This window comes from Nonomuraea sp. NPDC049714, from assembly GCF_044465295.1.
In the GTDB taxonomy this organism is placed as follows: domain Bacteria; phylum Actinomycetota; class Actinomycetes; order Streptosporangiales; family Streptosporangiaceae; genus Nonomuraea.
Map to the genome: position 1 here is coordinate 277,752 of NZ_JBITLM010000012.1, position 49,166 is coordinate 326,917.

The following is a 49,166-nucleotide window of genomic DNA, read 5'->3' on the forward strand; positions in this document are numbered from 1 at the left end:
GAGCCGGCGTCCTGGTGCTGGCCCTCGCCGGCGAACGCGACGCTCAGCGTCTCGCCCTTGGCGTGCTCGCCCATCAGGTAGACGGCCGGGTACTTCATCGTGACCTTGGAGCCGATGTTGCCGTCGATCCACTCCATGGTCGCGCCCTCGTAGGCGACGGCGCGCTTGGTGACCAGGTTGTAGACGTTGTTGGACCAGTTCTGGATGGTCGTGTAACGGCAGCGGGCGTTCTTCTTCACGACGATCTCGACGACCGCGGAGTGCAGCGAGTCGGAGGAGTAGATCGGCGCGGTACAGCCCTCGACGTAGTGGACGTAGCTGTTCTCGTCCACGATGATCAGGGTCCGCTCGAACTGGCCCATGTTCTCGGTGTTGATCCGGAAGTACGCCTGCAGCGGGATCTCGACCTCGACGTTCGGCGGCACGTAGATGAACGAGCCACCGGACCACACCGAGGTGTTGAGCGCGGCGAACTTGTTGTCGCCCACCGGGATGATGGTGCCGAAGTACTCCTTGAAGAGCTCCTCGTGCTCCTTCAGGCCCGTGTCGGTGTCGACGAAGATGACGCCCTTCTCCTCGAGGTCCTCACGGATCTTGTGATAGACGACCTCGGATTCGTACTGGGCGGCGACGCCGGCGACGAGGCGCTGCTTCTCCGCCTCGGGGATGCCGAGCTTGTCGTAGGTGTTCTTGATGTCGGCGGGCAGCTCTTCCCAGGAAGCGGCCTGCTTCTCGGTCGAGCGCACGAAGTACTTGATGTTGTCGAAGTCGATGGTCGTGAGGTCGGAGCCCCAGGTCGGCAGCGGCTTCTTGTGGAACAGGCGGAGGCCCTTCAGGCGAAGGTCGAGCATCCACTCCGGCTCGTTCTTCAGCGCGGAGATGTTGCGGACGACCTCCTCGGACAGGCCGCGCTTGGCCGTCGCTCCGGCGACATCCGAGTCGGACCAGCCGAACTTGTAATTCCCGAGGCCTTCAAGCTCCGGGCGGTCGGTGACAGTCACCTTCCGGTCTCCTTGCTCTTGTCTCTATGTGCGGTATCGCCCAGCGATTGCGGGCTCACGTGCGTGGTGCAGACCCCGTCGCCGTGCGCGATGGTGGCCAGGCGCTGCACCGGTGTGCCGAGCAGTTGCGCGAACGCCTCCGTCTCGGCCTCACACAGCTGCGGGAACTCCGCCGCCACGTGGGCCACCGGGCAGTGGTGCTGACAGAGTTGGTCGCCACCCGACTTGGCCTTGCTGGCCGAGGCGGCGTAGCCCTCCGCCGACAGCGCCTGCGCCAGCACCTGCACACGCTGGTCGGCCGGCACTGTCCGCATGACCGGCTCCAGCCGCGTCAGCAGGCCGGACACCTGCGAGCGGGCGAAGTCGGTCACTGCTCGCTCGCCCATGCGCTCGGCCAGGAAGCGCAACGCGCTCCCGGCGAGGTCGTCATAGGCGTGCTCGAAAGCACTGCGCCCCGCGTCGGTGATGGCGAACAACTTGGCCGGTCGCCCTCGCCCGCGCTCACCGCGCGGACGCACCGTACGAGGTTCTATCATTCCGTCCGTGAGCAGCGCGTCGAGGTGCCGGCGGACGGCGGCGGGCGTGAGCCCGAGCCGCTCGCCCAGCGCCACGGCGGCGATGGGCCCGTGCTCCAGGATGAGCCGGGCGACGCGCGCACGGGTGCTGCGCTCGCTGCCTGGCTCGATGGTCGGCACGGGCTTCATCGGTCGCTCACCACTCCTGGTTCCGTATCGCGGGGAGCTTGCCTGTCGGCGTCACCCGTTCGACTCAGCGGATCGGGTTCGCTTCCTGTTTTGACAACATCAGTGTGCCGTAATTCCTTCCCCGTTCTCAAACGGATCCGGTCACCGGCTTAATGCAATTTCTCACGCAGGGTAGCCTTACCTAACTTTTCCTCCGCCGTCCCAGCACCATGAAACTCAGGATCGAGCAGGCGATGAGGACGAGCATGAAGGCGGCCATCGGCAGCGCCGAGTCCGACCCCACGACGCCGACCAGCGGGGCCGCGCCGGCGCCCAGCGCGAACTGCATCACGCCGAGCAGCGCCGAGGCCGAGCCGGCGATCTGCGGGGGCTGCTCCGCCAGGGACAGCGCCCCGGTGCCCGGCAGGACCAGGCCCTGGCCGCACATGATGACGAACAGCCCCGCGATGATCGCGGGCAGCCCGAGCCCCGTCGCGGCGCCGGCCACCATCAACCCGCCACCGGCCAGCGAGACGAACAACCCGATGACGACCAGCCTGACCGGCGGGACCCGGCCCGACAGCCGGCCGCCGACCTGGGCCATCACGGTCAGGCCGAGGGCGTTGATTCCGAAGATGAGCGAGAACTGCTGAGGCGTGGCCTCGTACACCTCCTGCAGCACGAACGGCGAGCCGGAGATGTAGGCGAACATCGCGGCGAAGGACAACCCGGCGGTGACCGCGTACCCCATGAAGGAGCGGTCGCGCAGCAGGTGCCAGAACGTGCGCAGGGTCTGCCCGAGCCCGCCGCCCGCCCGCTCGCTCGCGGGCAGCGTCTCGCGGACGCCGAAGAGCACGGCCAGCAGCAGGACCAGGCCCATCAGGCTGAGGGCGACGAACACGCCGCGCCAGGAGGTGAACGCCAGCAGCTGGGCCCCGGCGATCGGGGCCAGGATCGGCGCCAGACCGCTGACCAGCATGAGAGTGGCGAAGATACGGGCGATGGCGGCGCCGTCGTACAGGTCGCGGACCACGGCGCGGACGATGACCAGCGCCGCGCCGCCCAGCACGCCCTGCAGCAGGCGCAGCACGATGAGCACGGACACCGAGGGCGCGAACGCGCACAGCAGCGAGGAGACGGTGAAGCCCGCCACGCCCACGATGAGCGGCATCCTCCTGCCGCGCACGTCGCTCACCGGCCCGGCGACCACCTGGCCGACGGAGACGCCGATGAGACAGGCGGTGAGGGTGAGCTGGACCTGGGCGGGTCCGCTGAGCATCTCGCCGCTGATGGCGGGCAGCGCGGGCAGGTACATGTCGATGGACAGCGGCCCGATCGCCGACAGCGCTCCTAAGATGAGGAGCAGAAGACCTCGGCGGTCCTCCTTGACGACCGGTTGCGTGGCTTGTGCCACGGACATGCGGTACCCCTCTCCCTCATAGGCGTGTGTGACCCATGAGGGCCGAGGGAACAAACCAGCATTCAGTGCACCAAATTCCCACTTAGACCGCCAAATCCTACTTACCGGGATATTTCCTTCCGCGCTGACCTGCGGCCCGGACCGGCGCGGCCTGTCCCTAGACTCGTGGCCATGGAATCCCCAGCCGTCGAGCCGGCGGTCGAGCCAGCGGTTGAGCCAGCCGTTGAGATCGTCGAGCTGGTCAAGCGCTACGGCAGCGCCACCGCGATCGACGGCCTCACCCTGCGCGCCGGACGAGGCGCGGTCACGGCCGTCCTCGGCCCCAACGGCGCGGGCAAGACGTCCACGGTGGAGATCTGCGAGGGGTTCCGCAGGGCCGACGCCGGCACCGTGCGGGTGCTGGGGCTGCCCCCTGACGCCCCCGCGCTGCGTCCCCGGGTGGGCGTCATGCTGCAGTCCGGCGGCGTGCCGCCCGCGATGCGCTGCGGCGAGTGGCTGCGCCTCGTCGCCCGCTTCTACGCCCACCCGCTGGACGCGGACACGCTGCTGACGCGGCTCGGGCTCGCCGATCACGTACGCACTCCGTACCGCAGGTTGTCGGGCGGCCAGCAGCAGCGCCTCTCGCTGGCCGCGGCCGTGGTCGGCAGGCCTGAGCTGGTCTTTCTCGACGAGCCGACGGCGGGCCTGGACCCGCAGGCCAGGCACGCCTGCTGGGAGCTCGTCGGCGAGCTGAGGAGCGCCGGCGTCTCGGTGGTGCTGACCACCCACCACATGGACGAGGCCGAGCGGCTGGCCGACCAGGTGGTGATCATCGATCGCGGCCGGGTGGTCGCCGAGGGCAGCCCCGCCTCGCTGACCGGGGCCGAGCGGCAGCTCCGCTTCCGCGCCCGGCCGGGGCTGGCGCTGGAGGAGCTGCTCAACGCGCTGCCCGCCGGGAGCGCGGCCAAGGAGTCACCCGCCGGCCACTACATCATCGAGGGCCAGGTGGGGCCCGAGTTGCTGGCCACCGCGACGGCGTGGTGCGCGGCCGAGGGCGTCATGGCCGACGACCTGAGCATCGAGCGCCGCACACTCGAAGACGTGTTCCTGGAGCTGACGGGCAGGGAGCTGCGATGACCTCCGCGCTGGACTTCACCCCCGCCCCGGGCGCGGCGCCGCTGTCCCGGATGGTGCTGGCGCAGACGGGCGCCGAGGTCCGGGCCATGATGCGCAACGGCGAGCAGCTGCTGCTCACGCTGATCATCCCGGTGCTGTTGCTGGTCGGCTTCTCGGTGGCGCCGCTGATCGACGTCGGCGGCGGCAGCCGGGTCGGCTTCCTGACCCCCGGCGTGCTGGCGCTGGCCGTCATGTCGACCGCCTTCACCGGGCAGGCCATCGCGACGGGCTTCGAGCGGCGTTACGGCGTGCTCAAGCGGCTCGGCGCGACCCCGCTGTCCAGGGCCGGGCTGATGCTGGCCAAGACCCTCGCCGTCATCGCGGTGGAGGCCGTCCAGGTGGCGGTGCTCCTCCTGGTGGCGCTGGCGCTCGGCTGGCGGCCGCAGGGCTCGGCGGCGGCCGCGGTGCTGCTCATCCTGCTCGGCACGGCGGCGTTCAGCGGGCTGGGCCTGCTCATGGCCGGGCTGCTGCGGGCCGAGGCGACGCTGGCCGCCGCCAACCTCGTCTATCTGTTGCTGCTGGCGGCCGGCGGGGTGGTCTTCCCGCTGTCGAAGTTCCCGGACTCGGTGCGGCCGGTCCTGGAGCTGCTGCCCATCTCGGCGCTGACCGGAGGCCTGCGCGCGGTGCTCACCGGCGGCGCGGCGCTGCCGCTGAGCGCGGTGGCGGTACTGGCCGTGTGGGCGGTGGCGTCACTGGGGCTGGCCGCTCGCACCTTCCGCTGGGAGTGAACCTTTCGCTGGGAGTAAGCCGTAGCGGCGCCTGCTGAGCGCCGCCACCACGGTCAGCGGGACGGCGACCGCCGCCGCCAGTCCGAACAGCAGCGGGTACGACCCGTCCTCGGCCAGCGGCCCGGCCGCCCACGACGAGGCGGCGCCGCCCACGAAGAGCGAGGCGGCGAAGAAGGCCACCGTCGTCCCCCGGGCCTGCGGGACGACCGAGGTGGCCCAGGTCTGCAGCGAGGAGTGCATGAACGACCAGCCGCCGCCGAGCACCAGCGCGCTGACCGTCACCGTGGCCACGCTCACCTGGGCGGCGACGATGGCGTAGCCGGCGCACATCTGCGCGCCGCCGGCGGTGATCAGCAGCCAGACCGGCCAGCCCCGCGACAGCCGCATGACCAGCCGGGAGAACAGCCACACGCCGATCCCGTAGGTGGCGGTGCCGAGGCCCGCCACAGCGGTGGAGATCCCCTGGTGCTGCAGCGCGGTCGCCAGGAACGCCATCGTGCCGAGCAGCACGGCCCCCTCGACGAAGGCCAGCGCGAACACCAGCAGCGCCCACGGCCTGCGCAGCACCGTGCCGACGTGCCTGCCGAGGCCGCCGATCCGGGCGCGCGGCGGCTCCGGCACGCCGCGCAGCGCCAGGGCGCACACCAGCGCGCAGAGGGCGGGCACGGTGAAGACCACCCGCCAGCCCGTCAGGTCGCCGAGCAGGCCGCCGATCCCGGTGGCCGTGGCGGTGGCCAGCGCCATCACGCCCATCAGGTCGGACAGGGCGCGCTGGCGGACCGCGACCGCGACCGTGTCGCCGACGTAGGTGAGCGAGGTGGGGATCACCGCCCCGAAGCAGGCGCCGGCCACGATCCTGGCCACGACCAGCGTGCCGAGCTCCGGCATCAGGGCCGAGGCCAGACCGGTCAGCGCCGCGCCCACCAGGGCCGTCCGCATCACCCGCAGCCGTCCGAACCGGTCCGACAGCACGCCCCACAGGGGCTGCGACAGGCCGTAGGCGAGGAAGTAGCCGCTCGCCACGGCGACCGCGGTGGCGAGCGAGACGTTCAGGTCCACCGCGATGAGCACCAGCATGGGCGTCACGGCGAAGCGGTCGAAGCTGCTGACGAAACAGGCCGAGGAGAGCGCGATGGGTGGCTTGGCGAGGGTGACCGGCGAGGCGGAGGGGGTCATGGGTCCTATGCCAGATGTGTCGGGTGATCCGCTCATTATCACCATCCCTCCCTGCGGGAATGTCGGAGGGGGTCGGTACGCTCACCTGGCGAACCTGTTCAAAGGAGACCTCGTGACCGCCTTCGCCCTCGACGACCCGCTGGAGCGCGGACCCGGCCTGCCCCGGCCCGGCCACCTGCTGCGCACGGCCGCCGACTCCATCCCGCCGTCCGGGCTGGTGCTGCTGGCGATCGTCTCGGTGCAGCTGGGCGCGGGCTTCGCGAAGGAGCTGTTCGCGGCGCTGCCGCCGAGCGCGGTGGTGTTCCTGCGCATCGTCATGGGCGCGGTCATCATGGGGGCGGTGGCCAGGCCCAGGCTGCGCGGCCTGTCGCGGCGAGACTGGGCGGTCGGGCTCGGCTTCGGCGTGACGCTCGCGCTGATGAACCTGACCTTCTACGAGGCGCTGGCGCGGCTGCCGCTGGGCATCGCGGTGGCCATCGAGTTCCTGGGCCCGCTCGGCGTGGCCGTGGCGGCCTCACGGCGCAGGCTGGACCTGCTGTGGGTGGGGCTGGCCGGCGCAGGCGTGCTGCTGCTCGCGCCGTGGGGGGACTCCCAGACGGTCAGCTGGATCGGCATCGGCTTCGCGATGGTGGCCGGAGCCTGCTGGGCGGCCTACATCCTGCTCTCGGCGGCGGCCGGCGGCCGTTTCCCCGGCACCACCGGGCTGTCGTTCGCGATGATCGTGTCGGCCGTGGTGATCGCGCCCGTGGGCGTCACCACCGGCGGCGCCGACCTGCTGCAGCCGGAGCTGCTGCTGATCGGCCTGGGCGTGGGGCTGCTGTCCTCGGTGATCCCCTACTCCCTGGAGCTGCAGGCGCTGCGCCGGATGCCCAAGCACGTGTTCGGCATCCTGATGAGCGTGGAGCCCGCGGTGGCCGCGCTGATCGGCGTGCTGGTGCTGAGCGAGATGCTGCACGCGCAGCAGTGGGCGGCCATCATCTGCATCGTGGCCGCCAGCCTCGGCTCCACCCGGATGCGCGGGAGCCAGAAGTAGGGGGTGGCTAGGAGTCGCTCGCCCAGATGCCCCGGACATGCTCGATGTGCCCGCCCATGATGAGCCCGGCCGCGCCTTCGTCGCCGCCCTTGAGCGCGTCGAGCAGCGCCAGGTGCTCCCTGGCCGAGTCGGCCAGCATGCCGCGCTGTGACAGCTGCGACAGGCCGTAGAGCCGGGCCCTGGTGCGCAGGTCCCTGACGACCTCCACCAGGTGGGCGTTGCCCGACAGACTGAGCAGCTCCAGGTGGAAGCGCAGGTCGGCGGCTACGTAGGCGAGCAGGTCACCGGCCTCGGCGGCGGCGACGATCTCCTCGGCGACGGGCCTGAGCCGCTCGAAGTCGGCCGCGCGGCCGGCGTCGGCGAGACGGGCCACGGTGGGCACCTCGATGAGCCTGCGGATCTCGGTGAGCTCGTCCAGGTCGCGGTCGGACAACTCGGTCACCCGGAAGCCCTTGTTCCGCACGGCCTCGACCAGGCCCTCCTTGGCCAGGTCGAGCATGGCCTCGCGCACCGGCGTGGCCGAGACGCCGAACTGCGCGGCCAGCACGGGCGCCGAATACACCACTCCCGAGCGCATCTCCCCGGTGATCAGCGCGGCCCTGAGCGCGTGCGCGACCTGTTCGCGCAGACTCTGCCGCTCCCCCACCATCGGCAGGTCGAGCCGGTATTCGGCAGCCATCCACCCATCCCTTCCCTATGTCGTCCGTGACCACGCTTCGTACGCGGCGGCCGCGACCACCAGGTCCTCCCACGCCATGCCGGTCCCCTTGAACACCCGCGGACCGTCGCCGACCGTCACCCGGCCCGCGACGAGATCCGCGAGGTTTCCGGCGAGATGGTGAGTGGTGATCGTACCGTGACGGATCGGCTGGATCACGTCCCCCGCCTCGGCCAGGGCCGCCGCCCGGGCCTCGACGACCAGGGTGGCGCGGGCCACGAGGCCGCCGTCGAGCTCCCTCGCCTCGGGTTCGTGCGAGCCGACCGCGACGACGGTGACGCCGTCACGGACCAGCTCACCGGGGAACAACGGCTGCCTGGCGGTGGTGCAGCAGGCGATGAGATCGGCCGCGGCCACCGCCTCGGCGACCTCCTGCCCCTGCTCGCCGTACAGGGCCCTGGTTCGCAGTCCCGGCGTGCGGCAGCGGGCGGCGAGTGCCTCGGCGCGGGCTCGGTCGCGCCCGACGATCGTGACGCCGGTCAGCGGCCGGACCTCGCGGAGGGCGAGGACGTGCCCCCACGCCTGCGGGCCTGACCCGAACACCACCAGCTCGCGGGCGTCCGGCCCAGCCAGGTGGCGGACGGCGAGGGCGGAGACGGCGGGGGTGCGCAGGGACGTCAGCGCGATGCCGTCCATGACGGCGAGCGGGGTGAGGGTGTCGCCGTCGAGCAGCAGGTAGGTGCCCTGGATGCGGGGCAGCCCGCGTCCGGGGTTGGCGGGCGCGACGGTGGCCGCCTTCACCCCGGCGTAGCGTCCGGCCGCGGCGGGCATGAGCAGGAGCTGCCCCGCCGGCAGCTCGACCACCGGCCGCTGCGGCGTCCGCTCGGGATCGAGCCCGGCCTTCAGCGCGTCCTCCAGGATCCGTACGGCGTCCGCCACGGGCACGAGCCGGGCGACGGTGGCGGCGTCGAGGTAGGGCAGCCCGGTCATCGCAGGGTGAACCCGGTGCGGATCGGGTCGTCCGGATCGAGCTCGAAGGCGTGCCTGCCGGTGCGGTAGGCCATGCCCTCGATCTCCGGCACGACCCCGCCCGCGACGACACCCGTGACGCGGGCGCGGAACTCCGTGCCGACGATGCTCTCGTGCACCAGCGTGCCGCGCAGTCCCTCGTCGTGCAGCAGGGCGAGCCTGGCGGCGGTGCCGGAGCCGCACGGCGAGCGGTCCACCTCGCCGTCGGCGAACACCGTGACGTTGCGCTGGCGGGCGTGGCCGGGGCCGCCGTCGAGCTCGTCGTAGAAGATGACGCCGTAGACGCCGGACAGCCGGTCGTCCGTGGGGTGCCGGGAGGCGGGATGGCCGGCCAGGGCGGCCTTGATCCGGCGGCCGTGGGCGATGAGCTCGCCCAGCCGCGCCGGCTCGACCGCCAGGCCGAGCGCCTTGGCGGGCACGCAGGCGTAGATGGCTCCGCCGTAGGCGACGTCGACCGTCACCCCGGCCGCCGGGACGTCGCGCGCGATGACGTACGAGGGGACGTTGACGAAGGTCACGGCCGTGACGCGGCCGCCCTCGCTGCGCACGCGGGCGGTGACGCGGCCGGACGGCACGTCCACGACCACGTCGGTCTCCCCGTCGGGATCGGCCTTGACCAGCCCCTCCCGGACGGCGTGCACGCCGAGCGCGATCGTGCCGTGGCCGCAGGCGGTGGAGTAGCCGTCCTTGTGCCAGAACAGCACGCCGAGGTGGGCGCCGGGGTCGTCCGGCGGGACGAGGAAGCAGCCGTACATGTCGGCGTGGCCGCGCGGCTCGTGGCACAGCAGCCGCCGCACGTGTTCGGCGCCGTCCGTCCGCGCGGCGTTGACGCGGCGGTCGAGCACGGTGGCACCGGGGATCTCGGGGACGCCGCCGGTCACGATCCTGAACGGCTCGCCGGCGGTGTGGTAGTCGACGGTGGTGACGGTCACAGCTCGAACCCTTCGGGGAACGGGTCGCGGGGGTCCAGGAAGTACTGGGCGGTGCCGGTGACCCAGGCGCGGCCGGTGATCGAGGGCACCACCGCCCGCCTGTCCCCCACGGCCGTCTCCTCCAGGAGCCTGCCGACGAAGCGGGTGCCGATGAAGGACTCGTTGACGAAGTCACGGCCCAGCGGCAGCTCGCCCCTGGCGTGCAGCTGCGCCATCCGGGCGCTGGTGCCGGTGCCGCACGGCGAGCGGTCGAACCAGCCCGGGTGGATGGCCATCGCGTGCCGCGAGTGGTGGGCGTCGGAGCCGGGGGCGGCGAAGTAGACATGGTGACAGCCGTGGATGCGGTCGTCCTCCGGGTGCACCGGCTCGTCGGCGGCGTTGATCGCCCGCATGGTGGCCAGGCCCGCGGCGAGGATCTCGTTCTTGGCCTTGCGGTCGAACGGCAGCCCGTAGGCGTCCAGGTCGACGATGGCGTAGAAGTTGCCGCCGTAGGCCAGGTCGTAGCCGATCTCCCCGTAGCCCGGCACGGTGACGCGGGCGTCCAGCCGGTCGGCGTAGGAGGGCACGTTGCGCAGCGTCACCGACGTGGCCATGCCGTCCTGTACGGCCACGTCCACGACCACCAGCCCGGCCGGCACCTCCAGCCGCACGGTGGTGACCGGCTCGACCACCTCCACCATGCCCGTCTCCACCAGCACGGTGGCCACGCCGATGGTGCCGTGGCCGCACATCGGCAACAGGCCCGACACCTCGATGAACAGCACCCCCCAGTCGGCGTCCGGCCTGGTGGGCGGCTGGAGGATGGCGCCGCTCATGGCGGCGTGGCCGCGCGGCTCGTACATCAGCAGCCTGCGGATGTGGTCCAGGTGGTCGCGGAAGTGCACGCGGCGCTCGGCCATGCTCGCCCCGGGGATCACGCCCACGCCGCCGGTGATGACGCGCGTGGGCATGCCCTCGGTGTGCGAGTCGACGGCGTGGAAGACGCGCTTGGTCCTCATCGCAGCCCTTCCGCGAGCGCCTTCTCCGTGGCGGACCTGACCACCGCCGCCTGCTCGTCCGTCAGCGGCTGCCGCGGCTGCCTGCACGGCCCGCCGTGGCGGCCGGCCAGGTCCATGGACAGCTTGATGGCCTGGACGAACTCCGTCTTGGAGTCCCAGCGCAGCAGCGGATGCAGCGCCCGGTACAGGGGCAGCGCGGTGTCGAGGTCCCCGGCGAGCGCCGCCCGATAGAGGGCGACGCTCGCGACGGGCAGCGCGTTCGGGTATCCCGCGACCCAGCCCACCGCCCCGGCCAGCGCCAGCTCCAGCAGCACGTCGTCGGAGCCGATCAGCAGGTCGAGGTCCGGGGCCAGCTCGGCGAGCTCGTAGGCGCGGCGGGGATCGCCGGTGAACTCCTTGACCGCCACGATCAGGCCCTCCTCGTGCAGCCTGGCCAGCAGGGCCGGGACGAGGTCCACCTTGGTGTCGTACGGGTTGTTGTAGGCGACCACCGGGACGCCCGCCTCGGCCACCTCGCGGTAGTGGCCGAACACCGCGCGCTCGTCGGCCCGGAAGGTGTTCGGCGGCAGCAGCAGCACCGAGCCGCAGCCCGCCTCGGCCGCCTGCTCGGCCCAGCGCCGCGACTCGGCCGCGCCGTAGGCTCCCGCGCCCGCCATCACCCGGTCCCCGCCCACCGCCTCGACGGCGGTCCGGATCACCCGGGCCCGCTCGTCGGCGGTGAGCGTCTGGTACTCGCCCAGCGAGCCGTTGGGCACCACGCCGTCACACCCGTTGTCCACCAGCCAGCGGCAGTGGTCGGCGTAACCGTCGTAGTCCACCGTCAGATCGTCGCGCAGGGGCAGCGCGGTGGCGACCATGACTCCGTGCCAGGGCTTGCTGCGATCGGTCATGCCGAGTCCTCCATCGTGTCTGATTCCATTCGAGCACCGTCCTCGTCGAGCGCGGCGAGGGCGGCCAAGGAGATGGGCTGGGCCACGGGCCTTCTGGGCGGCGCCGGCGGCTCGCCCGCCAGGCAGGCGACGGCGTAACCGCAGACGCGGCCCTGACACCAGCCCATGCCGGCCCTGGCCAGCAGCTTGATCGAGCGGGCATCGGTGGCGCCGAGCTCCTGCGCCTCCCGTACGCGAGCCAGCGGCACCTCCTCACACCTGCACACCAGCGTGTCGTCACGCAGCCAGCCCTGCCAACCGGCCCTGACCGGATAGGCCTCCAGCAGCGCCACGGCGAAGCCCCGCGACCGCCGTCTCCGCCTGAGCAGCCCGCCGAGGGCCGCTCCACCCGGCCCGGAAGCCCCGGCGGGGCCCGGCGCGGGGCCGCCGACGCCAGAAGGGGCGTCGGCGGCGATGGCGAGGCCGGCGATGCGGCCTTCGATCTCTGCCAGGTGCCGGCCGCCCACGCCGGTGGGCTCACCCGCCGCCCAGACGCCCCGGACGCTGGTGCGCTGGCCGTGGTCCACCGCCAGGATCGGGCTGCCGTCGGCGTCGTGGCGGGTGTCGCAGCCGAGCTGGACGCCGAGCTCGATCTGCGGGATGAACCCGTAGCCGGTGGCCAGGGTGTCGCAGGCAACCCGGCGGGTGCCGAGCACGCGCCAGTCCCGGTCGAGGCGGGCCACGGTGACGGCCTCCAGCTCGTGCTCGCCGTGCGCGGCGATCACCGCCCGTCTCGTCCGGTACGGCACTCGGTGCCTGGCCAGGCCGAGCCCGTAACCGGCCGCCTCACCCACCTTGGCCAGCGCTTGCAGAGAACGCCTGGCCAGCCCCAGACCTCCGCCCGCCTCGTAGACGCCCGTCACCCGCGCCCCGGCGTCGGCCAGGCCCACGGCGACGGGCAGCAGGAAGGGCCCGGTCCCGGCGACGACGACCCGCCGACCGGCTATGACGCCGTGCTCCTTGAGCAGCGCCTGCGCGCCGCCTGCGGTGAGCACGCCGGGCAGGTCCCAGCCGGGGAAGGGCAGCGGCCGGTCATGCGCGCCGGTGGCGATCAGCAACCGGTGACACCTGAGGGACACCGGACGCTCCCGTCCGGCGTCGTCCCGCGTCACACAGTGGACGGTGAACCGACCGTCCGCTCGCCTGGTCACGCTCCACACCTGATGCTCGTTCAGCACGTCGGCCCGCCCCTCCAGAGCGCGAACCTGCCGCAGGAAACGGCCGAAACCCTGGGTGGAGGAGTGCGGCGGCGCGGCGCGATGGCGGAAATACTGGCCGCCGAGCCGCATCCCGGAGTCGACCAACGCGACCCGCAGCCCACGAAGAGCCGCCGTCAAGGCCCCCGCCACCCCCGCGGGCCCACCACCGACCACCACCAGGTCCCAGGCCTCGCTCCACCCTGGGGTCAGGAGGTCACCGGTCACGGACGGAGGCCGGGTGGGGGTCATGTCGTCACCTCGTCCCCTGGGCGGGCCGCCAGGAGGCAGGCGCGTTCGGGGGGCCGGCCGTTCACCGTGATGAGGCAGTCGAAGCAGACGCCGATGCCGCAGAACAGCCCGCGCGGGCGACCGCCGAACCGGGTCGTGCGCCAGGAGCGGCGGCCCGCCGCGTGCAGGGCGGCGCCGATCGTCTGGCCGGGGGTCACGGGGACCGGGCGGCCGTCGATCGTGATCTCGAAGGGTTCGGTCAACGGGACTCCTCGGCCTGGAAGCGGTCGGGGCGGAACGGGTGCGGGTCCAGGTCCGGCCGGTGGCCCTGGAGGAGCTGGGCGAGCAGGTGGCCGGTGGCGGGCGCCAGGCCGATGCCCGCGCCTTCGTGCCCGCACGCGTGGTAGAGGCCGGGCGCGCGGGGGTCGGGGCCGATCACCGGCAGGTGGTCGGGGCAGTACGGGCGGAACCCGCAGTAGGACCTGATGACGCGTACGTCGCGCAGGGCCGGGAACAGTGCCACGGCCTGCGCCGCCAGCCGGGCGAGCACCGGCGGCGAGGTGGTGCGGTCGAAGCCGACGCGTTCGCGGCTGGCGCCGATCAGCACGGTGCCCGCCGGGGTGCCCTCGATCACCGCCGAGGTCTCCAGGTCGGCCGAGTCGCTGGCGACGTTGGTGACGTAGGCGGCGGTGTAGACCTTGTGCCGGATCAGCGGCTCGCCGAGCGGTTCGGTGACCAGGATGAAGCCGCGCCTGGGCTGGACGGGCAGGTCCACCCCGGCGAGCGCGGCGATCCGCCCGCCCCAGGTGCCGGCGGCGTTGACGACCGCGCCGCCGTGGAGGTCGCCGTGGTCGGTGCGGACGCCGACGACACGCTCGCCGGAGCGGACGAAGCCGGTGACGGTGACACCGAGACGCAGGTGAAGCGCGCCCCCTTCCCGGACTCTGTGCTTTCCGGCGCCGTTCTGGAGGAGACGGGCGGCGGCCAGCATGGGCTGTACCTGGGCGTCCTGGGGGTAGAGGACGCCGCCGGCCAGGTCGTCGGCCAGGTGCGGCTCCAGGTCGCGCAGGGCGTGCGCGGGCACGGTCTCGTGCTGGACGTCCTGCTCGGCGGCCAGCTCGGTGAGCCGCCGCCGGACATGGTCCGTCTCGGCGACGACGAGCCCGCCCTTGGCCTCGAACTCGAAGCCGCCGACCGACCGGTCGAGCTCGCGCCACAGCCGGTTGGACAGCAGGGCCAGGTCGAGCTCGGGGCCCGGTTCCTTGTCGGAGACGAGCACGTTGCCCTCTCCCGCGCCGGTCGTACCGCCTGCCACCGGCCCCCGGTCCACGACCGTCACGTCGAGTCCCGCGCGGGCGCAGTAGTAGGCGCAGGCCGCGCCGACCACTCCGGCGCCGACGACGATCACGTCGGACATCGACCACCTCCCAGGAGTAATATGTCACATATCGACCTACGGGAAAAGGCGGTGACGGGACCGGCCCACCCGGCCTCTACCATCGATGACGTGAAGCTACCCACGGACCATCACCACCCTCTGATGCGCCGGCTGTTGTCCTTCTGGCTGCCGACCACGAGGACGATGCGAGGCTGGGCGCTGGCCTCCGTGGTGGTCAACGCCGGCATCACGGTCAGCGGCGCGGTGGTGCGCGTCACCGAGTCCGGGCTCGGCTGCCCCACCTGGCCCAACTGCACCCCCGACAGCCTGCTGCCGGTCGCGCATCCGGAGATCTCGCCGATCAACATGGCCATCGAGTTCGGCAACCGGATGGTCACCTTCCTGGTGCTCGTGGTGGGAATCGCCTGCGTGCTGTCGGCGATGAGGATGACTCCCCGGCGCGCGTCGCTGGTGCGGCTCGCCTGGCTGCAGCCCGTGGGCATCGCCGCCCAGGCGCTGTGGGGCGGTCTGGTGGTCAACACGATGCTCAACCCGTTCACGGTGAGCATGCACTTCCTGATCTCCATCGGCCTGATCGCCGCCTGCTGGGCCCTGTACGCCCGCGCCGGTGAGGGTGACGCGCCCGTGCGCCGGGTGGTCCACCCCGCCACCTGGCGGCTCGGCCAGGTGCTGCTGGCGGCGGTGTTCGCCCTGCTGGTCGCCGGGGTGGTGGTGACCGGCACCGGCCCGCATTCGGGCGACGTGATGGCCTCGCGCTACGACTTCGACATCGAGACCGTGGCCCGGCTGCACGCCGACCTCGCCTACGTGGTCGTCGGGCTGACCTTCGCGCTGCTGTTCGCCCTGCACGTCACCGACTCGCCCCGGCCGGCCCGGCGGGCGGCGCTGGCGCTGCTGGTGATCGAGCTCGCGCAGGGCGTCATCGGCTACACGCAGTACTTCCTGGGCGTGCCCGCCTTCCTGGTGGGGCTGCACGTGGTCGGCTCCACCCTGGTCTGGATCGGCGCCCTGCGGGCCGTCACCGCGCTGCGCACGCGGGGCCCGCTGAGCGAGGCCGCCGCCCACTCCCCCGCCGGGGCGACCGCCGGAGCCTGAGGCCAAATGCCACAGTATGGGCTGAAAAGTCGGCCACTCCCCCACCGCTGAGCGGCGCCCTTTTGCCGGCAATTGTCCGCCCCTCTCGGGGGCTGGCCGGGGCGGGTCCGGCTCAGCCGGGGGCGGCTCAGCCGGGGGCGTAGGGCGGCGGCTTGCCCGCCGGTGACGAGGGAAAGTCGGCCCGGGCGGTGCTCATGCACTCCAGCAGCGCCCGCTGCTCCTCGTGGAAGGTCTGCTCGTCCACCATGCGCCGTGCCGCGCGCTCGTGCAGCAGGCCCAGCTCGGTCGCGGCCAGCTGGTAGTCGTTCATCGCGCGCAGCCCCCGCCGGCCGCCGTACATCTTCGCCCACTGCCGGGCCCGCCTGCGCCGGGGCAGCGCCGACAGCATGGTGATGTCGTCCTTGCCGACCAGCTTGGTCGGCTCGTACGGCGGCAGGTAGCGCTGGATGAGCGCGACGATGCGGCGCCGGTCCCGGAACACCACCGTGATCAGCACCACGAGCACCACCATGAGCACCACGTAGGCGATCACCAGGCCGGTGAAGCCGCCGTAGGAGACCAGGCCGTTCCACAGGCCGTGCAGGATCATGGCGCCGGACCAGCCGGCCAGGATGGAGAAGACCCGCTCGGGCCCCGGACGCTGGGCGGCGAAGGCCACCGCCACCCCGATCATCGAGGTGAACAGCGGATGGGCGAACGGCGACAGGATGCCGCGCAGCACCACGGTGACCGCCAGGCCGACCCCGCCCTGCTCCGAGTTGAGCGCGGCCAGGTAGTAGCTGACGTTCTCGCTCATGGCGAAGCCGAGGCCGACCATGCTGGCGTAGATGATGCCGTCGGTCAGCCCGTCGAGCTCGGTCCTGCGGAACTTGAACAGCCCGAGCAGCACCAGGCCCTTCATCGTCTCCTCGACCACCGGGGCGCCGAAGGTGGCGGCGATGTTGCGGGCGCTGGCCTCGGAGAGCTGGACGGTGTCCATGATGTAGTGCAGGTTCAGCGAGTTGACCAGGCCGGCCACGAGCACGGCGACGCCGGCTCCCCAGGCGAAGGCGAAGACCAGGTTGCTGCGCGGCTCGGGCTCCATGCGGTCCAGCGCGAGCACGGCCGCCAGCAGCAGCGGGACGGGGGCCAGCGCCAGGCCGAGCGCGATGAAGAACTGCACCGGCTCGCCGTTGAGCACGTCGAAGGAGAACGAGGCCAGTGCGCAGAGCCCGGTGAGGACCAGGCCGGTGATCAGCCCCGACGAGGGGCGGTCCTTCAGCACCCAGCGCGGATCCCGGGACGTCCTGGTGGGCCCTTCGTGCCCGAAGGGCGGGGACGCGTTCACGGCGCCCCGGCGGCCGGCCGCCGGATCGTCGGCCCGGATGCTCGCGGGTCCCGCACGACCTCATGGTCCCGGCTGAGCGGGCGCGCCGTCCAGGGCGGCGGCATTCAACGGCCCTGCTGCTGCTCGAGGTAGTGCTCGACCATCTCGTCCTGAGCGCCCCCGACGGTGGCGACGAGGTAGGAGTTGGTCCACAGCGTCGGCAGCCGGCTGCGCAGGTGCGGGAACTCCTCGCGCAGCGCGTGGGAGGAGCGGCCCTTCACGGCCTTGACCAGCCGGTGCACGCCATACTGCGGGTCCACCTCCACCACCAGGCGCACGTGGTCGGCCGTCACCTCCGACTCCACCAGCCAGGCCTCCTTGTCCGCCACGACCTCGTGGATGAGCTCCGTGAGGCGTCCTCCGACCTTGTCGCCGAGCACCTGCCTGCGATATTTCGTGCACCACACGACGAGGAAGGCGCATCGGAAGACGACGCTGCCGTTGGACCGCAGAGTCACAGCCACCCGAATAATATACAGCTTGGGGTTATCTAATGCTCACGCGCCGTCCTCCCGAGATGCCGGGGTCCGTGGGGATCTTCGCAGTGCTCGCCGGTCTCGGCGGCGCCGTGGTCGACCTGCAAGGTGGTGTGCCCGATGTCGAAGCGGTCATGCAGCAGGCTCGCCAGGCGCACGCGCAGGCTGTGGCAGTCGGACCCGCGCGCCGCGATGATGTGCGCCGACAACGTCGGATAGCCGCTCGTCACCGTCCAGACGTGCAGGTCGTGCACCTCCACCACGTCCTCGTCGGCGGCCAGCAGCCGGCCGATCTCGTCCGGGTCGAGGTCGCTCGGCGCGGCCTGCAGCAGGACTCGCGCCGAGTCGCGCAGCAGCCCCCAGCCGGCCTTCAGCATGAGCGCGGCGACCACCAGCGCGGCGATCGCGTCGGCCTGCCGGAACCCGGTCAGCCAGACCACCATGCCGGAGACGGCGGTGGCGATGAAGGCGTACATGTCGTTGAGCACGTGCTGGAAGGCGCCCTCGACGTTGAGGCTGCGCCGGTCGGCCCTGGACAGCAGCCAGGCGGCCAGCGCGTTGATCGCGATGCCGGCGAGCGCCGTGACGACCACGAGGGGCCCCGACACCTCGGGCGGGTCCACGAGCCTGTGCACGCTCTCGTAGACGAAGTACGCCACCAGCAGGAGCAGTGTCACGCCGTTGATCTGGGCGGACAGGATCTCGGCGCGCTTGAAGCCGAAGGTGTACGCGCCCCGCGCCGGCCTGGCGGCGATGCGCATGGCGAGCAGGGCCAGCGCGATGGCGGTGGCGTCGGTCAGCATGTGGGCCGCGTCGGAGATCAGCGCGATCGAGTTGGCGACGAGACCGGCGACCACCTCGATCACCATGAAGCCGGCGATGAGGGCGAGCGCGCCGACCAGGTAACGCTTGTCGGCCGTGGCGGAGTGGCCGTGCCCGTGCCCGGCGCCCATCAGGTCACCTCTCTCAGGTGCTCGCGGCTCAGGTCCAGCAGCATCCGGACGTGCCCGTCGGCCAGCCGGTAGTAGATCATGCGGCCCGCGCGGCGGCTGGCCACGATGCCCGCCGTGCGCAGCAGGCGCAGCGCGTGGGAGACGGCCGTGTCGGTGACCTCGACGACGTCGGCCAGGTCGCACACGCACAGCTCGCCCGCCTCCAGCAGTGCGTAGAGCAGCCGGGCCCGCGTCGGGTCGCCGAGCAGCCGGAACAGCTCGGCCAGCCGGGTGGCCTCCTCCGGCGTGACCAGCCGGTCGCGGGTGGCGGCTACACGCGCGGCATCCGGCTCCGGCGTGACACACGCGTCCAAACCCGCCACAACACCTGAAGAGCTGTTCATATGTGCATATTACGGCCGGAAAGAGGCCCGCCGCAACGGCGCGGCGGGCTCAGGCCAGCAGAGGGTCGATCGCGACGGCGAGGAAGAGCAGCGCGAGGTAGGCGTTGGACCAGTGGAAGAAGCGCATCGGACGCAGGTCCACCCCGGTCCTGCCGGAGTTGAGGCGGGCCATCAGGCGGTGCACCTCCCACAGGCACATCACGCCGAGGACGCCGGCCACCGCCGGGTAGAACAGCGTCGTGCCCGCCACCGGCCACAGTGCCAGCGAGCACGCCACCGTGGCCCAGGTGTAGACGATCGACTCCTGGATCACCCGGCGCTCGGTGGCCACCACGGGCAGCATCGGCACCTTGGCCGCCGCGTAGTCCTCCTTGTAGCGCATGGCCAGCGTCCAGGTGTGCGGCGGCGTCCAGAAGAACACCACGCCGAAGAGCACCAGCGGCGCCCAGTCGAGCCGCTCGGTGATGCCCGCCCAGCCGATCAGCACCGGCATGCAGCCCGCGATGCCGCCCCACACGATGTTCTGGGCGGTGCGCCGCTTGAGGATCATCGAGTAGACCAGCACGTAGAACAGGATGGCGCCGGTCGACAACACGGCCGCGAGCCAGTTGGTGGTCAGCCAGAGCCCGACGGTGGACAGCACGCCCAGCACGATCCCGAAGACCAGCGCGCCCCGTGGCGACACCTGGTGCCTGGCCAGCGGGCGCCGCCTGGTGCGGCGCATCATCTGGTCGATGTCGCGGTCGACGTAGCAGTTGAGGACGTTGGCGCTGCCCGCCGACAGGGTGCCGAACACCATCACCGACACGGCCGTCCACAGCGGCGGCAGGCCACCGGCCGCCAGGAACATCACCGGCAGAGTCGTGATCAGCAGCAACTCGATGATCCGCGGCTTGGTCAGCGCGATGTAGGCCTTCACGACCGCGCCGACAGAGCGGGGGCCGATCGTTCGCGGCGCCTCGGCCTCGAGGGCGGGGGCCGTCGTCTGCCTGTTCGTCAGCACCGTCAAGGCGCTTCCAGCACGTGCGGAGTCAACGCGTAACCTCAGATTAGAGCGGATTCGTGAACGGGTGCCGTGGCTCCCTGCGAACAACCAAACTGTAGTCGCAGGGTGGGCCGGTCCGGCCAATGGGGGGCGCGCGCCATCTACGGACACCACGACAGAAAGGGAATCGATCGCCATCCCCACTCGGTTAGGGTCCGATGTGGGCGGGATATGCCAACCGGCACCACCACTAATGACAAGTAGATTCCGGAGACCGAGCACTTGAGCACCGAACTCGTGCCAGCCCTCGAATGGACCGACCTCGACAAGCAGGCCGTCGATGTCGTTCGAGCCCTGGCGATGGACGCAGTGGAGAAGGCGGGTTCGGGACATCCCGGCACCGCCATGAGCCTGGCCCCCGCCGCCTACCTGCTCTTCCAGCGCACGATGCGGCACGATCCGACCGACCCCAACTGGCTCGGCCGCGACCGTTTCGTCCTGTCCGCGGGGCACACCAGCCTGACGCTCTACATCCAGCTGTTCCTGTCCGGCTACGGACTCACGCTGGAGGACCTGCGCCGCCTGCGCCAGTGGGACAGCCTGACGCCGGGCCACCCGGAGCACGGCCACACCGCGGGGGTGGAGACCACCACCGGCCCGCTCGGCCAGGGCCTCGGCAACGCCGTGGGCATGGCGATGGCGGCCCGCCGCGAGCGCGGCCTGTTCGACCCGGAGGCCGAGCCCGGCACCTCCCCCTTCGACCACCACATCTGGTGCGTCGTCAGCGACGGCGACATCGAGGAGGGCATCAGCCACGAGGCCAGCTCCCTGGCCGGCCACCAGCAGCTGGGCAACCTCGTCGTCATCTACGACGACAACAAGATCTCCATCGAGGACGACACGCAGATCGCCCTGTCGGAGGACGTCCTCAAGCGCTACGAGGCCTACGGCTGGCACACCGCGAGCGTCGACTGGACCGATTCCGGCAAGTACGCCGAGGACGTGGCCGCCCTGAACGCGGCGCTGGAGGAGGCCAAGGCCGAGACCGGCAGGCCGTCCTTCATCCGGCTGCGGACGGTCATCGGCTGGCCCGCGCCCAACAAGCAGAACACCGGCAAGATCCACGGCTCGGCGCTCGGCGCCGACGAGGTGGCCGCCACCAAGCGGGTCCTCGGCATGGACCCGGCCAAGTCCTTCGACGTGCCGGACGAGGTGCTCGAGCACGCCCACCAGGTGGCCACCCGCGGCCGCGACGCGCACACGGCGTGGAAGCAGGGGTACGCGAGCTGGCGTGAGGCCAACCCGGAGCGGGCGGCCGAGTACGACCGCATCTCCCGCCGGGAGCTGCCCGCCGGCTGGGCGCGCGCGCTGCCGTCGTTCGAGATCGGCGCCTCGATGGCCACCCGCAGCGCCTCCGGCGAGGTGCTGAGCGCGCTCGCGCCGGTGCTGCCGGAGCTGTGGGGCGGCTCGGCCGACCTGGCCGGGTCCAACAACACCACGATGAAGGGCGAGCCGTCCTTCATCCCGGAGGAGCACCAGACCAAGGACTTCCCCGGCAACCGCTACGGCCGCACGCTCCACTTCGGCATCCGCGAGCACGCCATGGGCGCCATCCTCAACGGCATCGCGCTGCACGGCGGCACCCGCCCGTACGGCGGCACCTTCCTGGTCTTCTCCGACTACATGCGGCCTTCCGTACGGCTCGCCGCGCTGATGAAGCTGCCGGTCACCTACGTGTGGACGCACGACTCCATCGGCCTGGGCGAGGACGGCCCCACGCACCAGCCGATCGAGCACCTGTGGGCGCTGCGCGCCATCCCCGGTCTCGACGTGGTGCGCCCCGCCGACGCCAACGAGACCGCCGCCGCCTGGAAGGCGGTGCTGGAGCACAACGACCGCCCCGCCGCGCTCGCCCTGTCCCGGCAGAACCTGCCGGTGTACGACGGCACCAGCGCCGAGGGCGTGGCCCACGGCGGTTACATCCTGCGCGAGGCCGCAGGCGGCCAGCCGCGGGTGATCCTCATCGCCACCGGCAGCGAGGTGCAGATCGCCGTCGAGGGCAGCGAGCTGCTGGAGTCGCAGGGCATTCCGACACGAGTGGTGTCCATGCCGTGTGTCGAGTGGTTCAAGGGGCAGGATTCCGCGTACAGGCAGACCGTTCTGCCGCCGTCGATCCGGGCTCGGGTGGCGGTCGAGGCGGGCATCGCACTCGGCTGGCACGAGTTCGTCGGTGAGTGCGGCGAAGTCGTCAGCCTCGAGCACTTCGGCGCCTCCGCGCCGTACAAGACTCTGTACGAGCAGTTCGGGCTGACGGCGGAGCGGGTGGCCGCGGCAGCCAGGGCGAGCCTGGCCAAGCTGGGTCAGGACAAGGGCGAGACGACGGGAAACTGAGAAGATGAGCGAGATTTTGAACAAGCTGTCCGGCCAGGGCGTGTCCATCTGGCTCGACGACATCAGCCGTGAGCGGCTGCGCACCGGCAACCTGGAAGAGCTGATCCGCGACAAGAACGTGGTCGGTGTGACGTCCAACCCGACCATCTTCGCCGGCGCGCTCAGCAAGGGCGACGCCTACAACACCCAGATGCACGACCTGGCCGTTCGCGGCGTCGACGTGGGCGAGGCCGTGCGGGCCATCACCACCTACGACATCCGCTGGGCCGCCGACGTGCTGCGTCCCGTCTACGACGCCACCTCCGGCGTCGACGGGCGGGTGTCGATCGAGGTCGACCCGCGCCTGGCCCGTGACGCCGACAAGACGATCGCCGAGGCCCGCGCCCTCTGGTGGCTGGTCGACCGGCCCAACCTGTTCATCAAGATCCCGGCGACCGTGGAGGGCCTGACCGCGATCACGCAGGCGATCGGTGAGGGCATCAGCGTCAACGTCACGCTGATCTTCTCGCTGGCCCGCTACCGCGCGGTCATGGACGCCTGGCTGGCCGGACTGGAGGCCGCGCAGGCCAAGGGCCTCAACCTGGCCACGATCGAGTCGGTCGCGTCGTTCTTCGTCAGCCGCGTCGACTCCGAGATCGACAAGCGCCTCGACAAGATCGGCGGCCAGGACGCGCTGAAGGGCAAGGCGGGCGTCGCCAACGCGCGCCTGGCCTACGCCGCCTACGAGGAGGTCATGAACTCCGAGCGCTGGCAGCGCCTGCGCGCCGCCGGAGCCCGTACGCAGCGGCCGCTGTGGGCCTCCACCGGCGTGAAGAACCCCGACTACTCCGACACGATGTACGTCGACGACCTCGTCGCCCCCGGCACCGTCAACACGATGCCGGAGAAGACGCTCGACGCCGCCGCCGACCACGGCAACGTCACCGGCGACACCATCCGCCCCTTCTACGAGCAGGCCTGGAACACCATGGCCGAGCTGAAGGAGGCCGGCGTGGACTACGACGACGTGGTCCGGGTGCTGGAGGACGAGGGCGTACAGAAGTTCGAGGCGTCCTGGAACGAGCTGATCGAGAGCGTCAGCAAGAACCTGGTCCCTTGATGAGACTGTCCCACCGCGATGAGGGAGAGGCCGGCGCCGCCTCCCTGTCGCGGGGCCGCGCGGCGGGGAGCCGCGCGGCCGCTCACAGCGGCGCAGGAGGTTTGAGATGAGTGAGCCGGCAGGGCCCCCTGAGGAGGCCGTCGCCGTGGCGGCCGCCGTCGCCGGCACCTCCACCACACTGGAGGTGGCGGCCGCGAACCCGCTGCGGGACCCGCGTGACAAGCGGCTGCCGCGGGTGGCGGGGCCGTGCGTGATGGTGCTGTTCGGCGTGACGGGCGACCTGGCCAAGCGCAAGCTGCTGCCGGCGATCTACGACCTGGGCAACCGGGGGCTGCTGCCCCCGGGCTTCTCCCTGGTCGGTTTCGCCAGGCGCGACTGGAAGGACCAGGACTTCGCCAAGCTGACCCATGACGCCGTGAAGGCCCATGCCAGGACCCCCTTCCGCGAGGAGGTCTGGAACCAGCTGCGCGAGGGCATCCACTTCGTGCCGGGCGAGTTCTCCGACGACGGGGCGTTCGACGCGCTGGCCATGGCGCTGCGGGAGATCGACGAGCTGCGGGGCACGGGCGGCAACTACGCCTTCTACCTGTCGGTGCCGCCGAAGTTCTTCCCCGTGGTGGTGGAGCAGCTCCGGCGGACAGGGCTGGCCGAGGCCCCCGACGGGTCGTGGCGGCGGGTGGTCATCGAGAAGCCGTTCGGCCATGACCTGCAGTCGGCGCACGAGCTGAACGAGATCACCAACTCCGCCTTCCCGGAGAGCTCGATCTTCCGGATCGACCACTACCTGGGCAAGGAGACGGTCCAGAACATCATGGCGCTGAGGTTCGCCAACAACCTCTACGAGCCGATCTGGAACCGCAGCTTCGTCGACCATGTGCAGATCACCATGGCCGAGGACATCGGCATCGGCGGCCGGGCCGGCTACTACGACGGCATCGGCGCCGCCCGCGACGTGATCCAGAACCACCTGCTCCAGCTGCTGGCGCTGGTGGCGATGGAGGACCCGACCTCCTTCGACGCCGCCGCACTGCGGCGGGAGAAGGAGAAGGTGCTCAAGGCCGTGCGACTGCCCGCGGACCTGTCGCTCAACACCTCGCGCGGCCAGTACGCGGCGGGGTGGCAGGGCGGCCAGAAGGTCGTCGGCTACCTGCAGGAGGACGGGATCTCGGTGGAGTCCACCACGGAGACCTACGCCGCGGTCAAGCTGGAGATCGCCAACCGGCGCTGGGCCGGCGTGCCGTTCTACCTGCGCACCGGCAAACGGCTGGGCCGCCGGGTCACCGAGGTGGCCGTGGTGTTCCAGCGGGCGCCGCACCTGCCCTTCAGCAAGGACGACACCGAGATCCTCGGCCAGAACGCGCTGGTGATCAGGGTGCAGCCGGACGAGGGCATCACCGTGCGGTTCGGCTCCAAGGTGCCGGGCACGGCCATGGAGGTGCGTGACGTGTCCATGGACTTCGCCTACGGCGAGTCGTTCCTGGAGTCGTCGCCTGAGGCGTACGAACGGCTGCTGCTCGACGTGATGATCGGCGACCCGCCGCTCTTCCCGCACCAGCGGGAGGTCGAGCTGTCGTGGACGATCCTCGACCCGATCGAGGAGTTCTGGTCCACCCAGGGCCAGCCGGAGCCGTACCCGTCGGGTTCGTGGGGGCCTGCGGCGTCCGACGCGATGATGGCCCGCGACGGGCGCGTCTGGAGGAGGCTGTAAGTGACCACGTTCATGCTGGCCGACACGACGGCAGGCAAGATCTCAAGTCAGCTCACCCAGTTGCGCCACCAGATGGGCGCGCCCGCCGTCGGCATGGTGCTGACGCTGGTCGTGGTCTGTGAGGAGCGCGACCAGTACGACTCGCTGCGCGCCGCCACCGAGGCGGCGCGCGAGCATCCGTCGCGCATCCTGGTGGTGATCAACCGGGAGACCGACGAGGCCAACCGGCTCGACGCCGAGCTGCGCATCGGCGAGTCCTCGCCGGGCGAGACGGTGGTGCTGCGCCTGTACGGCGAGCTCACCGAGCACGCCGACTCCGTGGTCAGCCCGCTGCTGCTGCCGGACACGCCGGTGGTCGCGTGGTGGCCGAGCCGCGCTCCGGAGGTGCCGTCGGCGGACTCGATCGGCATGCTCGCCCAGCGGCGGCTCACCGACGCCAGGAACGCCGGCGACGACGGCGTCTCCTTCCTGGCCGACCGGGCCAAGGGCTACGCGCCGGGCGACACCGACCTGGCGTGGGCGCGGCTCACGCCGTGGCGCAGTCTGCTGGCCGCCGCCTTCGACCAGCCCGTGGGCAAGGTGCACGAGGGGATCGTGGAGGCGTCCGCGGGCAACCCGAGCGCGCCGCTGCTGGCGGCCTGGCTGTCGGATCGGCTCGGCGTGGAGATGCGGGTCGGCGCCTCCGACGGCCCCGGCATCACCGCGGTCCGGCTCACGATCGACGACGGGGAGCTGTCGGTGATCCGCGACGACGCCCGCCAGGCGGTGCTGTCCCGCCCCGGGCAGCCCGGCAGGAACGTCGCACTGGCCCGGCGGCAGCTGTCGGAGCTGCTGGCGGAGGAGCTGCGCCGGCTGGACACCGACGAGATCTACGAGTCCGCGGTCAAGCGCCTGGCGCAGTTGTACCGGCGCTGAGTCCCGGGCGCCGCCGTGCTCGCGCGGCGGCGCCTGGGCATGCCCGAAACGTGAAAGAGTGTTCCAGTGAGCGTTCCCACTGTTGTTGTGCACCGTGACGGCGAAGTGCTGGCCAAGGCCGTGGCGGCGCGGATCATCACCCGGCTGGTCGACGTGCAGTCCGCCACGGGGTCGGCGTCGCTGGTGCTGACCGGAGGCACGGTCGGCACCGCCACGCTGGCGGCGATCCGCGACACGCCCGCCCGTGACGCCGTCGACTGGCGCCGCCTGGACATCTGGTGGGGCGACGAGCGCTTCCTGCCCACCGGCGACCCCGAGCGCAATGAGACCGGGGCCAGGCAGGCGCTGCTCGACCACGTCGACGTCGACCCCGAGCGGGTGCACGTCATGCTCGGCCCGGACTCCGGCCTGTCGGCCGAGGAGTCGGCCGACGCCTACGCCACCGAGCTCCGCAAGGCCTCCCGTCCGGAGGACCACGGCCCGGCGCCCAGCTTCGACGTGATGCTGCTCGGCATGGGTCCCGACGCCCACGTGGCGTCGCTGTTCCCCGGCATGCCGTCGCTCTACGACACCCGTGCCGTGGTGGCGGTGCACGGCGCGCCCAAGCCGCCGCCGACGCGCATCTCGCTGACACTGCCCGTCATCCAGGCCTCGCGCGAGGTGTGGGTGGTGGCGGCCGGTGACGGCAAGTCCGGTGCCGTACGGCTCGCGCTGTCGGAGTCCGGGCCCGTCCAGGTGCCCGCGGCGGGCGCCCGCGGCCGGGGCCGGACGCTGTTCCTGCTCGACCGCGCCGCCGCCGGGAAGATCCCGCCGGGCCTGGGGCGCATCGCCTCACCCTGACCGCTCAGGCGGCCAGCGCGTCGATCTCGTCCAGGAGCGCCTGCTTGCGTCCGGCCGGCAGGTAGGACGCCCGGACGCCGTTACGCGCCAGCAGCGTCAGCTCCTGGACGCCGAAGCCGAAGACGCGGGCGGCGACCCGGTACTCATCGCTCAGCGTGGTGGCGAACATGGGCGGGTCGTCGCTGTTGAGCGTGACGAACAGGCCCTCGGCGAGCATGCGCGGCAGCGGGTGGTCCTCGATCCGCCCGACCTGGCCGGTGCACACGTTCGAGGTGGGGCAGACGTCCAGCGGGAGCTGCGTCTCGCGCAGGTGGGCGACCAGGCGCGGGTCGTCGAGGCAGGCGATGCCGTGACCGATGCGCTCGGCGCCCAGCCCCTCGATGACCTCCCAGATGGTCTCCGGGCCCGTCATCTCACCGCCGTGCGGAACGCTGTGCAGCCCGGCCGCCCGCGCCGCGGCGAACGCGTCGCGGAAGACGTCCCTGAACGGCGCCCGGCGCTGCTCGATCCCGCCGATCCCGAAACCTACCAGCGCGGCGGGAGGTTCACCCAGCGCGTGGTCGAGCGTGATCTCGGCCGCCTCCTTCCCGAACTCCGAGGGAATGTCGAAGATGTACGCCATCTCGACGCCGTGCTCGGCCAGGGACTGCTTCGCGGCCAGGTCCAGGGCCTGGGTGGTCTCCCGTTTCGGCAGGCCCATGATGTGGTGCGCGTACGGGGTCACCTGCAGTTCCGCGTAGCGGCCCCCTTGGGTGGACAGGTCACGCGCCAGTCCGAGGACCAGGGTCGCCACGTCCTCGGGCTCCCGCACCAGCGCGTTGACGGCGCCGTAGACCTGGGCGAAGTGGGGGAAGTCGCGGAAGGTGTAGAAGGCTCGGAGTTCCTCCTCGCTGGTGGGCACCTGGCTGTCCGGGTGCCGCCGCGACAGCTCCAGCACCGTGGCCACCGAGGCGGAGCCGACCAGGTGCACGTGCAGCTCGACCTTGGGCAGAGCTTGGATGAAGGCATCGATGGTCATACCGACGACGATAGGGCTGACATTTCACGTTCGGTAAGCGCTCATGGCGTTATCTCACACAAAAATGTCGGTTTCTGGACTTTCGCCCACGGAAGCGTGCCGCCCCTCCTGCTCCACGACGTCCGACCACGACGGGAACCCGGCCAGAGGCGGCTGTAGGGGCTCCAGCTTGTCCCTGCGGCCCACAGACTCCAGGTGGCCCGGCCAGGCCATGCCGGAGCGCTGTGGGCCCACCCAGCGCTCCTGCGACCCCACCCACCGACCGCTGCCGAGCGCGCCGCTTCGGCAGCCGCTCCCAAGCGCGCCGCCCCCGGCTTCGGTCGCTGCCGCGCCCCTGCCCCCCGGCTCGGTTGTCGCCGCACGCCTGCTCCCGGCTCGGTTGTCGCCGCGCGCCCGCTCCCCGGCTCTACTCTTCCAGCCGTTGCCGGGCGTGCCGTTCCTCGCGCCTGGTCACCTCCAGTCGCTGGGCGCTCTCGGCGAGCCGCTTGCGCGCCTTGGCCAGCTTGGCCTCCAGCCTGGCGACCTTGTCCGCGCGTTCGCCGTGCTCCCGCTCGGCCTCGGCCAGCGCCTCACGCCACTCGCGGTGCGCGGCCTCGGCTTCCTGCCGCTCCCTGGCCTTCCTGGCCTCGGCCTCCGCGCGTTTTCTGGCCCGTGCCTCCTCGTCCTCCCCGGTGGGCTTCTTCCGGCCGCCGGGACGTCCGCCCGTAGCGGGTGCCGGGGCGAAGCCGCTGTAGCTGAGCGGCCTGACCAGGCGGCCGCGCCGTACCTCCTCGGCGGCGTCGGCGTCCACCACGGCGGCGTCGAGCGTCTGGTCCACCTCGGCCGCGGCGGCGGCCGAGACGTCGCCGCCCTGCCTGATCAGCCTGGCGAGCCTGCCGGTCACCTCGCCGCGCCGCCGGGTCAGCTCCGCCAGCGCCTCGGCGTCCTGCGCCTGCCAGGCCGCACGCAGTTCCTGGCCTACGGAGAGCAGTTCGTCCAGTTCGTCCGGATGCTCACGGGCGACCCGGTTCACCGCCCAGGCCGAGACCGTGGGCCTGCGCAGCCCGCCGATCCGCCGGGCCAGCGCGGCGTCGCCCGCCTGCTTGGCCGCGGCGGCCTCCGTGGCACGGGCGGCGGTGAACTCCGAGGGCGGGAGCGCGTACAACCGGCCTGCCACCTCATCAAGATCCACACAGGTCAGATACCCCGCAGGGGCGGGTTTCTAGCGCATGGCGCGGGCCCCCGCGCGAACTCCGATCGCGCTCGCGGGGTCGCCGTCCCCACCCAGGAGGAGGCGCGGCCGATGAGGATCAGACCGACGCCACGGCTCCGACCGGCAGCCGGGCCTCCACGACGCCGGGGTCCTCGGTGTAGTTGAGGGGTGCGCCCAGCGAGATCAGCAGCCGGCGCATCCGGACGTTGTCCGACAGCATGGTGGCCTTCACCTCGGCGTAGCCCCGGTCGCGCGCCTCGCGCACCAGCATCCGGGCCAGCACCTGGCCCAGACCGCGCCCCTGCCAGCGGTCCTCGACCAGGAAGGCCATCTCGGCGACGCCGGGATCGGCGGTGAAGAACAGGTTGGCCAGCCCCACCACCTGTCCGTCGTTCCCCGCCACCAGGGAGTATCCCCGGCTGCGGTCACAGAGCCGGTCGAACAGGCGCGGCGGCAGCGTGGGCATGGCGGTGAAGTAGCGGAACCTGCGCGCCTCCGGCGAGCACCTGTCGTGCAGGTCGCGTATGGACTCGCGGTAGATGGAGGTGAGCGGCCGGATGGTGATCTCGGCGCCGTCGGCCAGCTTGACCGGGCTCTCGCCCGCGGCCTGCTCCGCCGGCGGCTGGGCGAGCCGGGCGAAGGAGGCCGCCCTGGCCGCCTCGGTCAGGGTGAAGGGCAGCTCGGCGCGGCGCAGTCGTACGGCACGTCTCGGCGCGACGGGCACCACGAGCTGCGTCGGGTCGGGAAGATCGCTCACCGCCTCACCATAGATCCACCTGGCGTCGTCGGCGCGCAGCAGCTCGGCCAGGAGCTCGGGCAGCCGCCAGGGCATGGCGCGCAGCCTGGAGGCGAGCAGCAGCGCGCGGGTGGGCTCGTCGGTCAGCTCGTGCGCGGTCGCGGGGACCACCTGGACCCGGCGGCCCCCGGCCGCCTCCAGGGCCTCGCGCACGGCTTCGGGGTGTGCGGGGATGTCGGCGACGAACTCGTCGACGGTGCCGTCGCTGTCGGACTGGACGCTCAGGCCGAGGATGTTGCCACCCCGGGCGGCCAGGGCCGCGGCGAGGGAGGCGAGCCGTCCCGGCCGCTCGTCGACCGTGGTGCGGATGCGCATGAATCCCATACGAGAAGGATGCCGGGTGCCTGTTACGGTGCCGCTAACGTCATGTTTCGTCGCGGAATTCGTACCGAGATGCGCAAACTTATCCGGATATAGCAGGATATGGCGTCATGAGCGCGCGAGTTCCCTTGTCACCCGGGTACGTCAATGGCGATGTGGCCTTCTGGTACCGCTCCTCCGGCGTGCCCACCCCCGGCCCGCCGCTCGACCGGGACCTCCAGGCCGACGTGGCCATCGTCGGCGCCGGCTACACCGGGCTGTGGACGGCCTACTACCTCAAGCAGGCCCGTCCCTCGCTGGAGGTGGTGGTGCTGGAGCAGGAGTTCGCCGGGTTCGGCGCCTCCGGCCGCAACGGCGGCTGGCTCACCGGCGACCTGGCCGGCTCGCACGAGCGATACGCCAGGACGCACGGGGCCGAAGAGGCCAGGCGGCTGCAGCGGGAGATGTACGCCTCCATCGACGAGGTGATCGCCGTCTGCGAGAAGGAGGGCATCGACGCCGACATCGTCAAGGACGGCGTCGTCAACGTGGCGCGCACCACCGCCCAGGCGGCCCGGCTGCGGGCCTCGGTCTCGGCCGCCCGCGCCTGGGGCAGCACCGAGCGGGACCTGCGGCTGGTGGAGCCCGGCGAGCGCCTGCGGGTGGCCGGAGCCGTCGCCGCCACCTGGAGCCCGCACTGCGCGCGCATCCAGCCGGCCAAGCTCGCCCAGGGCCTGGCGCAGGCCGTACGCGACCTGGGGGTGACGATCTACGAGGGGACACCCGTCACGCGCATCACCCCGCACCTGGCGCGGACCCCGTACGGCACGGTGCGCGCGCGGCATGTGATCCGCGCCACCGAGGGCTTCACCGCGCGACTGCCGGGACTGCGGCGGCAGTGGCTGCCGATGAACAGCTCCATGATCGTCACCGAGCCGCTGCCCGCGTCGTTCTGGGAGTCGACCGGCTGGCACGGCGCCGAACTGCTCGGCGACCTCGCGCACTACTACATGTACGCCCAGCGCACCGCCGACGACCGGATCGCCTTCGGCGGCCGGGGCAAGCCCTACCTGTACGGCTCCCGCGTCGACGCCCGCGGCCACACCCACGAGCGGACGGTCGAGGCCCTGTGGGACCTCCTGACGGACTTCTTCCCGGCGGCGGCCTCCTCCAGCGTGGCGCACACCTGGTCGGGCGTGCTCGGCGTGCCGCGTGACTGGTGCTCGGCCGTGCACCTGGACCCGGCGACCGGGCTCGGCTGGGCCGGCGGCTACACCGGTCACGGGGTGACCACCACCAACCTGGCCGGTCGTACCCTGCGCGACCTGATCCTGGGCGAGCGGACGCCGCTCACGACGCTGCCGTGGGTGGGGCGCGAGGTGCGGGCGTGGGAGCCGGAGCCGCTGCGCTGGCTGGGCGTGCACACGATGTACCGCCTCTACCGGGTGGCCGACCACCGGGAACGCTCCATGCCCCGCACCTCCGTGCTGGCCCGGCTGGCCGACCGGATCACCGGCCACTGACCATCCGCTCCGGGCATGATGGGCGGCACCGAGATGGGAGACAGCCCTGTGGACATCCTCTTCAGAGGCGGACGCGTGTTCACCGCCACGGACGGCTTCGCCGAGGCCGTCCTGGTGCGGGACGGGACGATCGCCGCCGTCGGCGCCGAGCGGGAGCTCGCCCGGCTCACCGCCGCGTACGACATCGTGGACCTGGACGGGGGGCTGCTCGTGCCGGGGTTCACCGACGCGCACCTGCACCCCGTCCAGGCGGGTCTCGAGCGCGCCAGATGCGACCTGTCGGAGCTGTACGGGCTCGGCGACTACCTCGACGCCGTGCACGCCTACGCCGAGGCGAATCCCGGCAAGGAGTGGATCGACGGCGGCGGCTGGGACATGACGGCGTTCCCCGGCGGGCTGCCCCGGCGCGAGCAGCTCGACTTCCTCGACCGGCCGGTCTACCTGATCCAGCGCGACCACCATGCCGCCTGGGTCAACAGCCGGGCGCTGGAGCTGGCCGGGATCACCAGGGACACGCCGGATCCGGCCGACGGGCGGATCGAGCGCGACGCCGACGGCGCCCCCAGCGGCGTCCTGCACGAGGGCGCGATGGACCTGGTGGGCCTGCTCACGCCCCGGCCCACCGCCGAGGACCTCGACGCGGCCCTGGCCGACGCCGAGCGTCACCTGCTGTCCCTGGGCATCACCGGCTGGCAGGACGCGATCGTGGGCTCGTACGCGGGCTCCGACGACCAACTCCCCACCTACCTGTCGGCGGCGCGCTCGGGACGGCTGCGGGCGCGGGTGGTAGGGGCGCTGTGGTGGGACAGGACCCGCGGCCTGGAGCAGATCGACTCCCTGGTGGCGCGCCGGGCCTCCGCCGAGGGGCTGGACCGCTTCGCGGCGACCTCGGTGAAGATCATGCAGGACGGCATCACGGAGAACTTCACCGCCGCCACACTGGAGCCCTACTGCCGCTGCGGCGGCACGGGCCTGTCGTACGTGGACCCGGCCAAGCTCAAGGAGTACGTCGCGGAGCTGGACCGGCTGGGCTTCCAGGTGCATTTCCACGCGATCGGCGAGCGGGCGGTGCGTGAGGCGCTGGACAGCTTCGAAGGCACCGACCCGGCCAACCGGCACCACATCGCGCACCTGCAGATCATCGAGCCGTCGGACGTGCCGCGCTTCGCCGCGCTCGGCGTCACCGCCAACCTGCAGCCGCTGTGGGCCACCCACCACGCGCAGATGGACGAGCTGACGCTGCCCTTCCTCGGCGAGCCCCGTTCGTCGTGGCAGTATCCGTTCGCTGACCTGCTGGCGCACGGCACCTCGTTCTGCGCGGGCAGCGACTGGCCGGTGTCGACCGCCGACCCGCTGCAGGCCATGCACGTGGCGGTGAACCGCACCGAACCGGGCAGCTCGGTGCACGCGGACTACCCGACGGCGCGGACACCGTTCCTGCCGGAGCAGCGCATCGACCTGGCGACCGCGATGACCGCCTACACGGCGGGCTCGGCCTGGATCAACCGCTCCCCCGCCGGCGTGATCGAGCCGGGCCGCCCGGCGGACCTGGTGGTGCTGGACCGCGACCCGTTCGCGCTGCCCGCCGCGGAGATCTGGACCACCGGGGTCCGCATGACCTTCATCGACGGCGTCCCCGTCCACGAACGGCCGTAGCACAACAGCGTGGCCCCGGCGACAACGGTCGCCGGGGCCACGCTCACGTACGGTCCTACCAGGGGGACTTGTTGTTGCGCAGACGCTCCAGCGCTTCCTCGAGGATCGCCTTGCCGTCCTTGTCGCTCCTGCGCTCCTTCACATACGCCAGGTGCGTCTTGTACGGCTCGTTCCGGGGCGGGGCAGGCGGGGCCGCCTCGTCCTGACCGGCCGGGAGCCCACAACGCGGACAGTCCCAAAGCTCGGGAACCGCCGCGTCGCTGGCGAAGCTGGGGCGCGTCTCATGCATGTTGGCGCACCAGAACGAGACCCGCACTCTCGGAGCTGCCTCGCCGCGCTCGGCCTCCCCCATAGGGCCGGCGCCGACTCGGCTGCCACGGATCGCGTTGCCACTACCCACGGATGAACTCCTCGCTCGATCGCCCCGTGAGACACGGGGGGAGAATCACTGTCACGCGTTTACTTGGCCTCTCAGGGCCTGACGACCAGGCCCAGAGCGATGATGCAGACGAACCAGACCACGCCCGTGATGACGGTCAGCCGGTCGAGGTTGCGCTCCACCACCGAGGAACCACCGAAGTTCGACGAGAAGCCACCGCCGAACATGTCAGACAGGCCGCCTCCCTTGCCCTTGTGGAGCAGGACGAGAAGGATCATGAGAAGACTCGCCAGGGCGACGGCGATGGAGATTCCGAGTTCCACGGTATGCCTGTTCCTTCAATGCTCTGTTACGCGTGACGATTCAAACTTGCTTCTTGAGGGTACGGCCTGTTGTCAAGTCGCACCCCCAGAACGACTCAGTTAGCCAGGCATATCGGAGAAACGGCAGATTCGCACGAGCTCCGGGGCATCGATGCTGGCACCGCCCACGAGCGCGCCATCGACGTCCTGTTGCGCCATGATCCCCGCTATGTTTCCCGACTTGACCGAGCCTCCGTAAAGGATACGGACTGACGAGGCCACTTCGGCGTCGTAGAGCTCCGCGAGTCGCACTCGCAGCGCCCCGCAGACCTCCTGGGCGTCCTCGGGGGTGGCCACCTCGCCGGTACCGATCGCCCATACCGGCTCGTAGGCCACCACCATCGATTTTGCCTGATCGGCGGAGACCTTGCGCAGGCCGCCGTCGAGCTGGCCCAGCGTGTGCGCGATCTGACCGCCCGCCTGGCGCACCTCCAGCCCCTCGCCCACGCAGAGGATGGGGGTGAGCGAGTGGCGCAGGGCCGCCTGCACCTTGGCGTTGACCAGGTCGTCGTCCTCACGGTGGTACTGACGCCGCTCGGAGTGGCCGGCCAGCACGAACGTGCAGCCCAGCTTGGCCAGCATGGCGCCGGACACCTCACCGGTGTAGGCGCCGGGGTCGTGCGCGGACAGGTCCTGGGCGCCGTAGAGGATGCGCAGCTTGTCGCCGTCGATGAGCGTCTGCACGCTGCGCAGATCCGTGAACGGCGGCAGGACCGCGATCTCGACCTTGTCGAAGTCCTTGTCGTTGAGCGCGAAGGCCATCTTCTGGACCAGCGCGATCGCCTCAAGGTGGTTGAGGTTCATCTTCCAGTTGCCGGCGATGAGCGGCTTTCTCAAGTCAGTCCTCCAAGGCGGCGAGTCCGGGCAAGGTCTTGCCCTCGAGGTATTCCAGGCTCGCCCCGCCACCGGTGGAGATGTGGGAGAAGCCGTCTTCTGCCAGGCCGAGCCTGCGCACGGCCGCCGCCGAGTCGCCGCCGCCCACCACGGTGAAGGCGTCGGAGGCGATCAGCGCCTCGGCCACCGCCCGGGTGCCGCCGGCGAAGGCCCCGAACTCGAACACGCCCATGGGGCCGTTCCAGAAGACGGTCCTGGCGTCGGCCAGCTTGGCCGCGAACAGCTCCCGGGTCTCGGGCCCGATGTCGAGCCCCTCCCGGTCGGCCGGGATCCGGGTGGCGTCCACGACGTCGTACGGCGCGTCCTCGGCGAAGCCGGTGGCGGCCAGCACGTCGACGGGCAGCACCAGGTCGACGCCGCGCTTGGCCGCCTCGTCGAGGAAGCCGCGCACCTGGTCGAGCTGGTCGGCCTGCAGCAGTGAGTTGCCCACCTCGTGGCCTTGGGCCGCGAGGAAGGTGTAGGCCATGCCGCCGCCGACGAGGAGCCGGTCGACCTTGGTGAGCAGGTTGGCGATGACGCCGAGCTTGTCGCTGACCTTGGCGCCGCCGAGCACGACCACATAGGGCCGCTCGGTGTCCTCGGTGAGCTTGCGCAGCACCTCCACCTCGGCCACGACCAGCCCGCCCGCCGCGTGCGGCAGCAGCGCGGGCACGTCGTAGACGCTGGCGTGCTTGCGGTGCACGGCGCCGAAGCCGTCACCCACGTAGAGCTCGGCCAGCGCCGCCAGCCTCTCGGCGAACGCACGGCGGGTGGCGTCGTCCTTGGACTCCTCACCCGGCTCGTAGCGCAGGTTCTCCAGCAGGGCCACCTGGCCCTCCTGGAGGCCCGCCACGGCGCTCTGCGCGCCCGGCCCCGCCACGTCGGTGGCGAAGGCCACGTCCTGGCCGAGCAGCTCGCCCAGGCGCCGGGCCACCGGCCGCAGCGAGAACTCGGGCTTCGGCTGGCCCTTGGGCCTGCCGAGGTGGGCGCAGACGATGACCTTCGCCCCGGCCTCGGCCAGGGCGGTGATCGTGGGCACGGAGGCGCGGATGCGCCCGTCGTCGGTGATCGTCTCACCGTCGAGCGGCACGTTGAGGTCGGCGCGCACGAGCACGCGCCGGCCCTTGACGTCGAGATCGTCCAGCTTGCGCAACTAAGCTCCTCCCGTCCGCTCGGACGGCCCGGTGCGGCGGCCTCCGGTCACAGGTCCTTGCCCACCAGCTCGATGAGGTCGGCGAGGCGGTTGGAGTAGCCCCACTCGTTGTCGTACCAGCCGACGACCTTCACCTGGTTGCCGATGGCCTTGGTCAGGCCGGCGTCGAAGATGCAGGAGGCCGGGTCGGTGACGATGTCGGAGGAGACGATCGGGTCCTCGGTGTAGCTGATGATGCCCTTGAGCGGCCCCTCGGCGGCGGCCTTGACCGCGGCGTTGACCTCGTCGGCGGTGACCTCGCGGCCGAGGTCGACGGTGAGGTCGGTGGCCGAGCCGGTGGGGATCGGCACGCGCATCGCGAAGCCGTCGAGCTTGCCCTTGAGCTCGGGCATGACCAGGCCGATGGCCTTGGCGGCGCCGGTGGAGGTGGGCACCACGTTGAGCGCGGCGGCGCGGGCGCGGCGCAGGTCCTTGTGCGGGCCGTCCTGCAGGTTCTGGTCCGCCGTGTAGGCGTGGATGGTGGTCATCAGACCCCTCTCGATGGTGAAGGTGTCGTGGATCACCTTCGCCATCGGGGCCAGGCAGTTGGTGGTGCAGGAGGCGTTGGAGACGATGGTGTGCCGCGCCGGGTCGTAGGCGCCGTGGTTGACGCCCATCACGACGGTGACGTCCTCGTTCTTCGCCGGGGCGGAGATGATGACCTTCTTGGCGCCGTTGTCGACATGCGCCCTGGCCTTGTTGGCGTCAGTGAACAGGCCCGTGGACTCCACGACCACGTCCACACCGAGGTCGCCCCAGGGCAGCTTGCCCGGATCGCGCTCCGCGAAGACCTTGATGGCCTTGCCGTCCACGGTGATCTCGTCGCTGGAGGCCTTCACCTCGTACGGCAGACGGCCCAGGATGCTGTCGTACTTCAGCAGGTGGGCCAGCGTCGCATTGTCGGTCAGGTCATTGACCGCGACGATCTCGATGTCCTTGCCACTGGCGGCGACCGCGCGCCAGAAGTTGCGACCGATGCGGCCGAAGCCGTTGACGCCTACGCGGATGCTCACGGAACCGATCTCCTCGTACGTGATGGCGGACTACTTACCTCAACCATCGAACCCTATCGGAACCAAATTGGTTTAGACCACTGCAACCCCCGCCTTGGGAATCGCTGTTCAGGAGGCATAGTTTGCGTGGTTCGAGTAAAGTGCCCGACTCGTCGGAGTAAATTAGGCATTCTCTGGGGGCTGAGATGTCACACAAGGGGTCCGGCCTGCTGCGCGGACTGATCATCGGGTTGATCGCGGCGTTACTGACGGCGGCGGCATACGGCACGTGGCTCTTCTACCGCGTCCAACTGCCTTACGACGTCCGGTGGCTCGGCGGCGGAGACGTGCTGCCCGCCGCCGGCGCCTTCGTGGTCGGGCTCGTCACCGCTCTCGCGCACTGGGCGGCGCGGGCGCGGAGTCTCCTCCTGCCGTTCAGCGCGGCGCTGTACGCACTGGCGGCCATGGCGCTCGGCTGGATCGGCGGCCAGACCGCCCACATCATCATCAACGTAGGTTTTCCGGCTGACACCTCGGAGAAAATCCTCGGCATCCTGGAGGAGGTGGCACTGGGGACGGCGACCTTGTTCCGGGTCTCACCCGACCATTGGCGGGATCTGTCCATCGCCGCGGGCACCGCCCTGCTCCTCACCCTGCTGCGCGTGCTGCGCCTGCGCCGCCGCGCACGGCTCGCCCAGGCCGCCGCCGAAGAGGAGACGCCCGCGGCGGACCGGGAGGCCGATTACCGCGCCCCCTTCGAGCCGCTCCAGGCCGCCAAGCCCGCCGCCGCCCCGCCCAACCTCTTCAGCCCCCCGCCCGACCGCGGCGAGGCCTGACCTCACTCTCCCGTACTCTCCCGTACGAATTCCGTACGAATTCCGTACGGGAGAGTGAGTACGGCAGGGACCGGGCGGCCGTGGCCGCAGGCACGGCGCGTCGCAGGTCAGGACGACAGCATGTCGACCGTGAGGTTGGCCTCGGTGTTGGGGACGCCGAGGTCGGAGGCGCGCTTGTCGGCCATGGCCAGCAGTCGCCTGATCCGGCCCGCGATGGCGTCCTTGGTCAGCGGCGGGTCGGCGATCTGCCCCAGCTCCTCCAGAGACGCCTGCTTGTGCTCCACCCGCAGCCGCCCGGCCACCACGAGGTGCTCGGGCGCCTCGTCACCGAGGATCTCCAGCGCGCGCTGCACCCTCGCGCCCGCCGCGACCGCCGCGCGGGCCGAGCGGCGCAGGTTGGCGTCGTCGAAGTTGGCGAGGCGGTTGGCGGTGGCCCGGACCTCGCGGCGCATCCGCCGCTCCTCCCAGGCCAGCACGCTGTCGTGCGCGCCGAGCCGGGTGAGCAGGGCGCTGATGGCGTCGCCGTCACGCACCACGACGCGGTCCACGCCGCGCACCTCACGGGCCTTGGCGTGGATCTTGAGCCGCCGGGCGGAGCCCACCAGGGCCAGCGCGGCCTCCGGGCCCGGGCAGGTGACCTCCAGGGACATGGACCGTCCCGGCTCGGTGAGCGAGCCGTGCGCGAGGAAGGCCCCCCGCCAGGCCGCCTCCGCGTCACAGGCCGCGCCCGCCACCACCTGGCGCGGCAGCCCCCGCACCGGCCGCCCGTGGTTGTCGATCAACCCCGTCTGGCGGGCGAGCGCCTCGCCGTCGCGGTAGACGCGCACCACGTAACGTGAGCCCTTGCGCAGCCCGGCGGGCGCGAGCACGAGCACCTCCGCCTTGTGGCCGAACACCTCGCCGATGTCCTTGATCAACCGCCGTGCGGTCGCGTTGGTGTCAAGCTCCGCCTCGATCACGATGCGCCCGCCCACGAGATGCAGGCCGCTGGCGAACCGCAGCAGCGTGGACACCTCCGCCTTGCGGCAGCAGGGCTTGAGCACCGGCAGGCGGCTCAGCTCGTCCTTCACCACACCCGTCATCGCCATAAGCGTTAGTCCTCCCCCATTCAGACCGGCTCACAGCAGTCTCTCGCACCTTTCCGCCGCGCCGACCAGGATCAACGCTTCTGGAGGAAAATCTCGTCCAGGACGGAGGCAAGACGTCGTGGGTCATGCCGGGGCGAGCCGTCGGAGGCGGCCACGTCGGCCATGACCAACCGCGCGCCGAACCCGGCGGCGGCCTTGTCAAGGGCGTCGGGGTCGTCGACCACCCCGGCGTCGGCGAGCACGACGTCCAGCGACAGGCCCGGGGCGTGCTGTCTGAGCACCTCCAGGTGCTGCTGCGGGGAGAAGTCGTCGGTCTCGCCCGGCTGCGGCGCGAGGTTGAGCGTGACGAGCCGCTGGGCCCGCGTCCGGTGCAGCGCCCTGGCCAGCTCGGGCACCTTGAGATGCGGCAGCACACTGGTGAACCACGAGCCGGGCCCGAACACCACCCAGTCGGCCTCCAGCACCGCCTCGACGGCCTCCGGCCGCGCGGGCGGATCCTCGGGCACCAGGGTGACCGACTGCACCCGGCCGGCGGTCTGCGCGCACGCCACCTGGCCGCGCACCGTGGAGATCACCCCGTCGAGCTCCACCTGGGCGACGATGTCGAGCGGCACCGACGCCATCGGCAGCACCCGGCCGTGCGCGCCGAGCAGCCGCCCCACCCAGTCGAGCCCGGCGACGGGGTCGCCGAGCAGCTCCCACAGCGCCACGATGAGCAGGTTGCCCACGGCGTGCCCGTGCAGGTCTCCCTCGCTGCGGAAGCGATGCTGGACGACCTCGCTCCAGGTGCTGCCCCACTCGTCGTCGCCGCACAGCGCCGCCAGCGCCATCCGCAGGTCACCCGGGGGCAGCACGCCGAGCTCGCGCCTGAGCCTGCCGCTGGAGCCGCCGTCGTCGGCGACGGTCACCACCGCGGTCAGCGCGTCGGTCACCACGCGCAGAGCCGACAACGAGGCGTAGAGGCCGTGCCCGCCGCCCAGCGCGACCACCTTCAGGCCGCCGGGCGGATCCTGCGTCCTGGACGAGATCCGGCTTAACTCGCTCGCGGCCGCGCCGAGGCGTTCATCGGTCACTCCCGCCCCACATCCCGGTGACTCACCTGGACCTCCATGCCGCGGTCGCGCAGGCGGGCGGCTATCTGCTCGGACATGGCCACGCTGCGGTGCTTGCCACCCGTGCAGCCGACGGCGAGCGTGGCGTAGCTCTTGCCCTCGCGCGCGTAGCCCCCCGCGATGACCTTGAGGACCTCCTCGTATGCGTCGAGGAACTCCTTGGCGCCGGGCTGGCCGAGCACGTAGTCGCGCACGGACGGATCCATGCCGTTCATCGGCCGCAGCTCCGGCACCCAGTGCGGGTTGGGCAGGAACCGGCAGTCGACCACGAGGTCGGCGTCGACCGGCAGGCCGTACTTGAACCCGAAGGACACCACGTTGACCCGCAGGCCGGGCCGGTGGTCGCCGCCGAAGTAGGCGACGATCCTGCCGCGCAGCTCGTGCACGTTGTGCGCGGAGGTGTCGATGACCAGGTCGGCATTGGCGCGCACCTCGCGCAGGATGCCGCGCTCGCGGGCGATGCCGTCGACCAGCCGGCCCTCGCCCTGCAGCGGGTGGGGGCGGCGCACGTTCTCGAAGCGGCGCACCAGCTCCTCGTCGCTGGCCTCCAGGAAGACCACGCGCACCTTGACGCCACGGCCCTCGAGCTCCTCGATGGCGGCGTTGAGGTCGGTGGTGAAGGCCAGGCTGCGTACGTCCACGACGGCGGCGACCTTGTCGGCCGCCAGCTTGACCTTGCCGGCCTCCTCGGCCATGGCGAACAGCAGCCCCGGTGGCAGGTTGTCGATGACGAACCAGCCGAGGTCCTCCAGGGCCTTGGCCGCGGTGCTCCGCCCAGCCCCCGACATGCCGGTGACGATGACGAACGCCGGCTCGGTGGTGTTCACTGTCCATCCCCCTTCAGGGTCGACACGATCACGTCGGCGGTGGCCGGGCCGATGCCCGGGACCTCGCAGATCTGCTCCGCGGTGGCCTCGCGCAGTTTCTTCACCGAGCCGAAGTGCTTGAGCAGCGCCTGACGGCGCGCCGGTCCGAGGCCGGGCACGCTGTCGAGCGCGCTCTCCTTCACGGACTTGGACCTCTTGGCTCGATGGTAGGTGATGGCGAACCTGTGTGCTTCGTCTCTGACACGTTGCAGCAGGTAGAGGCCCTCGCTTGAACGGGGCATGATCACCGGTTGGTCGTCGCCCGGCAGCCACACCTCCTCCAGCCGCTTGGCCAGGCCGACCACGGCGACGTCGTCGATGCCGAGCTCGTCCAGGGCGCGCTGCGCGGCGGCGGCCTGCGGCCCGGCGCCGTCGACCACGACCAGATTGGGCGGGTAGGCGAACTTGCGCGGCTTGCCCGTCTCCGGGTCGATGGGGCCGTGGGCGTCGTCCTCGGCGGCCAGCTCGCCGGTCGCGGAGCGCTCCTCCAGATAGCGCCGGAACCGGCGCATGATGACCTCGTGGATGGAGGCGACGTCGCCTTCCTTGGACTTGACGGCGAAACGCCGATACTCGCCCTTACGGGCCAGGCCGTCCTCGAACACCACCATCGAGGCCACGACGTTCTCGCCCTGGAGGTGGGAGACGTCGTAGCACTCGATGCGCAGCGGCGCCTGCTCCAGATCGAGCGCGTCGGCGATCTCCTGCAGCGCCTTGCTGCGCGTAGTCAGATCGCCGGCCCGGCGGATCTTGTGCTGGGCGAGCGACTCCTTGGCGTTGCGCTCGACGGTCTCCATCAGCGACTTCTTGTCGCCGCGCTGCGGCACGCGCACGTCCACCCGGGCGCGGCGCTGCTCCGACAGCAGCTCGACCACCGCCTCGGCGTCCGGCGGCAGCGTCGGCACGAGAACCTCGCGGGGCATCGACTCGGCGCCCGCCTCGCCGTACATCTGCAGCAGGAACTGCTCGACCAGCTCGCCGGGCGTGACCTCGTCGACCTTGTCGACCACCCAGCCGCGCTGGCCGCGGATGCGCCCGCCGCGCACATAGAACACCTGGACGGCGGCTTCGAGCGGGTCCTCGGCGAGCGCGATCACGTCGGCGTCGGTGGCCTCGCCCAGCACCACCGCCTGCTTCTCCAGCGCCCGCTGCAGCGCCTGGATGTCGTCGCGCAGGCGGGCGGCGCGCTCGTACTCCTGCTCGGCGGCGGCCGCGCGCATGTCCTGTTCGAGGCGCTTGATGAAGCGGGTGGTGTTACCGCCCATGAAGTCGCAGAAATCCTCGGCCAGGTCGCGGTGCTCCTGCTCACTGACCCTGCCGACGCACGGGGCCGAGCACTTGTCGATGTAGCCCAGCAGGCACGGCCGGCCGATCTGCCCGGCCCGCCGGAACACCCCGGCGCTGCACGTGCGCACCGGGAAGACGCGCAGCAGCAGGTCGACGGTCTCGCGGATGGCCCAGGCATGGGAGTAGGGGCCGAAGTAGCGGGTGCCCTTGCGCTTGGCGCCGCGCAGCACCTGCACGCGCGGGAAGTCCTCGCCCATGGTGACCGCGAGGTAGGGGTAGGACTTGTCGTCGCGGTACTTCACATTGAAGCGCGGGTCGAACTCCTTGATCCAGGAGTATTCGAGCTGCAACGCCTCCACCTCGGTGCCGACGACGGTCCAGTCGACGTCCGCGGCGGTGGTCAGCATGGACTGGGTGCGCGGATGCAGGGCGGAGAAGTCGGCGAAGTAGGAGTTGAGCCGCTGCCGCAGGCTCTTGGCCTTGCCGACGTAGATCACTCGGCCGTGGGCGTCCTTGAACCGGTAGACCCCGGGGGAATCGGGGATGGAGCCTGGTTTGGGCCGGAAACTCAAGGGGCTGCCCGCTGATCTCGCCACGATTCCAGCCTAATGGCCCGCACCGACAAGGAAGCCCGCCGTACCTTCGAGCCAGGTACGGCGGGCGGAGCGGAAGCGTACGGGTCAGGCGAGCGTGATCTGGTCGCCCTCCACCTTGATCTCCTGCGCGGGGAGCGGCTTGGTCGCCGGACCCTGCGTCACCGAACCGTCCTCGATCTTGAACTTGCTGCCGTGGCACGGGCAGTCGATGAGCCCGTTCTCGATGCTGGCCACCGCGCAGCCCTGGTGGGTGCAGCTCGCGCTGAACGCCTTGAACTCACCCTCCGTCGGCTGGGTGACCACGATCTTCTGCTCCTTGAAGATCTTGCCGCCGCCGACGGGGATGTCGGCGGTCTTGGCCAGTCCCTCGGCGGCCGCGGGGGCACTCGACGTGGCCGGCGCACTGGCCGCCGGCTCACTCGTCGCGGGCGCGGCGGTCGTGGTGTCACCGCCCGCGCCACACGCGGTCAACGCCAGCGCCAGGCCGCCCGCGCCGACGCCCGCGAACACCGTTCTACGACTCTTAAGGTCATCTCCCATGCGGCACAGCCAAGCGTACGCACCTGAGAAATTGATGAATATCGCCTTACGCGAGCCTGATCTTGCCGTCCGCCACCTTGATCTGCTTCTCCTCCAGCGGCTCGCCGGCGGGCCCCTTGGCCACGGAGCCGTCCTCGATCTTGAACTGGCTGCCGTGGCAGGGGCAGTTGATCACACCGTTGGAAATGCTGGCCACCGTGCAGCCCGCATGGGTGCAGGTCGCGCTGAAGGCCTTGAACTCCCCCTCCGTCGGCTGGGTGATCACCAGCTTCTGGCCCTCGAATATCTTGCCGCCACCCGTGGGAATGTCACTGGTCTCGGCGAGCGCCTTCGGCGCCTTGGCCTTCTTCGTCGGCGCGGCCGACGACTCTTCGTCGCCGACGGGCTCCTCAGCCGGATCCGCCACCACCGTGGTGGGCGAGCCATAGCTGGCGCACGCTGTCAGCACTGCGGCCAGCCCGGCGCCTCCGGCTCCGAACACCACCGCGCGGCGCGTCGATTCGGTCATGGTGCGTCCTCCCAGGTATTGGGTTTCACTTCAGGTACGTCTCCCGCCCTGACCCGGGTTCAGCGTGCCGTGACCCAATCCCGCGCACTACGCAGAATTACCCGTTCACACCACCACGATGCCGTCGCCCTCGACCTTGACCTGGTAGGCGACCAGCGACTTGGTCGCGGGGCCCGTCATCACCTTGCCCGTGTCGGCGGCGAACTCGCTGCCGTGACACGGGCATCTCAGCACGTTGTCCCGCGGCGCGCCGACCGCGCACCCGCGATGCGGGCAGGCGGAGCTGAACGCCTTGTAGACGCCCTTCGACGGCTGCGTCACCACGATCTTCCACTTGCGCACCACCGTGCCGCCGCCGACGGGCACGTCGGCGGTCTTCGCGATCACCTGTCCCTTGATCCCGGCCACGGGCTTGGCCTCGGCGTCGCCGGCGCCGCACCCGGCGAGCGCCAGCCCGCAGGCCGCGACCCCGGCCGCCCCCAGCGCCTCGCGCCGCCCGACCGCGGGCATGGCGGAGCCCCCCTCAGTAACCGTCATCGCCGCTGACCCCTCCGCGTCCCCGCTGACCTCGTGCAGGTCAGGCCGTTACCGTCCCTTCACCCTAGGGGCGGCACCCCTCGGTCCCGTCAGCGGGTGGCAAGACCCACGGCCGCACGCCGGCACGGCCCCTGACGAGCTGCCAGGTGCCCTTTCTCCCGTACGTCTCCTCAAGTCTGCAGGGATCTAGACGGACAGGATCTTGCGCAGGAAGCGTCCCGTGTGGCTCTCGTCCACCAGGGCGACCTCCTCCGGCGTGCCGGCCGCGACCAGGGAGCCGCCGCGTGAGCCGCCCTCGGGCCCCATGTCGATGACCCAGTCGGCCGTCTTGATGACGTCGAGGTTGTGCTCGATGACGATGACCGAATTGCCGCCGTCGACCAACCGCCCGAGCACCCCGAGCAGCCTGCGGATGTCCTCGAAGTGCAGGCCCGTGGTGGGCTCGTCGAGGACGTAGATGGTCCGCCCGGTCTGTCGGCGCTGCAGCTCGGAGGCGAGCTTGACGCGCTGCGCCTCGCCGCCGGACAACGTGGTGGCCGGCTGGCCGAGCCGTACGTAGCCCAGGCCGACGTCGTTGAGCGTCTGCAGGTGGCGCTTGATCGCCGGGATGGCGTCGAAGAAGGCGAGCCCCTCCTCGATCGGCATGTCGAGGATCTCGGCGATCGTCTTGCCCTTGTAGTGGACCTCCAGCGTCTCCCGGTTGTAGCGGGCGCCGTGGCAGACCTCGCAGGGGACGTAGACGTCGGGCAGGAAGTTCATCTCGATCTTGATGGTGCCGTCGCCGGAACACGCCTCGCAGCGGCCGCCCTTGACGTTGAAGCTGAACCTGCCGGGTTGGTAGCCGCGCACCTTGGCCTCGGCGGTGGCGGCGAACAGCTTGCGCACGTGGTCGAACACGCCGGTGTAGGTGGCCGGGTTGGACCTCGGGGTGCGGCCGATCGGCGACTGGTCGACGTGCACGACCTTGTCGACCTGGTCCATGCCGTTAATGCGCGCGTGGCGGCCGGGCACCGTGCGGGCGCCGTTGAGCTCCTTGGCCAGCGCGTTGTAGAGGATGTCGTTGACCAGCGTGGACTTGCCGGAGCCGGACACGCCGGTGACCGCGGTGAACACGCCGAGCGGGAAGTCGATGTCGACGCCCTGGAGGTTGTGCTCGCGCGCGCCCTTGACGGTGATCTGGCGCTTCCTGTCGCGCTTACGGCGCTTGGCGGGGATCGGGATGCTCCTGCGACCGGACAGGTACTGGCCGGTCATGGACTCCTCGCTGGCCAGCAGCTCCTGCACCGTGCCGGAGACGACGACCTGGCCGCCGTGCTCGCCGGCCCCCGGGCCGATGTCGACCACCCAGTCGGCGGCGGCGATGGTGTCCTCGTCGTGCTCGACCACGATCAGCGTGTTGCCCATGTCGCGCAGCCTGATGAGCGTGTCGAGCAGCCGCATGTTGTCGCGCTGGTGCAGGCCGATGGAGGGTTCGTCGAGCACGTAGAGGACGCCGACCAGGCCGGAGCCGATCTGCGTGGCCAGCCGGATGCGCTGCGCCTCGCCGCCGGCCAGGGTGGCGGCGGCGCGGTCCATGGTGAGGTAGTCGAGGCCGACGTCGAGCAGGAAGCCCATCCGGGCGTTGATCTCCTTGACCACCCGCTCGGCGATGTGCATGTCGCGCTCGGACAGCTTGAGCGCGGCCAGGAACTTCGCGCACTCGCCGATCGACATGCCCGCCACGTCGGCGATCGACTTGCCGGCCACCGTGACGGCCAGCGTGACCGGCTTGAGCCTGGCCCCCTTGCAGGCCGGGCAGGGGATCTCGCGCATGTAGCCTTCGAACCGCTCGCGGGTCGCGTCGCTCTCCGCCTCGGCGTGCCGGCGCTGCACCCACGGGATGACGCCCTCGAAGGTGGTGTAGTAGGAGCGCTGGCGGCCGTAGCGATTGCTGTAGCGGACGTGCACCTGCTCGTCGTGGCCGAACAGCAGCGACTTCTGCGCCTTCTTGGGCAGCTTCTCCCACGGCGTCGCGAGGGTGAAGCCCATGGTGTGGCCGAGCGCCTCGACGAGACGGACGAAGTATTCGCTGGTGTGGCCGCCCGACCAGGGGTGCAGCGCGCCCTCGCCGAGCTCGCGCTCGGGGTCGGGGACGACCAGGTCCGGGTCCACCTCCATCTTCGTGCCGAGGCCGGTGCACTCGGGGCAGGCACCGAACGGCGAGTTGAAGGAGAACGAGCGCGGCTCCAGCTCCTCGAACGACAGATCGTCGTAGGGGCAGTAGAGGTGCTCGGAGTAGAAGCGCTCGCGGCCGGGGTCGCCCTCCGGCAGGTCGACGAACTCCAGCGTGATCGTGCCGCCGGACAGCTGCAGCGCGGTCTCGACCGAGTCGGTGAGCCTGCGCCGCGCCGCATCCTTGACCGACAGGCGGTCGACGATGACCTCGATGTCGTGCTTCTCGTACTTCTTGAGCGTCGGCGGCTCCTCCAGCCGCACCACCGTGCCGTCGACCCTGGCGCGGGCGAAGCCCTTGGTCTGCAGCTCGCGGAACAGCTCGCCGTACTCGCCCTTACGGCCTCTGACGACCGGGGCCAGCACCTGGAACCGGGTGCCCTCCTCCAGGTCCATCACCCGGTCGACGATCTGCTGCGGGGTCTGCCTGGCGATCGGGCGGGCGCAGACCGGGCAGTGCGGCTTGCCGATGCGGGCCCACAGCAGCCGCAGGTAGTCGTAGACCTCGGTGATCGTGCCGACGGTGGAGCGAGGGTTCTTGCTCGTCGCCTTCTGGTCGATCGACACCGCCGGCGACAGGCCCTCGATGAAGTCGACGTCGGGCTTGTCCATCTGGCCGAGGAACTGGCGCGCGTACGCCGACAGCGACTCCACATAACGGCGCTGACCCTCGGCGAAGATCGTGTCGAAGGCCAGGCTCGACTTGCCGGAGCCGGACAGGCCGGTGAAGACGATCAGAGCGTCTCGCGGCAGGTCCAGCGAGACGTCCTTGAGGTTGTGCTCTCGTGCACCACGCACGATCAGGCGGTCTGCCACGGTGATCCCGGATGTCGAAAGGCGGATAGGTCCACGGGGGATGGTAGACGGGGGGTCCGACAATTTCGGCAGGGCCGCATGCGGCCTGGCGGAAATCCGTCCCTCTCAGGTTACGGCCTACTCCCACCCCGACAGGAGGCCTTCCCCATTCAACCCCGCGACCTGCCCGTTTATGCCCCTCACCGGCGGCCGGGCCGGTCATGCCCAACCTGATCACAGATGATGAAATATCAAATCATGACTCTTCTGCAGAGACTGCTGGCCGAGATGGCCACCGCCAACGATCGGTTGCTGACCACCGCCGCCTCCCTGTCCGACGACGACGTCCTCCTACCGTCCCGCCTGCCCGGCTGGTCCAGGGGCCACGTGCTCGTCCATGTCGCCAGGAACGCCGACAGCCACGTCAACCTGCTCACCTGGGCCAGGACGGGCGTCGTGACCCCGCAGTACCCGAGCCCGGCCGTCCGCGAGCAGCAGATCGAGTCCCGCGCCGCCCTCCCGGCCGCCGAGCACGTCGCCGACCTCAGGGACAGCGTCGCCCGCCTCGACGCCGCGATCCGCGACCACCCGGAACAGGCGTGGCAGGCTCCGGTGGCCGGCCTGCGCCCGCCCCCCCATCCCGCCTGGTACATCGTGGTCAGGAGGCTGCGCGAGCTGGGCATGCACCACGTCGATCTCGGCGCCGGATACCGCCCGTCGGACTGGGCCGACGCGTTCGTCCGCAGAGAGCTGAACGACTGCCTCATGACCTGGTCGCGCGAGCACAGCACGGTCAGCGCGGTGCGCTTCACCGGCTCCTCACGCACACCGTGGCACGACCTCGGCCAGGGCCCCGAGGTGGAGGGTGCGCCGACGGACGTCCTGGCCTGGCTCACCGGAAGATCGGCGGGCGAGGGCGTTAAGGTGGTGCCAGTGGGACGATCGTCGCGACCCGGCGCGGCAGGCCAGGACCTTCCGCCGGCACCACCGTGGCTGACGATGACCGCCCCCGCTGACCTGCCCGCGACGCCACCGAAGGACTACCCATGACCTACACAGGCGACGTTCAGGTCGGCGGCCCCGCCGACGTGCGGAAGCTGCCCGGTCTGACGATCTACAAGCTCGCGGTCGGCCCGTACGACAACAACGCCTACCTGCTGCGCTGCACCGAGACGGGCGACGGGCTGCTCATCGACGCGGCGGCCGAGCCGGACCGGCTGCTCGCCCTGGTGGCCGACCAGCCGATCAGCGCCATCGTCACCACCCACCAGCACGGCGACCACTGGCAGGGGCTGGAGCAGGTGGCCACGGTGACCGGCGCGCAGGTGCTGGCCCACCCGCTGGACGCTCCCGGCCTGCCCATCCCGGTGGACCGCACGATCGAGCACGGCGACCGCATCGCCGTCGGCGTCGTCACCGTCGAGGCCATCCACCTGCGCGGCCACACCCCTGGCTCGGTCGCCCTGCTCTACGACGGAGGCGCGGACGAGCAGCACCTGTTCACCGGCGACTCGCTCTTCCCCGGCGGAGTGGGCAACACCCAGAAGGACCCCGAACGCTTCCAGCAGCTCTACACGGACGTGGTCGAGCGCCTGTTCGACCGCCTCCCGGACCACACCTGGGTCTACCCGGGCCACGGCAAGGACACCACCCTCGGCGCCGAACGCCCCTCCCTGCCGGAGTGGAAGGCCCGAGGCTGGTAACCGGGGGGGGGGGGGGGGGGGGGGG

The 49,166-nt window shown here is 71.3% G+C and carries 47 protein-coding genes (1 of these 47 only partly in view); 14 read left to right on the plus strand and 33 right to left on the minus strand.

Translation table 11 applies throughout. The features are described from left to right. The 3 genes from sufB to ACIBQX_RS38225 all read right to left on the minus strand — a co-directional run. Nucleotides 1–1,001, minus strand: partial view of a Fe-S cluster assembly protein SufB gene (gene sufB, locus ACIBQX_RS38215; protein WP_397013365.1) — the 5' portion only. 412 nt of this gene lie to the left of the window's left edge; the window shows 1,001 of its 1,413 coding nt (coding positions 1–1,001); it begins with the start codon at nt 999–1,001; its stop codon lies beyond the left edge, outside the window. Then, entirely contained in the window at nt 998–1,705 is a 708-nt protein-coding gene (locus ACIBQX_RS38220; RefSeq protein WP_397013367.1) for a helix-turn-helix transcriptional regulator, read from the minus strand. Before ACIBQX_RS38220 ends, sufB begins: the two co-directional genes overlap by 4 nt. A gap of 181 nt (nt 1,706–1,886) precedes the next feature. Continuing rightward, nucleotides 1,887–3,104, minus strand: coding sequence for a multidrug effflux MFS transporter (locus tag ACIBQX_RS38225; protein ID WP_397013369.1), 1,218 nt, complete (start codon nt 3,102–3,104; stop codon nt 1,887–1,889). A 171-nt stretch (nt 3,105–3,275) separates the two neighbouring features. On the opposite strand from ACIBQX_RS38225, the gene ACIBQX_RS38230 reads away from it, so the two are divergent. Both ACIBQX_RS38230 and ACIBQX_RS38235 read left to right on the plus strand, forming a co-directional pair. Further along, the gene (locus ACIBQX_RS38230) at nt 3,276–4,220 is read left to right on the plus strand and encodes an ABC transporter ATP-binding protein (RefSeq protein ID WP_397013371.1); all 945 of its coding nucleotides are present in this window, start codon (nt 3,276–3,278) and stop codon (nt 4,218–4,220) included. Beyond that, entirely contained in the window at nt 4,217–4,987 is a 771-nt protein-coding gene (locus ACIBQX_RS38235; protein ID WP_397013373.1) for an ABC transporter permease, read from the plus strand. The genes ACIBQX_RS38230 and ACIBQX_RS38235 overlap by 4 nt, the downstream gene beginning before the upstream one ends. On the opposite strand, the gene ACIBQX_RS38240 is transcribed toward ACIBQX_RS38235, so the two are convergent. Continuing rightward, nucleotides 4,949–6,163: an MFS transporter gene (locus tag ACIBQX_RS38240; RefSeq protein WP_397013375.1), complete on the minus strand. Its 1,215-nt coding sequence runs from the start codon at nt 6,161–6,163 to the stop codon at nt 4,949–4,951. The two genes, ACIBQX_RS38235 and ACIBQX_RS38240, sit on opposite strands and share 39 nt — an antisense overlap. A gap of 112 nt (nt 6,164–6,275) precedes the next feature. Between ACIBQX_RS38240 and ACIBQX_RS38245 the strand changes: the two genes are divergently transcribed. Then, nucleotides 6,276–7,196: an EamA family transporter gene (locus ACIBQX_RS38245; RefSeq protein WP_397013377.1), complete on the plus strand. Its 921-nt coding sequence runs from the start codon at nt 6,276–6,278 to the stop codon at nt 7,194–7,196. A 7-nt stretch (nt 7,197–7,203) separates the two neighbouring features. Here the strand turns inward: ACIBQX_RS38245 and ACIBQX_RS38250 are convergent, their stop codons facing one another. From ACIBQX_RS38250 to ACIBQX_RS38285, 8 genes are read right to left on the minus strand one after another with little or no spacing between them, the layout of a single operon-like run. Continuing rightward, on the minus strand, nt 7,204–7,875 hold the full coding sequence (locus tag ACIBQX_RS38250) for a GntR family transcriptional regulator (RefSeq protein WP_397013379.1): 672 nt from the start codon (nt 7,873–7,875) through the stop codon (nt 7,204–7,206). A gap of 15 nt (nt 7,876–7,890) precedes the next feature. Beyond that, on the minus strand, nt 7,891–8,844 hold the full coding sequence (locus tag ACIBQX_RS38255) for an ornithine cyclodeaminase family protein (protein WP_397013381.1): 954 nt from the start codon (nt 8,842–8,844) through the stop codon (nt 7,891–7,893). Next, nucleotides 8,841–9,815 (minus strand): proline racemase family protein, encoded by a 975-nt coding sequence (locus tag ACIBQX_RS38260; RefSeq protein WP_397013383.1) that lies wholly within the window; start codon nt 9,813–9,815, stop codon nt 8,841–8,843. Before ACIBQX_RS38260 ends, ACIBQX_RS38255 begins: the two co-directional genes overlap by 4 nt. Then, the gene (locus ACIBQX_RS38265; RefSeq protein ID WP_397013384.1) at nt 9,812–10,813 is read right to left on the minus strand and encodes a proline racemase family protein; all 1,002 of its coding nucleotides are present in this window, start codon (nt 10,811–10,813) and stop codon (nt 9,812–9,814) included. The genes ACIBQX_RS38260 and ACIBQX_RS38265 overlap by 4 nt, the downstream gene beginning before the upstream one ends. Further along, nucleotides 10,810–11,703 carry a dihydrodipicolinate synthase family protein gene (locus tag ACIBQX_RS38270; RefSeq protein ID WP_397013386.1) on the minus strand — a complete coding sequence of 298 codons (894 nt, stop codon included), beginning with the start codon at nt 11,701–11,703 and terminating at the stop codon, nt 10,810–10,812. The genes ACIBQX_RS38265 and ACIBQX_RS38270 overlap by 4 nt, the downstream gene beginning before the upstream one ends. Then, on the minus strand, nt 11,700–13,190 hold the full coding sequence (locus ACIBQX_RS38275) for an FAD-dependent oxidoreductase (protein WP_397013387.1): 1,491 nt from the start codon (nt 13,188–13,190) through the stop codon (nt 11,700–11,702). The genes ACIBQX_RS38270 and ACIBQX_RS38275 overlap by 4 nt, the downstream gene beginning before the upstream one ends. Next, nucleotides 13,187–13,432, minus strand: a complete 246-nt coding sequence (locus ACIBQX_RS38280; RefSeq protein ID WP_397013389.1) for a (2Fe-2S)-binding protein — start codon at nt 13,430–13,432, stop codon at nt 13,187–13,189. The genes ACIBQX_RS38275 and ACIBQX_RS38280 overlap by 4 nt, the downstream gene beginning before the upstream one ends. Next, nucleotides 13,429–14,586, minus strand: coding sequence for an NAD(P)/FAD-dependent oxidoreductase (locus ACIBQX_RS38285; RefSeq protein ID WP_397013391.1), 1,158 nt, complete (start codon nt 14,584–14,586; stop codon nt 13,429–13,431). Before ACIBQX_RS38285 ends, ACIBQX_RS38280 begins: the two co-directional genes overlap by 4 nt. Before the next feature lie 90 nt (nt 14,587–14,676). Between ACIBQX_RS38285 and ACIBQX_RS38290 the strand changes: the two genes are divergently transcribed. Next, nucleotides 14,677–15,663, plus strand: coding sequence for a heme A synthase (locus tag ACIBQX_RS38290; protein ID WP_397013393.1), 987 nt, complete (start codon nt 14,677–14,679; stop codon nt 15,661–15,663). A gap of 127 nt (nt 15,664–15,790) precedes the next feature. On the opposite strand, the gene ACIBQX_RS38295 is transcribed toward ACIBQX_RS38290, so the two are convergent. The 5 genes from ACIBQX_RS38295 to ACIBQX_RS38315 all read right to left on the minus strand — a co-directional run bounded on the left by ACIBQX_RS38295 (nt 15,791) and on the right by ACIBQX_RS38315 (nt 19,850). Further along, a complete protein-coding gene (locus ACIBQX_RS38295) occupies nt 15,791–16,990 on the minus strand; it encodes a PrsW family intramembrane metalloprotease (RefSeq protein ID WP_397013394.1) in 1,200 nt (399 codons plus the stop codon). A gap of 104 nt (nt 16,991–17,094) precedes the next feature. Further along, the gene (gene tnpA, locus ACIBQX_RS38300; protein ID WP_397013395.1) at nt 17,095–17,493 is read right to left on the minus strand and encodes an IS200/IS605 family transposase; all 399 of its coding nucleotides are present in this window, start codon (nt 17,491–17,493) and stop codon (nt 17,095–17,097) included. A gap of 26 nt (nt 17,494–17,519) precedes the next feature. Continuing rightward, nucleotides 17,520–18,458 carry a cation diffusion facilitator family transporter gene (locus ACIBQX_RS38305; protein ID WP_397013397.1) on the minus strand — a complete coding sequence of 313 codons (939 nt, stop codon included), beginning with the start codon at nt 18,456–18,458 and terminating at the stop codon, nt 17,520–17,522. Continuing rightward, complete coding sequence (locus ACIBQX_RS38310; RefSeq protein ID WP_397013398.1) at nt 18,458–18,841, minus strand: ArsR/SmtB family transcription factor; 384 nt, start codon at nt 18,839–18,841, stop codon at nt 18,458–18,460. The genes ACIBQX_RS38305 and ACIBQX_RS38310 overlap by 1 nt, the downstream gene beginning before the upstream one ends. A gap of 49 nt (nt 18,842–18,890) precedes the next feature. After that, entirely contained in the window at nt 18,891–19,850 is a 960-nt protein-coding gene (locus ACIBQX_RS38315; RefSeq protein WP_397013399.1) for a heme o synthase, read from the minus strand. Between the two features lie 258 nt (nt 19,851–20,108). Between ACIBQX_RS38315 and tkt the strand changes: the two genes are divergently transcribed. From tkt to pgl, 5 genes are all read left to right on the plus strand, one after another. Next, complete coding sequence (gene tkt / locus ACIBQX_RS38320) at nt 20,109–22,217, plus strand: transketolase (protein ID WP_397013401.1); 2,109 nt, start codon at nt 20,109–20,111, stop codon at nt 22,215–22,217. A 4-nt stretch (nt 22,218–22,221) separates the two neighbouring features. Continuing rightward, the gene (tal, locus tag ACIBQX_RS38325; protein WP_397013402.1) at nt 22,222–23,316 is read left to right on the plus strand and encodes a transaldolase; all 1,095 of its coding nucleotides are present in this window, start codon (nt 22,222–22,224) and stop codon (nt 23,314–23,316) included. A gap of 106 nt (nt 23,317–23,422) precedes the next feature. After that, nucleotides 23,423–25,024: a glucose-6-phosphate dehydrogenase gene (gene zwf / locus ACIBQX_RS38330; RefSeq protein ID WP_397013403.1), complete on the plus strand. Its 1,602-nt coding sequence runs from the start codon at nt 23,423–23,425 to the stop codon at nt 25,022–25,024. Continuing rightward, entirely contained in the window at nt 25,025–25,939 is a 915-nt protein-coding gene (locus ACIBQX_RS38335) for a glucose-6-phosphate dehydrogenase assembly protein OpcA (protein WP_397013404.1), read from the plus strand. A 66-nt stretch (nt 25,940–26,005) separates the two neighbouring features. After that, nucleotides 26,006–26,779, plus strand: a complete 774-nt coding sequence (gene pgl / locus ACIBQX_RS38340) for a 6-phosphogluconolactonase (protein ID WP_397013406.1) — start codon at nt 26,006–26,008, stop codon at nt 26,777–26,779. Between the two features lie 4 nt (nt 26,780–26,783). Here pgl and add read toward each other — a convergent pair whose 3' ends face one another. The 3 genes from add to ACIBQX_RS38355 form a co-directional block, all read right to left on the minus strand. Further along, nucleotides 26,784–27,797, minus strand: a complete 1,014-nt coding sequence (add, locus tag ACIBQX_RS38345) for an adenosine deaminase (protein WP_397013407.1) — start codon at nt 27,795–27,797, stop codon at nt 26,784–26,786. Nucleotides 27,798–28,203: 406 nt separating this feature from the next. Then, on the minus strand, nt 28,204–28,968 hold the full coding sequence (locus ACIBQX_RS38350; RefSeq protein WP_397013408.1) for a hypothetical protein: 765 nt from the start codon (nt 28,966–28,968) through the stop codon (nt 28,204–28,206). Between the two features lie 118 nt (nt 28,969–29,086). Beyond that, nucleotides 29,087–30,109: a GNAT family N-acetyltransferase gene (locus ACIBQX_RS38355; RefSeq protein WP_397013410.1), complete on the minus strand. Its 1,023-nt coding sequence runs from the start codon at nt 30,107–30,109 to the stop codon at nt 29,087–29,089. A gap of 107 nt (nt 30,110–30,216) precedes the next feature. Between ACIBQX_RS38355 and ACIBQX_RS38360 the strand changes: the two genes are divergently transcribed. Beyond that, nucleotides 30,217–31,608 carry an NAD(P)/FAD-dependent oxidoreductase gene (locus tag ACIBQX_RS38360; protein WP_397013411.1) on the plus strand — a complete coding sequence of 464 codons (1,392 nt, stop codon included), beginning with the start codon at nt 30,217–30,219 and terminating at the stop codon, nt 31,606–31,608. A 15-nt stretch (nt 31,609–31,623) separates the two neighbouring features. Further along, nucleotides 31,624–33,264 (plus strand): amidohydrolase, encoded by a 1,641-nt coding sequence (locus ACIBQX_RS38365; RefSeq protein WP_397013412.1) that lies wholly within the window; start codon nt 31,624–31,626, stop codon nt 33,262–33,264. 55 nt (nt 33,265–33,319) lie between these two features. On the opposite strand, the gene ACIBQX_RS38370 is transcribed toward ACIBQX_RS38365, so the two are convergent. The 5 genes from ACIBQX_RS38370 to gap form a co-directional block, all read right to left on the minus strand. After that, nucleotides 33,320–33,664: an RNA polymerase-binding protein RbpA gene (locus ACIBQX_RS38370; RefSeq protein ID WP_189140373.1), complete on the minus strand. Its 345-nt coding sequence runs from the start codon at nt 33,662–33,664 to the stop codon at nt 33,320–33,322. Nucleotides 33,665–33,735: 71 nt separating this feature from the next. Further along, nucleotides 33,736–33,966 (minus strand): preprotein translocase subunit SecG, encoded by a 231-nt coding sequence (gene secG / locus ACIBQX_RS38375; RefSeq protein ID WP_397013414.1) that lies wholly within the window; start codon nt 33,964–33,966, stop codon nt 33,736–33,738. A gap of 99 nt (nt 33,967–34,065) precedes the next feature. Then, nucleotides 34,066–34,842 carry a triose-phosphate isomerase gene (tpiA, locus tag ACIBQX_RS38380; protein ID WP_397013415.1) on the minus strand — a complete coding sequence of 259 codons (777 nt, stop codon included), beginning with the start codon at nt 34,840–34,842 and terminating at the stop codon, nt 34,066–34,068. A gap of 1 nt (nt 34,843) precedes the next feature. Continuing rightward, nucleotides 34,844–36,031, minus strand: coding sequence for a phosphoglycerate kinase (locus ACIBQX_RS38385; protein WP_397013417.1), 1,188 nt, complete (start codon nt 36,029–36,031; stop codon nt 34,844–34,846). Nucleotides 36,032–36,078: 47 nt separating this feature from the next. Further along, nucleotides 36,079–37,083, minus strand: a complete 1,005-nt coding sequence (gap, locus tag ACIBQX_RS38390) for a type I glyceraldehyde-3-phosphate dehydrogenase (protein ID WP_397013419.1) — start codon at nt 37,081–37,083, stop codon at nt 36,079–36,081. A gap of 185 nt (nt 37,084–37,268) precedes the next feature. Between gap and ACIBQX_RS38395 the strand changes: the two genes are divergently transcribed. Further along, nucleotides 37,269–37,898 carry a hypothetical protein gene (locus tag ACIBQX_RS38395; protein WP_397013421.1) on the plus strand — a complete coding sequence of 210 codons (630 nt, stop codon included), beginning with the start codon at nt 37,269–37,271 and terminating at the stop codon, nt 37,896–37,898. Between the two features lie 107 nt (nt 37,899–38,005). Here ACIBQX_RS38395 and whiA read toward each other — a convergent pair whose 3' ends face one another. The 8 genes from whiA to uvrA all read right to left on the minus strand — a co-directional run bounded on the left by whiA (nt 38,006) and on the right by uvrA (nt 47,459). Then, a complete protein-coding gene (gene whiA, locus ACIBQX_RS38400) occupies nt 38,006–38,986 on the minus strand; it encodes a DNA-binding protein WhiA (RefSeq protein WP_397013423.1) in 981 nt (326 codons plus the stop codon). Nucleotides 38,987–39,057: 71 nt separating this feature from the next. After that, nucleotides 39,058–39,975 carry a uridine diphosphate-N-acetylglucosamine-binding protein YvcK gene (gene yvcK / locus ACIBQX_RS38405; protein ID WP_397013486.1) on the minus strand — a complete coding sequence of 306 codons (918 nt, stop codon included), beginning with the start codon at nt 39,973–39,975 and terminating at the stop codon, nt 39,058–39,060. Between the two features lie 80 nt (nt 39,976–40,055). Then, on the minus strand, nt 40,056–40,925 hold the full coding sequence (gene rapZ / locus ACIBQX_RS38410) for an RNase adapter RapZ (RefSeq protein WP_397013425.1): 870 nt from the start codon (nt 40,923–40,925) through the stop codon (nt 40,056–40,058). Then, entirely contained in the window at nt 40,922–42,823 is a 1,902-nt protein-coding gene (gene uvrC, locus ACIBQX_RS38415) for an excinuclease ABC subunit UvrC (protein WP_397013487.1), read from the minus strand. The genes rapZ and uvrC overlap by 4 nt, the downstream gene beginning before the upstream one ends. A 108-nt stretch (nt 42,824–42,931) precedes the next feature. Further along, the gene (locus ACIBQX_RS38420; RefSeq protein ID WP_397013427.1) at nt 42,932–43,387 is read right to left on the minus strand and encodes a Rieske (2Fe-2S) protein; all 456 of its coding nucleotides are present in this window, start codon (nt 43,385–43,387) and stop codon (nt 42,932–42,934) included. Nucleotides 43,388–43,433: 46 nt separating this feature from the next. Next, nucleotides 43,434–43,895 (minus strand): Rieske (2Fe-2S) protein, encoded by a 462-nt coding sequence (locus tag ACIBQX_RS38425; protein WP_397013429.1) that lies wholly within the window; start codon nt 43,893–43,895, stop codon nt 43,434–43,436. A gap of 105 nt (nt 43,896–44,000) precedes the next feature. After that, on the minus strand, nt 44,001–44,432 hold the full coding sequence (locus ACIBQX_RS38430; protein WP_397013431.1) for a Rieske (2Fe-2S) protein: 432 nt from the start codon (nt 44,430–44,432) through the stop codon (nt 44,001–44,003). Between the two features lie 186 nt (nt 44,433–44,618). Beyond that, on the minus strand, nt 44,619–47,459 hold the full coding sequence (gene uvrA / locus ACIBQX_RS38435; protein ID WP_397013433.1) for an excinuclease ABC subunit UvrA: 2,841 nt from the start codon (nt 47,457–47,459) through the stop codon (nt 44,619–44,621). Between the two features lie 237 nt (nt 47,460–47,696). On the opposite strand from uvrA, the gene ACIBQX_RS38440 reads away from it, so the two are divergent. Together ACIBQX_RS38440 and ACIBQX_RS38445 are read left to right on the plus strand one after the other, a co-directional pair. After that, entirely contained in the window at nt 47,697–48,488 is a 792-nt protein-coding gene (locus ACIBQX_RS38440) for a maleylpyruvate isomerase family mycothiol-dependent enzyme (RefSeq protein WP_397013435.1), read from the plus strand. After that, complete coding sequence (locus ACIBQX_RS38445; protein WP_397013437.1) at nt 48,485–49,141, plus strand: MBL fold metallo-hydrolase; 657 nt, start codon at nt 48,485–48,487, stop codon at nt 49,139–49,141. Before ACIBQX_RS38440 ends, ACIBQX_RS38445 begins: the two co-directional genes overlap by 4 nt. The last annotated feature ends 25 nt before the right edge of the window (nt 49,142–49,166 follow it).

What these genes read in the sequence shown, in the direction of transcription:
- ACIBQX_RS38220 (WP_397013367.1), bottom strand. Translation starts at nt 1,705, where the DNA reads ATGAAGCCCGTGCCGACCATCGAGCCAGGCAGCGAGCGCAGCACCCGT.
- ACIBQX_RS38225 (WP_397013369.1), bottom strand. Translation starts at nt 3,104, where the DNA reads ATGTCCGTGGCACAAGCCACGCAACCGGTCGTCAAGGAGGACCGCCGA.
- ACIBQX_RS38230 (WP_397013371.1), top strand. Translation starts at nt 3,276, where the DNA reads ATGGAATCCCCAGCCGTCGAGCCGGCGGTCGAGCCAGCGGTTGAGCCA.
- ACIBQX_RS38235 (WP_397013373.1), top strand. Translation starts at nt 4,217, where the DNA reads ATGACCTCCGCGCTGGACTTCACCCCCGCCCCGGGCGCGGCGCCGCTG.
- ACIBQX_RS38240 (WP_397013375.1), bottom strand. Translation starts at nt 6,163, where the DNA reads ATGACCCCCTCCGCCTCGCCGGTCACCCTCGCCAAGCCACCCATCGCG.
- ACIBQX_RS38250 (WP_397013379.1), bottom strand. Translation starts at nt 7,875, where the DNA reads ATGGCTGCCGAATACCGGCTCGACCTGCCGATGGTGGGGGAGCGGCAG.
- ACIBQX_RS38255 (WP_397013381.1), bottom strand. Translation starts at nt 8,844, where the DNA reads ATGACCGGGCTGCCCTACCTCGACGCCGCCACCGTCGCCCGGCTCGTG.
- ACIBQX_RS38265 (WP_397013384.1), bottom strand. Translation starts at nt 10,813, where the DNA reads ATGAGGACCAAGCGCGTCTTCCACGCCGTCGACTCGCACACCGAGGGC.
- ACIBQX_RS38270 (WP_397013386.1), bottom strand. Translation starts at nt 11,703, where the DNA reads ATGACCGATCGCAGCAAGCCCTGGCACGGAGTCATGGTCGCCACCGCG.
- ACIBQX_RS38275 (WP_397013387.1), bottom strand. Translation starts at nt 13,190, where the DNA reads ATGACCCCCACCCGGCCTCCGTCCGTGACCGGTGACCTCCTGACCCCA.
- ACIBQX_RS38285 (WP_397013391.1), bottom strand. Translation starts at nt 14,586, where the DNA reads ATGTCCGACGTGATCGTCGTCGGCGCCGGAGTGGTCGGCGCGGCCTGC.
- ACIBQX_RS38305 (WP_397013397.1), bottom strand. Translation starts at nt 18,458, where the DNA reads ATGGGCGCCGGGCACGGGCACGGCCACTCCGCCACGGCCGACAAGCGT.
- ACIBQX_RS38310 (WP_397013398.1), bottom strand. Translation starts at nt 18,841, where the DNA reads ATGAACAGCTCTTCAGGTGTTGTGGCGGGTTTGGACGCGTGTGTCACG.
- tal (WP_397013402.1), top strand. Translation starts at nt 22,222, where the DNA reads ATGAGCGAGATTTTGAACAAGCTGTCCGGCCAGGGCGTGTCCATCTGG.
- zwf (WP_397013403.1), top strand. Translation starts at nt 23,423, where the DNA reads ATGAGTGAGCCGGCAGGGCCCCCTGAGGAGGCCGTCGCCGTGGCGGCC.
- add (WP_397013407.1), bottom strand. Translation starts at nt 27,797, where the DNA reads ATGACCATCGATGCCTTCATCCAAGCTCTGCCCAAGGTCGAGCTGCAC.
- ACIBQX_RS38355 (WP_397013410.1), bottom strand. Translation starts at nt 30,109, where the DNA reads ATGGGATTCATGCGCATCCGCACCACGGTCGACGAGCGGCCGGGACGG.
- ACIBQX_RS38360 (WP_397013411.1), top strand. Translation starts at nt 30,217, where the DNA reads ATGAGCGCGCGAGTTCCCTTGTCACCCGGGTACGTCAATGGCGATGTG.
- ACIBQX_RS38365 (WP_397013412.1), top strand. Translation starts at nt 31,624, where the DNA reads ATGATGGGCGGCACCGAGATGGGAGACAGCCCTGTGGACATCCTCTTC.
- ACIBQX_RS38395 (WP_397013421.1), top strand. Translation starts at nt 37,269, where the DNA reads ATGTCACACAAGGGGTCCGGCCTGCTGCGCGGACTGATCATCGGGTTG.
- whiA (WP_397013423.1), bottom strand. Translation starts at nt 38,986, where the DNA reads ATGGCGATGACGGGTGTGGTGAAGGACGAGCTGAGCCGCCTGCCGGTG.
- ACIBQX_RS38420 (WP_397013427.1), bottom strand. Translation starts at nt 43,387, where the DNA reads ATGGGAGATGACCTTAAGAGTCGTAGAACGGTGTTCGCGGGCGTCGGC.
- ACIBQX_RS38425 (WP_397013429.1), bottom strand. Translation starts at nt 43,895, where the DNA reads ATGACCGAATCGACGCGCCGCGCGGTGGTGTTCGGAGCCGGAGGCGCC.
- ACIBQX_RS38430 (WP_397013431.1), bottom strand. Translation starts at nt 44,432, where the DNA reads ATGACGGTTACTGAGGGGGGCTCCGCCATGCCCGCGGTCGGGCGGCGC.
- ACIBQX_RS38440 (WP_397013435.1), top strand. Translation starts at nt 47,697, where the DNA reads ATGACTCTTCTGCAGAGACTGCTGGCCGAGATGGCCACCGCCAACGAT.
- ACIBQX_RS38445 (WP_397013437.1), top strand. Translation starts at nt 48,485, where the DNA reads ATGACCTACACAGGCGACGTTCAGGTCGGCGGCCCCGCCGACGTGCGG.